48 protein-coding genes and 1 tRNA gene (1 of these 49 cut by a window edge) are annotated in these 57,671 nt (G+C 50.5%); 26 read left to right on the top strand and 23 right to left on the bottom strand.

The features are described from left to right. On the bottom strand, positions 1-235 hold the 5' end (the start) of the coding sequence (locus tag AC04MQ_RS12655; RefSeq protein ID WP_475392230.1) for a competence/damage-inducible protein A. The gene continues 866 nt to the left of window position 1, outside the view; 235 of the gene's 1,101 nt are visible here — the first part of the coding sequence; it begins with the start codon at positions 233-235; the stop codon falls past the left edge of the window. A gap of 183 nt (positions 236-418) precedes the next feature. On the opposite strand from AC04MQ_RS12655, the gene AC04MQ_RS12650 reads away from it, so the two are divergent. From AC04MQ_RS12650 to AC04MQ_RS12635, 4 genes are all read left to right on the top strand, one after another. Beyond that, positions 419-1,627 (top strand): acyl-CoA dehydrogenase family protein, encoded by a 1,209-nt coding sequence (locus AC04MQ_RS12650; protein WP_015090344.1) that lies wholly within the window; start codon positions 419-421, stop codon positions 1,625-1,627. Between the two features lie 20 nt (positions 1,628-1,647). Then, positions 1,648-2,358: a TrmH family RNA methyltransferase gene (locus AC04MQ_RS12645; RefSeq protein WP_475392229.1), complete on the top strand. Its 711-nt coding sequence runs from the start codon at positions 1,648-1,650 to the stop codon at positions 2,356-2,358. A gap of 62 nt (positions 2,359-2,420) precedes the next feature. Continuing rightward, positions 2,421-3,302, top strand: coding sequence for a phosphatase domain-containing protein (locus AC04MQ_RS12640; protein WP_475392228.1), 882 nt, complete (start codon positions 2,421-2,423; stop codon positions 3,300-3,302). Next, positions 3,299-3,733: a hypothetical protein gene (locus AC04MQ_RS12635; RefSeq protein ID WP_475392227.1), complete on the top strand. Its 435-nt coding sequence runs from the start codon at positions 3,299-3,301 to the stop codon at positions 3,731-3,733. Before AC04MQ_RS12640 ends, AC04MQ_RS12635 begins: the two co-directional genes overlap by 4 nt. Here the strand turns inward: AC04MQ_RS12635 and AC04MQ_RS12630 are convergent. After that, a complete protein-coding gene (locus AC04MQ_RS12630; RefSeq protein ID WP_475392226.1) occupies positions 3,730-5,295 on the bottom strand; it encodes a pseudouridine synthase in 1,566 nt (521 codons plus the stop codon). The two genes, AC04MQ_RS12635 and AC04MQ_RS12630, sit on opposite strands and share 4 nt — an antisense overlap. Before the next feature lie 196 nt (positions 5,296-5,491). On the opposite strand from AC04MQ_RS12630, the gene AC04MQ_RS12625 reads away from it, so the two are divergent. The 4 genes from AC04MQ_RS12625 to AC04MQ_RS12610 all read left to right on the top strand — a co-directional run bounded on the left by AC04MQ_RS12625 (position 5,492) and on the right by AC04MQ_RS12610 (position 7,919). After that, the gene (locus tag AC04MQ_RS12625; RefSeq protein WP_015090349.1) at positions 5,492-6,082 is read left to right on the top strand and encodes a LemA family protein; all 591 of its coding nucleotides are present in this window, start codon (positions 5,492-5,494) and stop codon (positions 6,080-6,082) included. 13 nt (positions 6,083-6,095) lie between these two features. Next, positions 6,096-6,848 carry a TPM domain-containing protein gene (locus AC04MQ_RS12620; RefSeq protein ID WP_041577207.1) on the top strand — a complete coding sequence of 251 codons (753 nt, stop codon included), beginning with the start codon at positions 6,096-6,098 and terminating at the stop codon, positions 6,846-6,848. Positions 6,849-7,123: 275 nt separating this feature from the next. After that, the gene (locus AC04MQ_RS12615) at positions 7,124-7,768 is read left to right on the top strand and encodes a TPM domain-containing protein (RefSeq protein ID WP_475392225.1); all 645 of its coding nucleotides are present in this window, start codon (positions 7,124-7,126) and stop codon (positions 7,766-7,768) included. Positions 7,769-7,843: 75 nt separating this feature from the next. After that, positions 7,844-7,919 (top strand) — tRNA-Arg (locus tag AC04MQ_RS12610). Between the two features lie 260 nt (positions 7,920-8,179). Here AC04MQ_RS12610 and AC04MQ_RS12605 read toward each other — a convergent pair. Next, the gene (locus tag AC04MQ_RS12605; protein WP_475392224.1) at positions 8,180-9,070 is read right to left on the bottom strand and encodes a LysR substrate-binding domain-containing protein; all 891 of its coding nucleotides are present in this window, start codon (positions 9,068-9,070) and stop codon (positions 8,180-8,182) included. Positions 9,071-9,161: 91 nt separating this feature from the next. On the opposite strand from AC04MQ_RS12605, the gene AC04MQ_RS12600 reads away from it, so the two are divergent. Next, complete coding sequence (locus AC04MQ_RS12600) at positions 9,162-10,340, top strand: MFS transporter (protein WP_475392223.1); 1,179 nt, start codon at positions 9,162-9,164, stop codon at positions 10,338-10,340. A 178-nt stretch (positions 10,341-10,518) separates the two neighbouring features. Beyond that, a complete protein-coding gene (locus tag AC04MQ_RS12595; protein WP_015090365.1) occupies positions 10,519-11,835 on the top strand; it encodes a hypothetical protein in 1,317 nt (438 codons plus the stop codon). A 16-nt stretch (positions 11,836-11,851) separates the two neighbouring features. Here the strand turns inward: AC04MQ_RS12595 and AC04MQ_RS12590 are convergent, their stop codons facing one another. Beyond that, positions 11,852-14,494 carry an NHL repeat-containing protein gene (locus AC04MQ_RS12590; RefSeq protein WP_475392222.1) on the bottom strand — a complete coding sequence of 881 codons (2,643 nt, stop codon included), beginning with the start codon at positions 14,492-14,494 and terminating at the stop codon, positions 11,852-11,854. 255 nt (positions 14,495-14,749) lie between these two features. Here AC04MQ_RS12590 and AC04MQ_RS12585 point away from each other — a divergent pair, with 255 nt between their 5' ends. Beyond that, a complete protein-coding gene (locus AC04MQ_RS12585) occupies positions 14,750-17,950 on the top strand; it encodes a hypothetical protein (RefSeq protein WP_475392221.1) in 3,201 nt (1,066 codons plus the stop codon). A gap of 5 nt (positions 17,951-17,955) precedes the next feature. Here the strand turns inward: AC04MQ_RS12585 and AC04MQ_RS12580 are convergent, their stop codons facing one another. Further along, positions 17,956-18,501: a hypothetical protein gene (locus AC04MQ_RS12580; RefSeq protein ID WP_475392220.1), complete on the bottom strand. Its 546-nt coding sequence runs from the start codon at positions 18,499-18,501 to the stop codon at positions 17,956-17,958. A gap of 188 nt (positions 18,502-18,689) precedes the next feature. On the opposite strand from AC04MQ_RS12580, the gene AC04MQ_RS12575 reads away from it, so the two are divergent. Beyond that, positions 18,690-19,280 (top strand): YdeI/OmpD-associated family protein, encoded by a 591-nt coding sequence (locus AC04MQ_RS12575; RefSeq protein ID WP_475392219.1) that lies wholly within the window; start codon positions 18,690-18,692, stop codon positions 19,278-19,280. Here AC04MQ_RS12575 and AC04MQ_RS12570 read toward each other — a convergent pair. Beyond that, complete coding sequence (locus AC04MQ_RS12570; protein ID WP_475392218.1) at positions 19,277-19,633, bottom strand: hypothetical protein; 357 nt, start codon at positions 19,631-19,633, stop codon at positions 19,277-19,279. The two genes, AC04MQ_RS12575 and AC04MQ_RS12570, sit on opposite strands and share 4 nt — an antisense overlap. Positions 19,634-19,808: 175 nt before the next feature. On the opposite strand from AC04MQ_RS12570, the gene AC04MQ_RS12565 reads away from it, so the two are divergent. Continuing rightward, positions 19,809-20,486, top strand: coding sequence for a hypothetical protein (locus AC04MQ_RS12565; RefSeq protein ID WP_015090372.1), 678 nt, complete (start codon positions 19,809-19,811; stop codon positions 20,484-20,486). 6 nt (positions 20,487-20,492) lie between these two features. Here AC04MQ_RS12565 and AC04MQ_RS12560 read toward each other — a convergent pair whose 3' ends face one another. From AC04MQ_RS12560 to AC04MQ_RS12550, 3 genes are all read right to left on the bottom strand, one after another. Next, positions 20,493-21,098 (bottom strand): hypothetical protein, encoded by a 606-nt coding sequence (locus AC04MQ_RS12560; RefSeq protein WP_015090373.1) that lies wholly within the window; start codon positions 21,096-21,098, stop codon positions 20,493-20,495. Continuing rightward, entirely contained in the window at positions 21,095-21,856 is a 762-nt protein-coding gene (locus AC04MQ_RS12555; protein ID WP_015090374.1) for a TIGR02147 family protein, read from the bottom strand. Before AC04MQ_RS12555 ends, AC04MQ_RS12560 begins: the two co-directional genes overlap by 4 nt. Positions 21,857-22,027: 171 nt before the next feature. Continuing rightward, positions 22,028-22,831: a hypothetical protein gene (locus tag AC04MQ_RS12550; RefSeq protein ID WP_475392217.1), complete on the bottom strand. Its 804-nt coding sequence runs from the start codon at positions 22,829-22,831 to the stop codon at positions 22,028-22,030. A gap of 341 nt (positions 22,832-23,172) precedes the next feature. On the opposite strand from AC04MQ_RS12550, the gene AC04MQ_RS12545 reads away from it, so the two are divergent. Beyond that, positions 23,173-24,882 carry an ABC transporter ATP-binding protein gene (locus tag AC04MQ_RS12545; RefSeq protein WP_475392216.1) on the top strand — a complete coding sequence of 570 codons (1,710 nt, stop codon included), beginning with the start codon at positions 23,173-23,175 and terminating at the stop codon, positions 24,880-24,882. A gap of 69 nt (positions 24,883-24,951) precedes the next feature. Here AC04MQ_RS12545 and AC04MQ_RS12540 read toward each other — a convergent pair whose 3' ends face one another. Genes AC04MQ_RS12540 through AC04MQ_RS12515 form a run of 6 tightly spaced genes read right to left on the bottom strand, consistent with a single transcriptional unit; the run spans position 24,952 to position 34,095 of the window. Next, a complete protein-coding gene (locus AC04MQ_RS12540) occupies positions 24,952-25,914 on the bottom strand; it encodes an ROK family protein (protein ID WP_475392215.1) in 963 nt (320 codons plus the stop codon). 1 nt (position 25,915) lies between these two features. Then, entirely contained in the window at positions 25,916-27,358 is a 1,443-nt protein-coding gene (locus AC04MQ_RS12535) for an alpha-amylase (protein WP_475392214.1), read from the bottom strand. Positions 27,359-27,367: 9 nt separating this feature from the next. After that, the gene (locus tag AC04MQ_RS12530) at positions 27,368-28,411 is read right to left on the bottom strand and encodes an ABC transporter ATP-binding protein (RefSeq protein ID WP_475392213.1); all 1,044 of its coding nucleotides are present in this window, start codon (positions 28,409-28,411) and stop codon (positions 27,368-27,370) included. Position 28,412: 1 nt separating this feature from the next. Further along, entirely contained in the window at positions 28,413-29,231 is an 819-nt protein-coding gene (locus AC04MQ_RS12525) for a sugar ABC transporter permease (protein ID WP_011163732.1), read from the bottom strand. After that, on the bottom strand, positions 29,231-31,432 hold the full coding sequence (locus AC04MQ_RS12520; protein ID WP_475392212.1) for an extracellular solute-binding protein: 2,202 nt from the start codon (positions 31,430-31,432) through the stop codon (positions 29,231-29,233). The genes AC04MQ_RS12525 and AC04MQ_RS12520 overlap by 1 nt, the downstream gene beginning before the upstream one ends. Continuing rightward, a complete protein-coding gene (locus AC04MQ_RS12515) occupies positions 31,432-34,095 on the bottom strand; it encodes an alpha-1,6-glucosidase domain-containing protein (protein ID WP_475392211.1) in 2,664 nt (887 codons plus the stop codon). The genes AC04MQ_RS12520 and AC04MQ_RS12515 overlap by 1 nt, the downstream gene beginning before the upstream one ends. A 28-nt stretch (positions 34,096-34,123) precedes the next feature. Here AC04MQ_RS12515 and AC04MQ_RS12510 point away from each other — a divergent pair, with 28 nt between their 5' ends. Further along, a complete protein-coding gene (locus AC04MQ_RS12510; RefSeq protein WP_475392210.1) occupies positions 34,124-35,467 on the top strand; it encodes a carbohydrate porin in 1,344 nt (447 codons plus the stop codon). Here the strand turns inward: AC04MQ_RS12510 and AC04MQ_RS12505 are convergent. Together AC04MQ_RS12505 and AC04MQ_RS12500 are read right to left on the bottom strand one after the other, a co-directional pair. After that, positions 35,464-35,895: a hypothetical protein gene (locus tag AC04MQ_RS12505; RefSeq protein ID WP_475392209.1), complete on the bottom strand. Its 432-nt coding sequence runs from the start codon at positions 35,893-35,895 to the stop codon at positions 35,464-35,466. The genes AC04MQ_RS12510 and AC04MQ_RS12505 overlap by 4 nt on opposite strands. Positions 35,896-35,904: 9 nt before the next feature. Further along, a complete protein-coding gene (locus tag AC04MQ_RS12500) occupies positions 35,905-36,801 on the bottom strand; it encodes a pirin family protein (protein WP_475392208.1) in 897 nt (298 codons plus the stop codon). A 79-nt stretch (positions 36,802-36,880) separates the two neighbouring features. On the opposite strand from AC04MQ_RS12500, the gene AC04MQ_RS12495 reads away from it, so the two are divergent. The 4 genes from AC04MQ_RS12495 to AC04MQ_RS12480 all read left to right on the top strand — a co-directional run bounded on the left by AC04MQ_RS12495 (position 36,881) and on the right by AC04MQ_RS12480 (position 39,701). After that, complete coding sequence (locus AC04MQ_RS12495) at positions 36,881-37,654, top strand: AMP nucleosidase (protein WP_475392207.1); 774 nt, start codon at positions 36,881-36,883, stop codon at positions 37,652-37,654. A 75-nt stretch (positions 37,655-37,729) separates the two neighbouring features. Continuing rightward, the gene (locus AC04MQ_RS12490; RefSeq protein ID WP_475392206.1) at positions 37,730-38,197 is read left to right on the top strand and encodes a hypothetical protein; all 468 of its coding nucleotides are present in this window, start codon (positions 37,730-37,732) and stop codon (positions 38,195-38,197) included. A 190-nt stretch (positions 38,198-38,387) separates the two neighbouring features. Continuing rightward, on the top strand, positions 38,388-38,927 hold the full coding sequence (locus AC04MQ_RS12485) for a hypothetical protein (protein WP_148278735.1): 540 nt from the start codon (positions 38,388-38,390) through the stop codon (positions 38,925-38,927). A gap of 270 nt (positions 38,928-39,197) precedes the next feature. Beyond that, entirely contained in the window at positions 39,198-39,701 is a 504-nt protein-coding gene (locus AC04MQ_RS12480) for a Dps family protein (RefSeq protein WP_015090388.1), read from the top strand. 51 nt (positions 39,702-39,752) lie between these two features. Here AC04MQ_RS12480 and AC04MQ_RS12475 read toward each other — a convergent pair whose 3' ends face one another. Further along, complete coding sequence (locus AC04MQ_RS12475; protein ID WP_475392205.1) at positions 39,753-40,490, bottom strand: substrate-binding periplasmic protein; 738 nt, start codon at positions 40,488-40,490, stop codon at positions 39,753-39,755. A gap of 287 nt (positions 40,491-40,777) precedes the next feature. Between AC04MQ_RS12475 and AC04MQ_RS12470 the strand changes: the two genes are divergently transcribed. From AC04MQ_RS12470 to AC04MQ_RS12445, 6 genes are all read left to right on the top strand, one after another. After that, positions 40,778-41,212: a helix-turn-helix domain-containing protein gene (locus AC04MQ_RS12470; RefSeq protein WP_011163743.1), complete on the top strand. Its 435-nt coding sequence runs from the start codon at positions 40,778-40,780 to the stop codon at positions 41,210-41,212. A gap of 70 nt (positions 41,213-41,282) precedes the next feature. Continuing rightward, the gene (locus tag AC04MQ_RS12465) at positions 41,283-42,488 is read left to right on the top strand and encodes a S41 family peptidase (RefSeq protein WP_475392204.1); all 1,206 of its coding nucleotides are present in this window, start codon (positions 41,283-41,285) and stop codon (positions 42,486-42,488) included. Positions 42,489-42,661: 173 nt separating this feature from the next. Continuing rightward, positions 42,662-43,279 carry a hypothetical protein gene (locus tag AC04MQ_RS12460; protein ID WP_475392203.1) on the top strand — a complete coding sequence of 206 codons (618 nt, stop codon included), beginning with the start codon at positions 42,662-42,664 and terminating at the stop codon, positions 43,277-43,279. A gap of 39 nt (positions 43,280-43,318) precedes the next feature. Then, complete coding sequence (locus AC04MQ_RS12455; protein ID WP_475392202.1) at positions 43,319-44,545, top strand: RDD family protein; 1,227 nt, start codon at positions 43,319-43,321, stop codon at positions 44,543-44,545. Then, positions 44,542-45,525, top strand: a complete 984-nt coding sequence (locus AC04MQ_RS12450) for a rhomboid family intramembrane serine protease (protein WP_475392201.1) — start codon at positions 44,542-44,544, stop codon at positions 45,523-45,525. Before AC04MQ_RS12455 ends, AC04MQ_RS12450 begins: the two co-directional genes overlap by 4 nt. Positions 45,526-45,539: 14 nt before the next feature. Further along, a complete protein-coding gene (locus AC04MQ_RS12445) occupies positions 45,540-46,415 on the top strand; it encodes an endonuclease I family protein (protein WP_041577246.1) in 876 nt (291 codons plus the stop codon). 467 nt (positions 46,416-46,882) lie between these two features. On the opposite strand, the gene AC04MQ_RS12440 is transcribed toward AC04MQ_RS12445, so the two are convergent. From AC04MQ_RS12440 to AC04MQ_RS12420, 5 genes are all read right to left on the bottom strand, one after another. Next, complete coding sequence (locus AC04MQ_RS12440) at positions 46,883-51,670, bottom strand: hypothetical protein (protein WP_475392200.1); 4,788 nt, start codon at positions 51,668-51,670, stop codon at positions 46,883-46,885. A gap of 133 nt (positions 51,671-51,803) precedes the next feature. Next, a complete protein-coding gene (locus tag AC04MQ_RS12435) occupies positions 51,804-52,259 on the bottom strand; it encodes a hypothetical protein (protein ID WP_148278737.1) in 456 nt (151 codons plus the stop codon). A 229-nt stretch (positions 52,260-52,488) separates the two neighbouring features. Continuing rightward, a complete protein-coding gene (gene pruA / locus AC04MQ_RS12430) occupies positions 52,489-55,437 on the bottom strand; it encodes an L-glutamate gamma-semialdehyde dehydrogenase (RefSeq protein WP_015090399.1) in 2,949 nt (982 codons plus the stop codon). 106 nt (positions 55,438-55,543) lie between these two features. Beyond that, positions 55,544-56,131 (bottom strand): fumarylacetoacetate hydrolase family protein, encoded by a 588-nt coding sequence (locus AC04MQ_RS12425; RefSeq protein ID WP_015090400.1) that lies wholly within the window; start codon positions 56,129-56,131, stop codon positions 55,544-55,546. Continuing rightward, positions 56,128-56,622, bottom strand: a complete 495-nt coding sequence (locus tag AC04MQ_RS12420) for a phosphoglycerate mutase family protein (protein ID WP_475392199.1) — start codon at positions 56,620-56,622, stop codon at positions 56,128-56,130. The genes AC04MQ_RS12425 and AC04MQ_RS12420 overlap by 4 nt, the downstream gene beginning before the upstream one ends. 77 nt (positions 56,623-56,699) lie before the next feature. On the opposite strand from AC04MQ_RS12420, the gene AC04MQ_RS12415 reads away from it, so the two are divergent. After that, entirely contained in the window at positions 56,700-57,599 is a 900-nt protein-coding gene (locus tag AC04MQ_RS12415; protein ID WP_475392198.1) for an Hsp33 family molecular chaperone HslO, read from the top strand. The last annotated feature ends 72 nt before the right edge of the window (positions 57,600-57,671 follow it).

The following is a 57,671-nucleotide window of genomic DNA, read 5'->3' as shown; positions in this document are numbered from 1 at the left end:
CGCGGGTAAAATCATCTGATGTCGGCCCCAATCCACCGGTAATAAAAATCAAGTCGGCTTTGGCGGCACAGAATTCGATCCCCTCAAGCATCAGGGGGCGTTCGTCGGGAACCACGAGGTGGGCTTTGGTGGTCAGTCCCAGATCTTTGAGCTTCTTTGAAATCCAAGAGGCGTTTTTGTTTACAATCTGCCCGTCGGTCAGCTCGGTTCCAATGCCCAATACAGCGGCTTTCATATTCTGCGGTCTCCCTCGAGGAATTTAAAGGTATTCCACCCCCGGATTTGCGTCCAGAACCAATGCCGGGCCCCTTGTTAAATGGCGCAGATGCGACGCATTATTGTGGTCAAAACCTTGCCCCAAAGGCAGTCACTACATAGATTCACCAGACTGTACTGCACCGTTTTAAGGAGTCCTAATATGTCTTTCAATTGGAAAGAATTTGATCTGTACAATCCAACACCTGAACACGCGATGTTGCGTGAAACTTTGAAGTCTTTCACTGAGGCTGAAATCGAGCCGCAGGCGCACGAACATGATCGCAGTGAAAAGTTCAATCTGGAGCTGTTCCGCAAAGTGGGTGAGTTGGGTCTGTTGGGAATCACTGTTCCTGAACAGTTTGGCGGTGCAGGGATGGATGCCACAGCGGCGACCATCGTTCATGAAGAATTCTCGGCCGCGGATCCGGGCTTCTGCCTGGCTTACCTGGCGCACTCCATGCTTTGCGTGAACAACATCGCCGTGAACGGCAGTGATGAACAGCGCCACCGTATTTTGCCAAAGCTTTGCTCTGGTGAATGGGTTGGTTCCATGGCGATGTCAGAACCTGCAATCGGAACAGACGTTCTGGGCATGCAGACGACGGCCGTAAAAAAAGGTGATGAGTATATCATCAACGGCCGCAAAATGTGGATCACCAACGGCACGATTGATGAAAACAACACCGCTTGTGATCTGGTTCTGGTTTATGCCCGCACGGGTGAAAAACACGGCCGCGCTTTGATTTCCACTTTCCTGGTTGAAAAAAGCCACAAAGGTTTCGAAGTTGGTCAGAAGATCAAAGACAAATTGGGCATGCGTGGTTCCAACACCGCGGAACTTGTCTTCCAGGATTGTCACGTTCCCGCTTCTTCACTGATCGGTCACGAAGGTGATTCCATGCTGCACATGATGCGCAACCTTGAAATCGAGCGCCTGACCTTGGCGGCGATGAGCCTGGGTATTGCCCGTCGTTCTATCGAAATCATGAACCGTTACGCGACAGAGCGTGAGGCCTTCGGCAAATCTTTGAACCACTTCGGTCAGATGCAGCGTTATATCGCCGATTCCTACGCTGAATACAAAGCGGCTCGTGCGTATGTATACGAAACGGCACGCCGTATGGATTTGAACAAAGAAGGCAACCGTCTGGATTCTGACGGTGTGAAGCTTGTGGCAACCACTATGGCGAAAAACGTGGCGGACCGCGCGATCCAGGTTCTGGGTGGTTACGGTTATGTGGGCGAATACGTGGTGGAAAGACTTTGGAGAGACGCGAAGTTGCTTGAGATCGGTGGCGGCACTTTGGAAGCCCACCAGAAGAACATCACTCGCGACCTGGCAAAAAATCCGGAAGCTCTTTACAAATAGTCCTGTCTACAGAGGTCAGAATGTTCCCATACGGGCCCGAACTTGAAATCAATGCCAATCTTCGCGTGAACTACCAGCTGGTGCTGGAGAAGATCGGGCCCCTGCTGACTGATGAACGCCGCCAGAAGATCGAAAAAGTGGTGGCGCTTCGCAATTTTGACACGGCCGTGGTGCTTGAGGGCATCTATGACCGTGGCAATATTTCCGCCGTGATGAGATCCGCTGAGGGTCTTGGATTTGGCAATTTCCATGTTATTGAAACCCAGGAAAAATTCAAAGAAGCCAATCGTGTCACCCAAGGGGCTGACAAGTGGGTCGAAGTCAAAAAATGGAAAAAGACTGCGGACTGCGTGAAGGCTTTGAAGAATCAGGGTTACAAAATCTATGTGACCCATCTGGATGCGAACGCCAAACCTCTGCATGAAATTGACTTCAGCGGCAAGAGCGCTCTGGTGCTTGGTAACGAGCGCGACGGTGTGACCCCGGAAATGATTGCAGCGGCCGATCAGACGATCATCATTCCCATGACGGGCTTTGTGCAAAGTTTCAACATTTCCGTGGCCGGTGCCCTGGGTCTGTATCATATTTCCCAGGACCGACTGAAACGCCGTGGAACCAACGCCTCCCTGACTGATGAAGAGCAGGGGATCTTGCGTGCTCACTATTACATGAGAACCCAGGACAGTGCGGCCCAGTATCTGGAAGAAATGTTTTCCCGCGGAAATCTGTAACACTTCAAACTTGTGTCGCCCTTTAATTTCCAATAACCTTATTGGAAAGAAAGGGGACTCCAATGAAGAAACTGCTTTTGCTTCCCGTTCTGTTTGCGGTCGCTGCTTGTGCGGAAAAGACCGTAAGCCTTACTCCGGATAAACCGGTCAGCACTAAAATTCCTTTTTTCATGACAAGACCTCAGCCGACAACTCCGGTAGAGCTGGTGTTTGATAATGATCATGCCACCGCCAAGCCCATGAACTATCGCAAGAATGATTCTTTGCGCATGTCTGGTAGTGCCACCTTCAGCCCGAAGGCACTGAAAGAGGTCTCAAAGCCTGTTAAAAAGAACAAAGCCTCGTTGTATGTTTTCGATCTGCGCCAGGAATCCCATGGTCTGATCAATGACATCCCGGTGACCTGGTATGCGGATCGAGACTGGGCCAATGCGGATTTGAACCACGAAGAAGCTGTTCGCCGTGAGCGCCGTTTGTTGGGTGATCTGCGTGTCGGGGAAAAGATCGGAACCACCACCATTCAAAGCATCGAAACCGAAGAAAGCATGATCCGCACCGGGGGCCACCAGTACGTGCGCCTGACAGTGACGGACCATGTGCGCCCGGTGGATTCTGAAGTGGATCGTTTTATTGAAAGCGTGCGCGCATTGCCGGAAAATGCCTGGGTGCATTTCCATTGTCGTGCTGGCAAGGGCCGGACGACGACATTTATGGTTTTGTACGACATGCTGAAAAATGCCAAGGCGGATTCGTTTGAAGCAATCATCAAGCGCAATACGGAACTAAGCAATGACTATGATGTCCTGACCGTGCCTGCGGATGAAAAGGACTGGAAGTATCCTTATCAGAAAGAACGTGCGGCGTTCGTCACAGAGTTTTATAATTATGCCAAAGCCCATCCAAACGGAGAGGGCATGCTTTGGGGTGAATGGGTGTTGAGATGAGATATTTGATGATTGTGGCCGTGGCCCTGGTGTTGTCAGCCTGTGCGACCAAGAAAACCAAGGATCTGGATTTTGATGATTTGCCGGCAGAAAAGAAAGCCGCCGCGAAGTCGTCGAAGTCCGACAAGGCTCCGAAAGCCGAAGCGAGCCCTGCTGAAATGGCCCGTAATTCCGGAATTGTAGTGGACCCGCAGGAGCTGGCGTTGTTGGATCGTATGACCAAGGCGGTGGAGCTTTACGTGCACAAAGGGAGCAAGAAGGAATTCAACACCCTTTGCAAAGACAAGCGCTTTGACTGTTTCGTGAATGATAAATTCCACCCGGTGAAAAAGAAGAAGACCGCACGCGGAATTCCTCCCTATGCCAGCGGCTCGAAAATGGGCCTGCAAGGGGAAGAGCGCATTCAGCTTCGTTACGAATTCTATCCTTAGTTTTTTCTTATGATGATGGACTTCATCAGGGGCTCCTGATCCGGGAGCTCAAAGTCCATTCCTTGTGCCGGAGCCGGCAGGATTTTGAACGAAAATTCGCGCTTGAGTTTGTTCAGGCGCAGATGCAAATCGCCGGTTGTCCACTTTTCATAGTTCGTGCAGAACAACAGCAAACCATCTTTTTGCAGACAGTACAGGCAGTTGATCAAAAGCTCGTCGAAGCTTTTGCTGATTGAGAACACGCCACCTTTGGATCGGCCGAAGGACGGAGGGTCACAGACGATCAATCCGAACTTGCGTTTGCGTCGGATGGTGCCCTTTAAGAACAAGATGCAATCCTGCACCCAGAATTCATGATTTTCAGCTTCCGGATCCAGACCGTTGAGGACGAAGTTTTGTTTGCTCCAGTCGATGAAGTTCTGGGACACGTCGACCGTGCAAACTTCGCGCGCGCCAGCCAGGGCTGATACGACGCTAAAGCCGCTGGTGTATGAAAACAGATTTAGAACGCTGCGGTCCTGAGCGTGTTCTTTGACCCACAGGCGGTTTTCGCGCTGATCCAGGAACAGGCCCGGTGACAAGCCGGTATCACTGCGCAGATCGTACAGCACGCCGTTTTCCTTGGCCTGCCAGCGGGTGGCGGTATTACCGATCTTCCACAGCAGTTCGGCGTTGGGATCTTCGCCACGATTGAGCATTTTGCGAATCAGGATCTTTTTGTGATATTTCTTTGCGATTTTTTCAAAGCGCAGCAGATCCTGCACGGTGGGGTCGGATTCTTTGTACCAGTAAACCCAAAGATGATCGCCGTACTGATCAATGCGGTAAGTGTCCATCTCGCGGTGGCTGAGGCGCAGACATTCATCGGTCAGGGTCATAAAATTGAACATGCGTTCGCGGCGCTGGAAGGCCTCGTTCAGAATTTGTTCTTCCGGGTCCGTGGTGGCGTTGTCTTCGGCCCAGTGAGGCAGGGCCGTTTCAAAGCGCACGGCCTGGCCATTCAGTTCAAAGCCCAAAACCTGAGAATGCAGGCACAGGCGGAAGTGACGTGAACCATTGTGTTCGCTGTCGCCCAGAATGGCGATGCCATTGGCTTCGGCATGCAGACGGATCTGGTGAGGTTTGCCGGAGTGAGGCACGGCCTCCCACAACTGATAAGGACCCAATGCTTTCACCCATTTGAAGCTGGTTTTGGAATTGGGCTCGGCAGTCTCGCGGCTGACAAAGACGTTTTTTTCCTTCTGGATGAAGGATTCATAAGTGAATTCAGTGCGAGCGATTTTTTTGTCGGTCAGGAAAAGGTACTTCTTTTCAACCTTGTGCTGTTCAAATGCTTGCGTCAGTTGTGCCGCAATTTCAGAGCTGGTGGCAAAGACCAAAGCGCCCGAAGTCGCCTTGTCCAGACGATGCACGGTGTAGAGCTTGCGATCCAGCTCTTCTTCATAAATTTCGACACAGCCGCGCTGACCATACTCGGGCGTATGGGTGTTCAGACCTGCAATCTTGTCAACGAAGATGCAGCCCGCTATTTCGGTGTGTTGAAGCTTAATTATCCGTGTCATCCGACTACTATAATTCGGTTTTTATTGTGGGTCACTGGGAGATTCGTTAGAACTTATAGCTGGACCTCGCCGCTCAGACAGTCCTCGTTCGTGTTTTTTTGGCGGTGGCTCCGCTGAGGCTGTTTTGCCTCACTGCGGAACTCGCGTCGATGTCCAGCTATAAGTTCTAACGAATCTAACGGAGGCCTTTGTTTTTATGAAAAACCGTATTCTAGTTCTTGCCCTGATGTTGATGCCGTTTATGGTTGGTTGTGGGATTCAATCGCTTCCTCAATCTAAGAATGCTACTGAGGCTGCTTTGGCTGAAGTGAACAATCAATACAAACGTCGGGCTGATTTGATTCCGAATCTTGTGAATGTTGTTAAGGGTTATGCGAAGCACGAAGAAGCTACTTTGACGGCGGTGACTGAGGCTCGTGCCAAAGCAACTTCCATGCAGATTGATCCTTCCAAGGTGACGCCTGAACAGCTTGCTAAATTTCAGCAGGCGCAAAGTGGTTTGTCTCAGGCTTTGGGTCGTTTGATGGTGGTGTCTGAACAGTACCCGCAATTGAAAGCGGATCAGAACTTCCGTGATCTTCAGGCGCAGCTTGAGGGCACTGAAAACCGCATCACGATTGCTCGTCAAAGATACATTGAAACGATCAATGCATTTAACAATCAGGTCAGCGTTCCGCCGACTAGCTGGACAAATGCGATCATGTATCACTTCGAAAAAATGCCTCAATGGGATATGACTCCGGAAGAAAAGGCTTCTGCTGAAAAAGCTCCGGAAGTGAAGTTCTAGTTTGTCAGGGAACATGCGTTTACTGACAGTTTCCTTTTTCGCATTCTTCTTGGCCCTGAGTCTTTCGGCTCGGGCTGAGTTCCAAGTGCCGACCTTGACCGGTCCTGTGATGGACGAGGTTGGCTATCTTTCCCGCAATGACCGTCAAGAGCTGATGCAGCTTCTTTATGACTTCAACAAACGCGGGGTCGCTCAAGTTCAGGTTTTGATCGTTCCCACCTTGGATGGTATGCCCATCGAGATGGCTTCTATTGCTGTCACTGACAAATGGAAGCTGGGGGACGAGAAAAAAGACAACGGGGTTTTGTTCCTGATTGCGGCGAATGACCGCAAGCTGCGTATCGAAGTCGGGCAGGGCCTTGAAGGCGCAATTCCCGATGTGATCGCCAGCCGGATCATTCGTGATCAGGTGGTTCCGTTGTTCCGCGCCCGTCAGTTTTCTGCCGGTATCGTTTTGGGCACACACGAAATTCTGCGCCTGGCGGATAAAGAGTTCGCTGAACAAAATGGGTTGCAGGAAGGTGTTCCTGCAAAAAGTGACCGTGATGGTTCCGGTGGTGATATTCCCATTGGTGTGATCATCATTCTTTTCATCATTATTTCTATCCTGGGTCGCTTTGGTGGCGGTCGTGGGCGTCATCTTCGTGGTGGCGGCTGGGGCGGTGGCTATGGCGGCGGAGGGGGATGGTCTTCTGGTGGAGGAGGCGGCGGCTGGTCCGGTGGCGGCGGCGGCTTCAGCGGTGGGGGCTCATCCGGCAGTTGGTAATGCCGTGGCTCTCGGTCCTTGGCTTGGGTTATGGCCTTAGTGCCTTGCTCGCTCGGACAGTCCTCGCTCTTTTTGGTTTTTTGTGGCTGCCGCTGGTGGGTTTTGGGTTCGCTGCGGAACTCGCGCTCAAGGCACTAAGGCCATAGCCCAAGCCCAGGCGGAGTATCGGCTTTACAACCTGGATTCGCCTTGTTGCTTAATGCCTAGCCTGGGGTGTGCTGAAGTCGGTTTGGCTTGTGTCTGGAAGCAGTAATTGATTTTTTTGAGGGAACTTTATGGCTTGGATTAATAAATATCTTTCTGAGGCTGATCTTGCGCGGATTGAGGCGGCTATTTCCAAAATGGAAGAAACCACTTCTGGAGAGATTGTTCCTGTAATTGTTCGTCGGTCTTCAGCCGTGGGGCATGTGCCTTTGGCGCTGACTTTGCTTTTGACTCTGTTTTTGGTCATTGTTGAGTTTCCGTTCAGTGACTGGTTGTGGGTGACCCCTTGGGTTTATCTGTGGCCGGTGATTGTGGTTGCGTTTTATGCGCTTTCTCATGTGTTGGCGAAGAGCAAGTGGATTCAGAAGCTGTTTGTGCCTGAAAAGGACGAAGTGGATTCTGTTCATCAGCGCGCGCATTTGGAATTCTATCTAAACCGTATTCATCGCACAGAAGGCGGGACCGGGGTTTTGATCTTTGTTTCTGTGATGGAAAAAAAGGCGGTCGTGCTGGCCGATGAGGGAATTTCCAAAAAGCTACCGAAGGAACATTGGGACGAAATTCTTGGAATTCTGGGGCAGAGCCTTCATCAAGGGCAGTGGGCACAAGGTTTCGTGGCGGCTATCGAGGCTTGCGGTAAAGATCTGCAGACCCACTTCCCGCTGGCTTCCGCTGGGACCAACGAGCTTAAAAATCATCTTATTATCAAAGATTAAGGATTCTGGCGCCACGGCGCGCCAGTTCATTCCTTGCGTTCTTCCGGGCTTCATTGATAGTCTGGGACCCTCTGTGCAGTCGTAGTTCAATGGATAGAGCACTTGGCTTCGAACCAAGGGGTTGCAGGTTCGAGTCCTGCCGACTGCACCATTCTTCTTTTCTTTTTTCCTTTTAATATTGCTTCGTTTGATGTTGCTTGCTCCGGCAGGACGCGGAAATGCGCGCATCGAGCGCGCATTTCCTATGCGCTCGACATTTGCCGCCTTCGCGGCAAGAGCCTCGCGCATGCTCCTCACCAAAATGCGCCACTGGCGCATTTTGGCGCGGGCACGACTGCCGACTGCACCATCCTTCGCTCTTTGAGATTCGGCTTGCTTTGTCGACTTTCTTTCATCGTAAATTTCTAGTATCTATAGGGCGTTTTTTAGTTTTGATTTTAGGAATTTTATGAAGACGTCGGCTCGTAAAGAGAGCTGCGCGTTTTTGTAGTAGATGGCGTGTATTTGTTCTTTTTGTTCGATGGCGGCTCCGGGCAGGACTTGGACCAAGTCGCCGCTTTCGCGTTCGGGGATTGTCATAAAGTCGCCAAGGCAGGCGATGCCCAGGCCGCTTTTGACCATGCGAAGAATTGTTTCTCCGCTGGAGGCGCTGAACTTTGCTTTGATCGGATAGCGGGTGCCACCGTTGTATTTAAGTGGCCAGTGGTTCAGCTTTTGTGGGTCCGTAAAACCAATAAGGACGTGATTCTGCAGGTCTTCGACACTTTTTGGGGTGCCATAGGCTTTCAGGTATTGTGGGCTGGCCAGAACTCTTCGTTTGCTTTGTCCCAGGCTCACCGCGTGAAGGGACGAGTCGGCAAGTTCACCCAAGCGGATGGCGACGTCGATGCGGTTTTCAATCAGATCAATATTGCGTTCGCTGTTAAATAGCTCCACTTGCACTTCCGGATACAGTTTATGGAACTCATTCAGATAAGGCACAACCGAATGCAAAATAAACGGTGACGCTGAATCAATCCGCAGAACTCCGGAAGGTGTGCTTTTGAAACCGACAGATTCTTCGGCGTTTTCCAGGGCCTGAATGACTTCCCGGGAACTTTGCAGGAATCTTTCACCTTCCGCGGTCAGATCCAGTTTACGTGTGGTTCTTCGTAGCAAAGTCACGCGCAGCTTTTTTTCAAGCCTTGCAAGGGTGCGGCTGATCCCGGACGGGGTTTGGTTCAGTTCTTCAGCCGCAGCGCTGATAGAGCCTGTATCCACAATCGTTATAAAGGTTTCCAGCTCGTCCAGGGTCGTTTTCATTGTTGACTCCAAATCAAATATATTTTGCCTATTCGTGACTAAATGAGCAACCACAATCCTGTTAGATTGGTGGTTATACAAGGAGGCTAAAATGCCTTTAGCAATATACGCGCTGATGATCGGGGCGTTTGGAATTGGAACGACTGAATTCGTGATTATGGGCCTGTTGCCCCAGATGGCCAAAGACCTGGGTGTGAGCCTTTCGTCGGCGGGACTGCTGGTCAGTGGCTATGCGCTGGGCGTGGCGATCGGGGCGCCGGTGCTGTCGCTGCTTTCGGCGAAGTGGCCGAAGAAGCGTGCTCTGGTGATTCTGATGGCGATCTTTACTGTGGGGAATCTGATTTGTGCCTTGGCGCCGAATTATACGATTTTGATGATCGCACGGGTTTTGACATCCCTTGCGCACGGAACATTTTTTGGGATCGGGTCGGTGCTTGCGACCAGTCTTGTAAAACCAAATCAAAAGGCCACGGCGATTGCTTTGATGTTCACGGGCTTAACCCTTGCTAACGTCTTGGGGGTTCCCTTTGGCACGTGGCTTGGTCAAAACTATGGATGGCATGCGACTTTTTGGGCAGTGACAGCCGTGGGACCTTTGGCAATGGCGGCGTTGATTTTCTTTGTTCCTGCAACAAAAGAAACAGGGGATTCGGCTGGCATGGCTAAAGAAATCAGCGTCGTGATGAAGCCGCAGGTTTTGTTGAGCCTGCTGTTGACGGTCTTTGGCTTTGCAGGGGTTTTCGCCGTATTCACTTATATTGCACCGATACTGACGGATGTGTCGGGATTTGAAATGGCATCCGTTTCTCCGATCCTGCTGCTGTTTGGTGCGGGCTTGGTCGTGGGAAATATCGTCGGTGGAAAATGGGCGGATAAACATCTGAACAGAACTTTGGTCGGAACACTGATGTTGTTGTCTGTGGTTTTGTTCGGATTCACCTTTTTGATGGGCTATAAACTGGCAGCCTTGGCTTTGGTCACTCTGCTGGGCTTTGCCGGTTTTGCGACGGTGCCGCCACTGCAAATGCGTGCATTGGAACATGCGGCAGAAGCGCCGACCCTGGTGTCCGCTCTTAATATTGCGGCCTTCAATCTGGGAAATGCAATTGGCGCCTGGGCAGGCGGAGTTGCGATCGACAACGGAAATCTGATAACGACGGCTTGGACGGCATTGGGGATTTCATTGCTGGCGACTCTGGTGGCTTACGTTAGTGGCAAAGCAAATGCAGGTGTGGTTGTGAAAGTCGATCGCAGCTTGCTCGGCCATTGAATCTGTGGCGCTCATCCCGAGCGCCATAAGCAATGATTCCGATTTTTTCAGGCGGAGCAGGTGAGCCAACTGCGGTTGTTGTCGGAACGTTCTCTGGCAGCCGGGTTGATGGTGGAAATTGACGCCATTTTTCCCGGTTGATAGTCCTTGTCGAAACATGGATGAGAGAGGTTTTTCGATGAAATTTTCTGGTTTGTTTTTGGCCTTTTTGTTGTGTTCCAGTCTGGCTTCGGCAAAATCCACGATTATTGATTCTGACAAAGTTTTTCGTGTGGAAAAAAATGGTGAGGCCTTTATTCAAGATCAGCTGATCTGCTCTCTTGCGGGGTTGGATAAAACTCATCCCAGCACTGTTGGCACTTTGGGTTCCCCGGCCGTCATTGGAAATAATATTTATCTGTTCAGCAGTGCTGCCACTCGGGGCAAACACGATAAAGAAGGGCATGCGGCGCTTTTCAGGGTTGATGTGATGTCTCGTCAATGTTCGCTTCTATTTGCCCGAACCTTTGCCAAAGGCGTTCAGGACAATTCCGGGGACTTTGTCGTTGATAGCATTGGCAATAATCTGGTGTTCTGGCATAAAAGCCATTCAGCACTTCAATTCATTCGTCCTTCGGCACCCTCCACGGTTGAAGTTTTGTACGACGCTGCGACGGAAAAACGGGGTTCTTTCCGTCAGATTTTTTCGATGAGTGATTCGCCAGTGTTTCTTTTGGAAACCACTGCGGCAGACGGGCGGGGAGTTCTGGTTTATGACAAAAATGATCTGAAACTGATCAGCTCGACTTTGTTTCCGGGCCGTCTGGGGTTGAATCAGGTGAAATACGTGAATGACAAAATCCGTCTGGCTTTCTTTTTGGACCAAGTCAGTGCCCGCGGATCCAATTATTACGTTTTTGACTATCGGTATGGGCAGAATACTGTTGAATCTATTGCTTTTCTGCCAATGGGCACTGGCTACAATTCATCTGTTGTGAAGATCGTCTTTTCAAAATTTGAGGACTTCTTTTTCATCACCCAAAATGACGGACCGAACATCCGTAATATGGAAACTTTGACCTACAATTGGAAAACCAAACAAGCCACGTCGATTTTCAGTCGTATCTGGCCGGCAGTTTTTCCCGGGGGGCTGAAGCTGGCGAATTCTTCGCAGTATGGATTTGTTACGAATAACAGCATCGATATTTTCAAGTTCGACAGCAGCGGGCAGTTCGTGCAGGTGCAACTTCCTGTGGATGTTGAACACCTGGTTCCGCCGTATGCTTTGGATGAAAAGAACCATCTTGTTCTGACTTACCAGAACACCACCCGGAACTTGAAGGTTTTCGAGTTTGACTACAGCCAGAACCCGATCGTGCTGAAGAATACCTACACACTGCCGTCATTGCGCGAATCGAAGTCTATCAAGTCCGTTGTCTTGAAACAAAAGACCTTGCATTTTTATTCGTCTGGCGCTGACCGACAAACCTACGTTCAGTCGCGAACGCTGCCCTAGGTCGCCACACGGCAGCCTATTTTAAGGTCAGCAACATGTCCCAGGATCTGCCGGTGGAAGGGTGCTCGTATCCGTTGACAGAAATCACCAGCTTTCCGCTGGGCGTCCAGCTCTGGCCAACAATGGCGGCGGAGGTGTCTGAACTGTTGATCAGTGGAGTCAGGTTGTAGGTGCCGCCGGTCCCGAAGGATGTATCCAGTTCGCCATTTTCCTTCAATGCAGTCACTGTATTGACCCTGACCACGGTGGGATCTATCAATGACCTGTTTGTTCCAATAAATACTTTGTCATCAATGTCTGTCGAAATAGAGGCGAAAATTTCGCTGGTGATCGTTGGATCTGCCTCAAATTCCCAAGGGTTGCCAGCATTGAAGCTCGTGTCGGGTGAACCGTCCAAATTAAAACGCTGTACGAGCATTCTGTTCGGATCACCATGAATGCTGTCCGGGGTGATATAGTAAGCAGCCACGATCAAACGGTTTTTTGAATCCACGGCGCCAAGTTCGGTGTTTTGGAAAGTGTCCGTACCACCAGCAATGTCCAGATTCTTCCACATCGTGCTGCCGCCGAAAGCGGTGTCGACGAGGCCGGTGGACAACGAAACACGAGCCAATGCCACGTGCGGTTTCCAGTCATTGTCTCGAATGTCACTTTGAAGGTACAAGTAATCACCCTCGGTTTCGATCAGACGGGAAACACTCCAGACATCTGCAGCGGGAAGCTGCAGCAGGCCCTGGGCTCCGAAAGTCGTGACAGTGTTTCCAGAAGCATCCACTTTCCAAATCGCAATATAGTCCTGGCCCAAATTGTCGTCGCGGAATACGACCATGGTCAGGATGTCTCCGGACTTGGTGATCGTCATCGGGTATTTCTGGTCTGTTCCAGGATACATTATGAAGTGGTCCGCGGGTAAAGAAAGGAAGCGTGCGCCCGCAGTGCCAAAGTCGTTATCGAACGCGCCGGAAGGTGTGAGTTGTAAGAAACCACTGCTCCAGCCTGAACCGCTGGTAAATTTCTTGGTTCGCATCAGCAGCTTTCCGGTGCTGGTTATCTGTGCATAAAGAGCTTTCACATCAGGAACAAGTACATATCCACCCGTACCATAGCTTGAATCCAGTTGCCCGTTGGGTTTGTAGCGATGAATAGAGATTCCAATGCCATCATAACCAAGTTCCAGGTCATTGATGGCATAGATGTTTCCTGCCGAATCCGTGGTTGTCAGTCCCTTGAAAGATGCGACCTCCCTGATCGGGCGGTCATTAAGGATGCGCAAGGTACCGGAATTGAAGCTTGGATCAGGTTGTCCGTTAGGCAGAATCTTGTGAATCAGTGAGTCTGTATGTGATCGAAGGTCGCCAAAATAGATGGTGGCGTCGCTTCGTCGCAGAACATAGATCTCGTTGGTTGCAGAAACTGTGATTGAGTGAATGTATGGTGTGTTTTGCTCATACTGTGCGGGCAGAGTCAGTGAAGCCTGTGTTGCCGGGTTCGACGCCAGAGTGATAACTCCGGCAGATGAAATCGACCACTCTTCAAATTTCGAAGTTCGTTGCCCCAGCAAACGGTAAGAGCCTGCAGCACCCAGGGTCGCCGCAGAGACGAACGTGCGGTCCGCACTGCCTTCATATTGTACGAAACCGTTCGGTGAATTAAAGCCCGCTGTATCCAAAGCTCCGGCCTCGGTAAAGCGATAGGCGACGGCTTTGGTGGCATTGGTTCGATCTCCAGCAATTAAAATGCGGTTGCTGGTGTCAGTCACAATAGTAACGAACGCCTGAGGGGTCACCGAGTTCAAAGTGACCATGCCTGTCGTATTGAATGACGTGTCCGCCAGTCCGGTGGTCGTGGTTCTCCAGATTTTATTGATATAATCGCCAGTAAGATCGCGGGCCAGAACGACGACACGACCAGAACTGTCCACGGTTGAAGCCAGATAGTCGTGATCATCCGGAGATTCCATATGAATCGCCTGCCCATTGTCGCCGTAGCTGGCGTCCACAGCCCCGTTTGCTGTCAGTTTCAGGATGCGGATTTGGGATGGCCATCTGTCATACATAAACACGATGGAAAAGCTGCCATCCGAGTGGCGAAGAATATTTTTTAGTACGGTATTGTCCGGCATTGCGATGTTAACTTCGCCATTTGTGCCGAAGGAATTTACAGCCGTGCCTTGTGAAGTCAGGCGGGAAACCAGCAGTCGGTTGCCAAAAGTTGTATAGTCAATGTAGGTACTGACCAATTGTATGTAATCCACACCGCTTTGATTGAAAAGAACCATTTGTGAATCTTCACCATAGGTCGGCGTTCTTGAACGGAAATAGCCCTGCGAACCAAACGAGGTGTTCACGGAGCCATCAGCATTCATCGACATAATTTCAAGTTGATAGTTCGTTGTGCCCGCAAGATAGATTTTACCCGAGGCATCCACCACCAGATTGTTGATGGAGCTTGAGAGATCCACAGCCATATTGATCTTGTGCTGAACAAACCCGGACCCACCAAATGAAAGATCCGGGGCGCCGACGGCGGGCAGACGGACGGAGGAAGGGGCTTCGACGACTTTGGACGGCTCCATCAGTTCAGCGTTGAGACTGCAGCCTGAAATGAAAGTGGACATCGCTAAAGCTGCAAAAGATCCAAAAATTAACTTTGTTGTCATCCTATACCCATCTCGTTAAAACGTTCAGGCTGTCGCAAATATCTGTAAGTACTTCCTTCTCGCTTATCGGACACCGGTTTGGTTTGATGAGTTTTTAACAAGACTGAAAAAATCTTTTTGCTCCCACTGAGGGAGCATTTCGAAATGAGACGGTCAAATTAGAACCGGCCTCGAGTTAAGCTCATTTTTTATTCAATTTCATGATTTGTGCTTCGGTTGTTTCATGCCCTCGAAGCTTGAGACCGATAAGACAATATGCAGTTTATCTTCTTGATCGTATTAGTCTTGATAAATGCTGGTTGCTCTATCGACGCCAGTTTGATTGATGGTTCCACCACTCTGGGACCCAGTTCTCCAGGACCGGGTCCTGGTCTTGGGAAAACCTCGGCATCCACTTATTGCCTGAATGGCGAATACGGGCCTCCGTTAAATCTGGGGCAGGATGAATATTTACTGGTGGGACAGTTCACTCATGCTGGACCCTGTGGTTTCCCAATTTTTGGATCAGATCTTAATGCTTCGATGGCCCGTCCCACGATCACAGGTGAAGTCAGACAATCCATCCCCGATGGCGAAGGCGGCTTCTTTATTTCCGGATCATTTACGGATGTCGACGGCGTCAGTCGTTCGGGCTTGGCGCGATTGAAAGCCAATGGTTCGCTGGATGAGGATTTTAAACCCTTTGGCAATCTTCCGAAATCTCCAGAGTTGGAAAATGCCAAATTGGCCCTGGCGGATGGAAAGCTTTACGTCGGCGGCTCATTCAACAGTGTAAGCAATCCCTTTGGTTCGGTGGTGAATGCTACGACCGGTGCCTCGCTGTGGGCTTCGGGCATTCGTTTCAACAACAAGGTTCTGGCCTCCACCAGTGATGGTGCCGGGGGCCTATATATCGCCGTTTCCGGCTCGTACCAAACCACTTCCGCCGAGGGTGTGATTCACTTGCTGGCTGATGGCAGCTTGGATCCGAATTTCCAGAACCGTGTTTATGGCAATATCACGGTGCTGGCTCATGATCAGGCCAACAATGTGCTTTATGTTGGAGGTTCCAATTTAAGCAGCAGCGGCGTAATGATGAGTTCTATTCTGGCCTACAATGCCACGACGGGTGCCACTATCACGACTTGGAATCCGTGGCTGGATCCGACTTACACAGACCTTACTGGGATTGCCGTTTCGGCAACGAAGGTCTACGCGACGCGCGTGAATTCATACAACAGTCCGACTTCGGGTCTTATTGCCATTGATAAATCCACCGGCGTTATTTCCTGGCAAAAGTCCACAACGTTCCGATCGGGTTTTTACGGGGTTGCCTTTGACGGGACCTACGTTCATGCCGTCGGCGCCTTCACATCAGTGGGTGGAGTCGGTCGTAACTTTATGGCAAAGTTCGACGAAAACGGAAATCTTCAGGCCAATCCCGCAAGTGTTCCCAACAGTGAGCTCAACAGCGTTCATTACGCGGCCGGATACCTTTATATCGGTGGCCGTTTCACGTCTGTTGGCGCCACGAGTGCTCATGGGATTGCCCGTTACAACACCAGTGACATGTCTTTGGACACCACGTGGGTTCCGAACCCTGTAAATGCCAGCACCCTGGGAACTGTTTCAGGCATTGTGCATGACGGGGCCAGCACACTTTACGTTTATGGTGATTTTTCTGCCATCGGTGGCAAGGTTATGCCGGGTGTGGCTGCCATCACAACGACGGGCGCCGGCACAGTTAAGGATTTGGATCTGATGATTGCCGGGGGCGAAGACGCTCCGGTCAATACCGTGGCCGTGGGTGCGGGCGGTGTTTTTGTCGGAGGTACTTTCCAAAGTATCGGTGCCCCCGTGATTCGCAGTCTGGCCGTGCTGGATTCGGACTCTGGGGATGCGGAAATCTTTGATTCAAAAATTCTGGGTGGGGACGTCCTGTCGATGACCTTGTCCGGGGATCAGCAGACTCTTTATCTTGGCGGGGATTTCAGTTCGGTCAAAGGACAGCAACGACTGGGACTGGCTTCAATCAGGCTCAGTGATCTTGAGCTGACGACCTGGGCGCCGGTCACGGCACGGGGAACCTTTGATGAAGTTCGATTTATACAGGAATACGCCGGCAACGTTTATATCTCAGGATACTTCAGTCAGCCTTTGGGGTTGAACATGCAGGTTCGCGAGGACTATGCGACGATTGATCAGGCGGCGAACGTCATCCCGTGGGTGCCAGCGCTGACGAGTCCCAACGACATCACGGATTTCGTTATTAAAGATGGCGTTCTGTATACCATGGGACGTTTGAGCTCTGGAACCAACAAGAATCTTGCCGCTTACGATCTGAACAATGGCGGGGCCCTGATGACTTTGGGCCGGAACTTTGAAGGCAGCTATCCTAACTCGCTGGTTGAACATAATGGCAAGATGTATGTCGCCAGCGGCGCAGACCTTGTACGATTGGAAACCGATGGCACCGCGACGGTGGTCAAAAGCCTGTCCGGCATCATCGGCACCTTGGGCGTCAGTGATGGAAAACTTCTGGTGACCGCAAACGATCTGGGGGGACCGGATCGCAACGGCATGGTCATTGTGAATTCGAATGATGGCAGTTTCTCCAGCTGGATCCCTTCGACGCCGATGCAACCTGAATTCGTGCAAATCAATGCGGCGGCCCGGATCGGAGACTATCTTTATATCGGCGGTCGTGGCGACAACGCCATGGGTTCGACGGTGGGGAAATTACTTGTCGCCAATATCAAAACGGGTGCGCAGCAGATCCTGGAAGTCGACGGCACCGTAAAAAGTTTTGAACCTGTCGGTGAAATCATGTATGTGGCCGGTGCCTTTTACAGCATTGACGGCCAAAATCGCTCGAATGTTGCCTCCTTCACAAATGGCCAACTGACAAATTGGCAACCCGAACCGGACAACAATGTCGACTTCATTAAGCATCATCAGGGTGTGCTCTATATTGGTGGTGAATTTGTCGAAGTCGACGGAAGTATGCGCCAGGGGTTGGCAGCATTCAATGCCTCGACCGGAGCTTTGTTGGCCTGGGACCCTTTTGCGGGGCACGACTGGGGCTATTTTGCGCGAGCCAACGTGGTGGGGAATAAGATTTACATCTTCTATGAAGCTGAAAAAAATGGCGACTATGAATTCGGCTTGCTGACCGTTCAGACGGATTCGATGCTGGTCGGCTTATGGCCTCTTCCTGACGATGTCGACTTTGATGACTGGTATGTTCAGGACGGAAAGTTCTATTACTGGAGCATGGACTCGGAATTCCCAGTGGCGCTGGATATGGTGACCGGACAGACATCCGAAATTTCATGGGAGCTGTCCTCTTATGAAATGAACATCACCCCCTATGGAATTATCTGGGGCCAGCCTTCCGGTATGGCCTTGATGGATGTCCAGACGGGCAAAGCAAAGTTGGTTCTTAAAGAAGTCCAGGGGGCAGCCCTTGAAATGTAAGCCGATTAACAACCCGACGCTTCCATGATAATCGTATAAATAGTGCCAGTGATGGGGTCGATGATCAGCAAGGCTGCGTATTGTCCGCCGCACTGAACAGCCCCCACGGGGCCTACACCATATTGAATGCCTTTAATTTCATTCAGCAAAGAAAAGGCATGCTGGGCCTTCATATAATTGTCAGCGAAAGTGACTTTGTCGGCAGAATTATTGTCGCTGTATTCCAGACGCTGCTCCAACACGGCAATCACATAAGACTTTGCGCCTTCAAGAGTGTCCCTGCCCCATTTGGTAGAGTCTCCTTCCCAGGCACTGTTGTCGTCAACCCAGTTAAAGTCCTCAGCGGACTCCAGTGCGCCTTCTTTGATCCCGTATTCAATCATCATGGCTTTGATGTCTTTGTGGGGCTGAACCTTGGTCACCTTGGATTCTTCGGTGATGGAGGTCAGGATTTCCAGCGCATATTGCAGTTTGCGGGAAGTGTAGGTGGCGTCTTTGGCAAATGAGTTGATGGATAACAGCATGGTCATGGTAAAAATAAGTGCTTTCACTTTTGGCTCCGGTGGGGGTTGATAAAGATGCTTATAGAAGGTGAATAGGAATAAGTTAAATTTATAAAAAATCAGTTAATATACACATTAAGAATGATGACCGTTTTTTTTTGGGGGGGCCGGCTCTTCCAGCATTTGTTTGATTCCGAAGGCCCCTCATAGCATCCTTTAAATGCAAGGAGTACGTGATGAATTCCAAAAATGCCAAAGTCGATGCCTTTATCAAGTCGGAAAAAAAGTGGAAAGAGGAAGTCCAGCTGTTGCGCCAGATTGCTTTGGACAGCGGCCTGACCGAGGACTTCAAGTGGAGCCTGCCTTGTTATCTGCATGACGATAAGAACATCGCGATCATCCAGAATTTTAAAGACACTTGTGCGTTGATGTTCTTTCAAGGCAGCGAGCTTAAAGACGCCAAAAAACTGCTGAAATCACCGGGGGCTCATTCCCAGTCGGCCCGTCGTTTTGAGTTCACCAGCGTGGCGGATATTGCCAAAGTAAAGACAGCTATTCGGTCTTATATCAAAGAAGCCATCAAAATTTCTGAATCTGAAATCAAAACAGAGAAGAAACCGGCCAAGATGCCTAAAATGCCTGTCGAGCTAAAACAGGCCTTGGATAAAAACAAGAAACTGAAAGCGGCATTTGAAAAACTGACGCCGGGCCGCCAGAGGCTGTATTTGATACATATCGAATCAGCCAAACAAGCGGCCACCCGGACTGCCAGAGTGGAAAAGTGCATTCCCCGCATTCTGCAGGGGCTGGGACTGACCGACCGCTAAGGCAGTGGGTTGCAGTATCCGGACAGGTGCACGCGATAGTTTTTATCTGATGTGAAAATATTCAAGGTCCCTGTCTGATAGCCCTCGTAATGGCAGAAGAACGCGATACGATAGCGACAGGAAAGGCCCGCACGCAATTGATCCGGACAATCGCTGCTGACAAAAAAGCTGTCGGCAGCAATTGTATGTGAAATGTCATAAATGGTCCCCGAACTGTAATTAGTCAAAAGCATATCTTTGGTGCGTTCTGCACCTACCATCTGCATCCCAAAATCCATACGCGATTCGATCTGAGCTGAAGCCGCAAACGGCGCTAACAAGGTAAAGAACACGAGAGTTTTCAGACACTTCATTTAAACCTCCAAAGGTGACAGTTCATTGGGCCTGCGCGCGGATTTTCAGTCAAACTTTTGGCGGGGAATGCGAAACTTATCTGTTCACGCCATTTTGATGAAACAGGTTCTGGTCGTGGGCTCGTTGACCGCTTTGCGGGGATTTGTAATCTGAAAGTCAACCCAAGGAGGTTTCATGAAGAGCGTTCTGTTCCTGTCCGCGTTTCTTTTTGTCTGGCTGGCGAAAGCCGCCCCTGCGCCGGAGCGCTGCCAGTCCTTGACCGAAACCAAAGGCGGCGTGCAGTTGCAGCGGATCTGGCTTGAACAAGCGGGTCTGTGCATGTTGTCGGTGTCTCCGACGGATGCTTATAAAACCATGGTGTATCGTGATTATGTTCTGACCGAGGACGGGATGTTCATGGTCTTTAATGCCTATGGCACCGACGGGCAGTTTGGGGCCCGGGACTTTTTCCTGTTCCCGCGAAAGCAGACCGAAATCAGCTACCAGTGGCTGCCACAAAATGACGAACTGATCATCGAGCACGTTACTGGTGACAAGTTTGTCTTTGATATCAACAAGGCTGTTTTGAAATCCATTTCTGGCGCAGCCAAAGTCGTTGTCGACAAAGTGACGACCACCAACAAAGGGGGCGTCAGCATCGTGGGTTATCAGGGGCAGATTTTGGATGTGGGGTTTGCGATGAACAATGATCCGGCGATGAATCGCAGTGGCAAGTCGGTGCTCAGTTCCGCATCGAAAAGCTGCTCTTTGCGCAATCAGGATCTTTTTCGTTATATGAGCGACGGGGATGTGATTTTTAAATTCAAAAAAGATGCAGAGTTTCAGCAGCTGGTTTCATCCAGCTGCCGATAGAACTGACTAGAAACGAGACATCAGCTCTGTGAACTTGCGACGGTCTCGGAGCTGGGAATCAAGGTCGTGAAGGGCTTTGTTGACAAAGCGAACTTCGAAGGAATTGGATTCCGGATTTTCCTCAAGGATGTCGCGATAGATGAATTCGTGCATTACCAAAGCGGCTTTTTGGTTTTCATCCAAAGAGCCCCAGACCAGGGAATCAATTTCGTACTGTTGAACTCCGAAGCGGGTTTCATTGGTCTGAACGATGGCGATCTTCATGCGGCAGCCACGGCCCAGTTCCAAATCACCCTGATCATTCGGGCCTTCCAAAGCAAAGGAAGACTTCCAGCGGATTTGTTGTGGCCATTGTTTCAGCCACTGCGTGTATTTCAAGGCCTTCTGAGAATTCACCGGACGGATGCGCGCAATCAGGTCAGAAACTTTCGCCTGATAAGAGCGGGCCGGGGAGTACTGAACAGACAGGCCTTCTTCCTTGGCTTCCGCCATTTCCAGGGCTACTGTGGGTTGGTTCAGACAGCTCACCACATAGCCGCCATTGCGGACCACGTACTGGGCAAAGGCGCTGGGCGCCGCCAATAAAACGATAACAGCCATCAGATGTTTCATTCTTCAGTCTCCTTTGGCACGGCTGGCAGCAATTGCATGCCCAGCGTGTAAATTTCAGTGCATTCGCCTTGGGTCAGCTTTCCGTAAACCTTTTTCCAGGCCTTTTCGAGTTCTTTTTTTGCCCGGTCCAAATTTTTCGGATTTACAGCCATTGTCAGGTAAACCATTTCCCTTTTTTCAGTAGGGATCTGCGGGAAGATCTCTGTCGAGCGCTTCATCGCTTCTTTGTGCAATTTTTGCACATCAAAATTCGGGATGTCGTTTTCAGAAGCCAGACTGCGCACAGTTTTCACATAAGTCGTCGCGCTGTTCTTTTCCACCAAGCCCAGTTGCAGAAGTTTGTTCATGACCACTTGCGTGCGCTCGGCAGGAACGCCGGTTTCAGCTGAAATCAGCTCCACATCCCATTCCTCGGTGTGCAGATCCATCGCCGCCAGCACCAGGAAGAAATCCACGCTGGAAACTTCCGAGAACTCGGACTTGCTTAAAACTCTTTCAATGGAATGCGTGGCTTTTTTGCGCTTTCGTTCAGAGTCAAACAGGGACTGGGCCTTTTGCACGTCCTCTTCGGACAGGCGCAGACCGTTCACAAGTTTGTTGAAGTTGGCAGAAGAAACAGGGCGCTTGTTGTTGAAAATCTCGGACAGGTGTCCGGGGGAAATTTCCACCCGCTGAGCCAGGGCACGCAATGAAAAACGCGGATTTGCCGCACGTCTTTCTTCAAACTTTACATGGAAAAACTTGTTCAACGTCTTCATTTGGCCAAGACACTTACCAACTGAAGGGGAACATGTATATGTCAATTGCGAGGTTTGCCCGAGTTTAACCCTTTTTGACGGATGAACTGTTCGAAATTTCATGGCGAACACCAAAACGACAAAACCGGCTGTGGCAGCCGGTTTTATAGGATTTACCTGATTTGAAGAGTGTTATCCGTCCCAGGCTCCGTCATCTGGAGTGTCACTGATTTGCAGTGCTTTCCACACTTCTTCGTTGTCGAAGAATTCCGCCTGCTTCACGTTCAGACGTTTTTCATCGTGGCAGGGAACATAAGCACTGACAGATCTTGAAATCTTTTTGGCTTTTCCGCTGGCAGCCTGAGGGCGCAGAACATCCCAATAGGACTTGCGACTGAACAGGGCATCATCCCGGCGCAGCTGACCATTCAGCATGTCCAGGGTGCAGGCGAAAGTGTTCACTGGCGTTTTGCTGTCGCCCCGTTCGCAGGATTTTGCATAGACTTGTTCGCGGCCCACGTGCAATTGCATCAGACCGTACAGACTGCCGTTCGGACCCTTGGCGGTGGCTTTCGGGTTGCAGGTGCTTTCGTAGTGGGTCATGGCATTGAAGATCAGAACCCAGAAGTTGGCTTTGTCGGTGGGCTTCATGATCTTATAGTTCGGGCACAATTTATGGATGTCAGGGGACCCTTCCGCCAGGTGGCTGAAGTTTCCAGCCATGTACTCTTTGCGGATGGCATGACCCCATTCGCCGATTTTGGTGCCGGTGGCATAGTTGTTACAGGATGGGCCCCAATTGTATTTGTCGTTGATATCATCAAGAACCGACGCCACGAAGGTGAGATTGTCTTTCATTCTAAGGCCGTTCGGAGTTTCGACAAAGCAGTCGGTGCAGGCGCCGGCTTCGGTGCCGCTGCCGCTGGCAAAGGCGGGGGCATTGTACAGGATCGCCGCCACAAACATGGTGTTAATGCATGATGAAAGGATCTTCATTTACGTTCCCCCTGATATACCGGCTAGACTTGCGGCGTCAATTGGGATGGTCCCCCAAAATAAGCACCGTCCATAGAGTCATCGGCTCATAGCTGGACCTTCTATACTGAAAAAATGACTAAATGTTCCCGTGGGGCCCAGAAACAGGACTTTTTAGGGAACATCCCAGCTCGAGACAGGGCAAAATCCTTTGAAAATCCAATAGGATTGAACACAATTTATTGACCATTTTGCCGGGATAAGCGATTCAGTGTTTCTGGAATTTGACCGTGGTCATTTCAGGGGTTTATTTGCCTGAAAAGGTGCTAGAATCCTGAGGCCATCTGGAGAGACAAAAAAGAATGAGCAACACAAATATTATCGAAGTCCGCAATCTTGCTGTTGAGTTTAAAACCGAAGACGGGATTGTACAGGCCGTAAAGGGCATCTCTTTCAACCTTCCGAAAGGTAAAACTGTCGGCTTGGTGGGTGAGTCCGGTTCCGGTAAAAGTATCACTTCACTGGCGATCATGCGTTTGATCGGAAATCCAGGCCGTGTTTCCAGCGGCGAAATTCTTTTTGAAGGTCAGGACTTGTTGAAGGTCTCTGAAAAGAAAATGCGTGAAATCCGTGGTGCACGCATCTCCATGATCTTCCAGGAGCCGATGACTTCTTTGAATCCGGTTCTGACAGTTGCAGACCAGATCACTGAAACTTTGATGCTGCACCAAAACCTGAACAAACAACAGGCTTTGGACAAAGCTTTGGATCTGTTGAAACAGGTCGGTATTCCACACGCGGAAGAGCGTCTGTACTTCTATCCTCACAAGTTCTCCGGCGGTCAGCGCCAGCGTATCATGATCGCGATGGCGATTGCTTGCAATCCGGACGTTCTGATCTGTGACGAGCCAACCACTGCGCTCGACGTGACGATCCAAAAACAAATCCTGGATCTTCTGGCTGACATCCAAAAAAGAACCCACATGAGTCTTTTGTTCATCACTCACGATCTGGGCGTTGTTGCTGACATCGCTGATGAAGTGATCGTCATGAACAAAGGTGAAATCGTAGAGCGTGGTGTTTCCAAGGAAATCTTCGACAATCCAAAACACCCATACACAAAGGGTCTTCTGGCATGCCGTCCTTCTTTGGATGAAAACCCGGTTCGTCTTCCGGTTCTTGCGGACTTCATGAGCGCAACTGGCGAAGAAATCACGCCTGCGGCCAAGGTTTACACTCCATCCAAAGAAATCATCCGTGAAGACAAAGTCATTCTTGAAGTGAATGACCTGAAAACCCACTTCCCTCACACGGGCGGTCTGCTGGGCCGTGTTCAGAGCTATACAAAGGCTGTTGACGGCGTCAGCTTCAAAGTTAAAAAAGGTCAGACTCTGGGGCTGGTGGGCGAATCCGGTTGCGGTAAAACGACTCTGGGCCGCACGCTGATGCGTTTGATTGAGCCGACCGATGGTCAGATCATCTTCGATGGTCAGGACATCACCAAGCTTGATTACGGTCACATGCATCCGATCCGCAAAAAGATGCAGATCATCTTCCAGGATCCGTATGCTTCTCTGAATCCGCGTATGACCATCGGGACCATCCTGATGGAACCAATGCAGATTCACAACATCGGTGATAACAACAATCAGCGCCGCGAAATCGCGGAAGAGATGCTGAAAAAAGTGGGCATGAGCCCGGCAATGATGAATCGTTACCCGCATGAATTCTCTGGCGGTCAAAGACAGCGTATTTCCATCGCGCGTGCTTTGATGGTTCGTCCTGAATTCATCGTGTGTGACGAATCTGTATCCGCTCTGGACGTTTCCATCCAGGCGCAGATCCTGAACCTGTTGTTGGACCTTCAGGACGAGATGAACCTGACTTACATCTTTATCTCTCACGATCTGTCTGTGGTGAAATTCATCTCTGACGAAGTGGCAGTGATGTTCGGTGGTAAGATCGTTGAGCACAACACGGCTCAGGCGATTTACGATGCCCCTCAACACGACTATACGAAGAAGCTTCTAAGCGCGATTCCAAAAGGGATCCCGAAAGAGCTGACAGTTTAGTTTTTCAAAATATGAAAAAGAAAAAGGCCGGTGATGAACCGGCCTTTTTTATTTATTTTGTCCGTTGTCTTATTTTTTTCCGTAAAGGTGGGGCAGGAAGCCGGCACCAATCACGCCCGCATGGTTCTGGGTCTTGGCCACTTCAATCGGGCATTCAAAGACCGTCTTGCTTTGGCGGATCATCTTTTTATAGTGATCCTTCAGGTCTTTTAGATACATGTTGCGAATCTTGATCAGACCGCCGCTCAGGAAGATCTTTTCAAGGTTGTAGCCAATAGAAAGGTTGTAACAAAGAATCGCAAGGGCCCAGCCCATTTCTTTGAACAGCACCTGGTACTTGGCATCGTTGGCGGCGATCAGTTCTTCAACGGAATTTCCAGTGAAGCCCATTTCACGAGCGCGACGAAGCAGACCCGTGCCGGAAGCAATGCCTTCCACTGTGCAGTGGTCGATCTTTTCCGGATTTTTCATCAGGCGCTGGTAATCAACGACGATATGGCCGTATTCAGAGCCCATGCCGTCAGACTGGCCCGGCAGACCGTTAAAGATCACGCCGGTGCCCACGCCAGTGCCAATAGTGACAATCGCAAAGGACTTCATTTTCTGAGCGCCACCCACCCAGCCTTCAGCCAAAGCTGCCGCGGTGGCATCGTGCTGGAAGTACACCGGGGTCTTCCAGGTTTTGTGGATCTCTTTGATCAACAGATCCAGAATTGGAACGATCTTCCAGCCTGGATAGTTGGCAGGATTCATCAGAGTGCCGGTTTCAGCATTTAATGGACCCGCACTGGCCAAACCAATGCCTTTAAAGACAGAGGCTTTGGTTTCGTTCGGGAAACGCTTTTTGAAATCCAAGGCAATGTCGGCCATCAGTTGAATCAGGCGTTTTTGGGCTTTCGGTGCAGACTTTTCGCGGTTCATGTCGACTGGAACTTTGATGAAATCCAGCATTTCGCCGGTATCAGAAAGCAGTGCTGCTGCCAGTTTGGTTCCGCCCAGATCAAGACCGATGGTGTAGGTTTTCTTTTTCATATTATTTTTTAACTTGTGCCTTCACTAAAAGAACCAGGGATGAATAAGGCGCCAGTGTTGTGCGCACTTTTCCGCTGTTGTTGACGCTAAAGCCTTCAGCGCAACTGCGGGACTTCAGGCGATAACCCGAATCCACAATGTTGCAGTATTCGCCGGCGGGCAGATTGGTCTGGAATTCTTTGGTCACCGACTGACTGCCAAAGTTCATGGCCACAAAACCAAAGCGCGGACGGGCAAACGAAATCACGTCACGGCCGTTGGCAGACCAGTTGGAAACCGTAAATGCCTTGTCGGTCTGATTGCGGAAGTCGACCATCGCAGCCACTTCCGGCAGGCGGTGTTCGCAAGTCCAGGGGGCCTGGCACTGGTTCTGTTCATCCAGAATCGGCAGGGTGCGAAGAGCATCGTTCAAAGGCGGTCCCTGATCGAAAGAATTAAAATCAAAGCCGGAATACACTTGGGGATATCCAAACGGCCAGGCCAGCATAAAGATCTGCGCCAGACGGTACAGGTGCTGTTCCGGGCTTGAATATTTCAAGACAGAATAGTCATTCGTGCGTTCGATGTCGTGGTTGGTGACAAAGACGATGGAATCAATGCTGTTCGGGAAGCCGCTGCCAATGAACTGCAAAGCCTCGGTGTTCTTGTCTTTGAAGGCATACCCCAGGCGGTGAGGATAATCGTAAGCTGTCACATCACTGAATGGCGTGTATTCGCTGTATTGAACGGGGCCTGCCGGGTCATAGATGATTTCAGAATAGATGTAAGCGGATCTTTTCAGACGCTTCAGGATCTGATCCAGATCGCGGGCTGGGATGTGTTTGGCGGCATCGATACGGAAGCCAGCCACACCCAGATCCAAAAGACGATTCAGGTATTCGGCTTGTTTTTCCTGCACGTAAGTGGATTCGGTTTTCAGGTCCGCTAAATCCACCAGTTCGCAGTTTTGCAGTTCGTACAAATCACGGAAGTCACGGATGTCGTTGTTGCCGTTTCTGCCGCAGTGATGGAAGTCCTGATGGGAATAAAGACCTGGGTATTCGTAGTGAGTAAACTGCGTGCCCGCAGAACCCACACCACCCGGAATGCCGGTCATGTGATTCAAGACAGCATCGGCATAGACATCCACGCCGGCCTGGCGGCAGCGGCGAACCATGTCGGCAAATTCAGCCTCGGTCCCGGAGCGGGAATTCAATTGATAGCTGACAACCTGATAGCGCTCCCACCAAGGGTTGCCCTGCCAGTGAATATGCTCATGGGGTGGGGAAACCTGCACGGCAGAAAACCCTGCCGGGCCCAGATAAAATTCGCACTCGCGGGCAATGTCATTCCAGGGCCATTCAAACAATTGAACAAAGACCGTGCGCGGAGCCGCAGCTGCTGACAGGCAAGACGCCAAAGTCAGCAAAATCGCTGTAAAACCGAGAGACAAACTGCGGATCATCCGATCTCCTTAAAGCCTTTGATTCAGGCCCGTTTTTTTATCAAACAGGTGGGCCTTTGTCAGGTCGATCTTCAGGGACAGGGTCTGCTTCATGGAAAAATTATCCATTGAATCCACCAGAATGCGTACGTTGTTTCCGGCAAGTGTTCCGTGAAGCATCTGCTGGCCACCTAGGTTTTCGGAGATATCAATTTGGAAGTCCCCCAAAGCAACCTCTTGGGCTCCCAATGGCCCCTGATTCAAGGCAAAAGCATCCGGACGGATACCCAGAATCTGATCCGCTTTGCGGGCTTCAGGCCATGGGATCTTTTCCAGAACCGCGCCTTCCAGGAAGTTCATTTCAGGTGAACCGATGAACGTCGCAATGAAGGTGTTTTTCGGACGGTGATAAATTTCAGACGGAGTTCCAATTTGCTCAATCACGCCGTCTTTAAGAACCGCGATGCGGTCGCCCAAAGTGGTGGCTTCCATCTGATCGTGGGTCACATAGATCATCGTGGATTTGGAATTCTGATGCAGGCGTTTGATTTCCAGACGCATTTGGGAACGAAGATGCGCGTCCAAATTCGACAGCGGTTCATCAAACAAAATCACCGGCGTCTGACGGCTGAGCGCACGGCCCAAAGCAACACGCTGGCGCTGACCACCGGAAAGCTCTTTCGGTTTGCGATCCAGAAGGTGTTTGATCTGCAAAAGTTCGGAAATTTCATTCACGCGTTTGGTGATTTCGGCTGCTGCCAGATTTTTTAGTTTTAAACCAAAACCCATGTTTTCAGCCACCGTCATGTGCGGGTACAGGGCATAAGATTGGAAGACCATGGCGATGTCGCGGTTTTGTGGTTCGATGTCGTTGATCTTTTTGCCATCGATGCTGATAGTGCCCGAATCCGCAGATTCAAGTCCCGCCAGGGTTCTTAGCAAAGTCGATTTGCCGCAACCGGAAGGTCCGACCAGAACCAGGAATTCGCCCGGAGCGATATCCAGATCGATGCCCTTCAGGACATCGGCAGAACCAAAACTTTTTTTGATGTTGGAAAACTGAATTTTTGCCATATCAACCCTTCACGCTTCCCATGGTCAGGCCAGAAACCAGATATCGGGAAATACTGATGAACAAAATCAAAACCGGAACGCTGACAATCAAAGCGCCAGCGGCATAAAGACCCCACTGGGTCGCAAGACTTGCCTGGAACGAACGAAGTCCCAACGGCAAAGTGTAAAGCTGCGGATCCTGCAAAACCACCGCGGCAATCACGTATTCGCTCCAGCTGCTCATGAAACTAAATAACGCCGTGATCACCAGCGCCGGAGAAGACACCGGCAGAATGATCTTATAGAAGATCATCCATTTCGAGCAGCCATCCAGCAACGCCGCTTCTTCCAGCTCGCGCGGGATGGTGTCATAGTAAGCCTTCATCTGCCAGATACAGAAAGGCAGCGCCGTTGAAGAATAGATCAGGAACAAGCCCCAGAAGCTGTCAATCAGGCGAAGCTTGGACAGGATAATATAAAATGGCAACATCAGCATGGTTGCCGGGAACATCTGAGTCATCAACAGCGAGAACAGCATCATGTTGCGCCCACGGAAGCGGTATCTTGCCAATGCGTAGGCACTGGTTGATGCCAAAGCCACACCCAAAAGTGTGGTCGCCGCACTGACCACCAACGAGTTGCGCATCCAGATCAGAAAGTCGGTGGTGGCAAACAGATCCACAAAGTTCTTAAAGGAAGCATTGGGGCCGATGATTTCCAAAGACTGCGTCTGGAAAGCGTTGTCGGGACGTAAAGACACCGACAGCACATACAAAATCGGATAAATCGAAAACAGTGAGAAAAGCAAAATGCTGATCCAGGAGAAGGTCTTTTTAAGCATTACTTCGTCTCCTTTTTGAATTGGCTTTTCAGTGATCCCAGACCCCAGATCACCAGAATCAGGAAGATGATCACGGACACGGAAGCCGCATAGCCATAGCGATACAGATTGAAGGCCGCTTTATAAACGTAACTGACCAGAATGTGCGTTTGATCACCCGGTTCGCCCGAATTACTGACCAGCCAGATCACATTCAGGTTGTTAAATGTCCAGATAGAACCCAGCAAAGCTGCCGGTGCCATCACTGGCAGCAGCAGTGGCCAGGTGATATGACGGAAACGCTGCCAAGCATTGGCGCCATCCAGTCTTGCGGCTTCGTACAGTGAACTTGGAATGGACTGCAAACCGCCCAAAGCCACGATCATCATGAACGGGAAGCCCAGCCACACGTTCGTCAAAATACACGCGGCAAAAGCCGTCGTCGGCTGACTGAGCCACTGAACCGGGGACATGTGCAGGAACTGTTGCAGGAAGATATTGATCGGCCCGTATTCCTGATTAAACATCGCACGCCAGGTAAGAGCGGTGATGTATTGAGGCACCGCCCACGGGATGATCAGCAGGGCACGCCAGAATCCTTTCCCCGCAATCACCTGATTGATGATCACCGCCAGGAAAACACCAATAGAAACGTGGAAGACAATGTTCACCACAGTCCAGATGACGGTTTTCAGGAACAGGGAATAGAAGCGCGGATCAGAAAGAGCCGCGATATAATGATGGAAACCCACCAGTGACCAGTCCTGGAAAGTGCGCAGACTGAAGTTTGAAAACGAAATTGCGATATTATAGAAGAACGGATAGATGATCACCGCAAAGATGCCGATAAACGCCGGCAGCATCATATAGTAAGCAAAACGCTGCGGTCCGCGGAATCCTTTAAAGAAAGCCACCAGCGAGTTTCTTGTCAGCCAGATCATAAGCACGATGCCGATACCGAAGAAAATCTTCAAAACCGTCGCACCCACACCCGGAGTCAGAACTTCGTTCATATCACGGATTTGTTGTTCAGCGGTGATTTGTGCCTGTTCTGCGGCGGCTTGTGGTTGCAGGCTGCCGGCCAGAACTTTTTGGTACTGAATGCGCAGACTGTCCCAGACTGCACGCACTTCCGGGGTCACCGGCATTGGCGTACCAACTTCCATGATGTCGGCAGAAATCTTCAGAAGCGGGTTGTTTTTGACGATGTCAGATTCGCGCGCCTGAAGATTTGACGGCAAGACACCCACTTTTTCCGCGAACAGCAATTGTACTGGCGTCGAAGTCAGATACTTCAAAAGTTTGACGGCAGCTTCGTAATGAGCCTCGCTTTTCATGTTGGCGTTCAGGGAATAACCCTTGGTGCCCACCAGCGGACTTGGCCATTTGCCGGTTTCAGAAATCATCGGGATGCGGGCGATGCCGAAATCCACCTTGGCCTGCTGATAGTCACCCCAGGACCAGTCGCCGTTGATCAGCATGGCGGCTTTGTTTTCTTTGAACAAAGCATTGGCGGTTTCATAGTCGCATTCTTTCGGGATGATCTTGTCCTGATCACGCAGTTTTAGAATGAACTGGAAAGTGTCTTTCAAAGCCGGTGTGTTCAGATTCGGAGTGACACCGTCAGCTTTTAAGAAGGCTTCGCCAAAAGCGGGAATGAACGGGGCAAAGAAGAACGGTTCAGTGTAGTTAAATACCAAACCCCAGCGGTCGATTTTGCCATCGCCATTGGTATCCACCGTCATTTTTTTGCCAAGCTCGATCAGTTCCTGCGAATTTTTTGGCGGGGTGTTGATGAACTTCTTGTTATACAGAAGCATCAGGTGGTTTCCGACCGCATCACCGATCATGTAGTGTTTGTTGTCGTAAACGGGCGCAGCCAGGGGATCGAAATCGTGGAAATACTCTGCACCCAGGACTTCATCCAGCGGACGCACGATGCCCATCGTGGCAAAAGGGCCTACCTGATCGCTGGGGCCGTAAACCAATTCCGGACCGCTGCCACCCATCGCGGCCGACTGATAGCTTGAACGAAGCTCTTCCGTTTCACGGTAAGTCGCCTGAACAGTGATGCCGGGATTTTCTTTTTCGAATTTTTCCAGTGCTTCGGCCAGCACCTGACGGTGGCCATAGATCATCTGGTGCCAGATCTGGATGCGCACATCCTCGGCCCGGGCGGTGAGTGAAGCGAAAATCAGAAAAGGAAGAATCCAGAATCTCATCAGTGACCGGCTTTCTGAATTAGAATCACGGTGCTGCGACCCGGGATTTGAATGCGTTTGTCCGAAGGGGCCAGCAGAACCTGTGACAGAGTGGCGTCGACTTTTTCATCCAGCAGCGGATGCAGTTCCCAGTTCTGGCTTAAAGCACTGTGTTCGAAGCTGCGGGCCTCACGGGCGGCGTTGAAGAAAATCAACAGACGTTCAGAGGCTGATTGCAATTGCATCGCAATCAAACCTGGTTCGGCGTGTTTGTCGTTGTCGATAAAGGTCAAAGATTTCTGAATCTCGGACAAAGCGTTCAGTTTGAACAGGTCAGAACTTTGACGGACACGCAGCAGGGCTTTGAAGTACTTTTCTGTGCGGGTGATCAGTTCTGGAGTGACCTTCATGCCCGGTTCCTGCAGACGGGGTTGCCAGAAAGTCCAGTCGTCCACGTTTTTCCACGCGGGCGGCAGGCCTGAGCCCCAGAAGTTCTGCTGACGGCTCCAGTCGATGCGATTAAAGAAATCACCAGAATTATAGCTGTCCTGATCGCCGTTTTTACTGCGCAAAAGTTCAGATCCGGATTCAATAAACGGAATGCCCTGACTTAGCATCGGCAGTGCCAGTGCCAGTTGATGCATGCGCTGGCGGTCTTCGGATTTGCTTAAAGTCGGGAAGCGTCCGCTGGTATAGAATGGCGCCTTGGCCTGAACAGCATCCCACAAAGTATAACCATCATGGGCGGAAACATAGCTGACGGTTTCGATCGCTTCGGCACTGGTGCCGGTCGGAGCTCCACGATAGTGAAGCTGTCCTGCGGTCACGAATGATCCCCAGTGTTCTTTGAATCTGAAATCACGAAGATTGCCGGCAAGGCCCGCTTTAATCACATCACCCAGATGCAAAATCTTTTCGCGCTGACCGTTGCTGTCCGGCGGTGTGTTGCGATTGGCAGGTTCTTTGTTGAAATCAAAGTAAAGGCCCGTTGCAAACCCTTGATCGGATTTTTCAGCGGAATTGGTGGTGCCGCCGCGAACAGCGTCGCGCAGGCGGTCGTTGAAGAAGCCATAGCCGCTGCCATGGGAATTTAGCATGTGCAGGGATTCACCCGGATAGCGGTCATAGAAAGAACCAAACGCCCAGCCTTCGCCGTACAGATAGATTTTGGATCCGTCGATGCCGTCGTTGTGCTCGGTCAGCCCCCGCAGCTCGGATTTGATTTTTTCCATGGTGTTGCGGGAATGGAAAGACATCAGGTCAAAGCGGAAGGCATCGATCTTGTAGGTGCGCGCCCAGTGCAACACACTGTCGATCATAAGCTTTTCCATCATGCGATGTTCGCTGGCGGTGTCGTTGCAGCAGGAGCTTTTTTGAATATCACCCTCGTCGTTCACTCGGTAGTAATAGAGCGGCACGATCTTATCAAAGACAGAGTAGGGTTCCAGACCTGCTTCATAGGTGTGATTAAATACAACGTCCTGAACAACTCGCAGGCCCATCTTGTTCAGGGCATACACCATGTTACGGGTTTCATACACACGGCGTGATCCGTTGGGATCCGTGGCATAGCTGCCTTCAGGGGTCATAAAGTGAACCGGATCATAACCCCAGTTAAACGGGTCTTTGGCTTTGATACGGCCCAGATAGGCCTGGGCTTCCTGCAGGTCCGAACTTTCAGATTCATAGTTTTCCCAGGCGTCCTTGTTTTCCGGGACAGAGCCGAAGTCATTGAACGGCAGCAAGTGCACATGGGTCATGCCAGCGTCAGCCAAAGACTGCAGGTACTTTGAGCTTTCCGTGTTGGTTTGCGCGAAGGCCTCATAGCCGCCGCGATACGGGAAGGGAACGGTGAAATCGGCCACGCTGAAATCACGGATGTGCAGTTCGTAAATCACGATGTCGTTGCAGGAACGCAGAGCAGGCTTTTGCAGACGGTCCCAGCCTTGAGGCTTCAGGTTCGAAGCTTCAAGATCCACGATCTGGGATTTGGCGCCGTCCGCTGTCAGGCTGAAGCTGTAAGGATCGGTGACCGTGCTGATTTCAACCTGATCTGTCAGGGGTTGGTACACTTCCACCTGGTAAAGATAGAAATAGTTGACGTATTTTCCGGGAAGATCCGCGAACCACACACCCTGCTGACGTTGCATTGGCAGGACGGTCGCAGGATTTGTATCTAGAGCGTCCTTATATAGCAACAACTCTACGTTGCGTGCCGTGGGTGCCCATAGTTTTACACCGATACTCGTGGAACGCACGCGCGCACCCAGATCATTGCCATCATAGAAGTACATTTGATCAAGAATGCCTGAATACTGCAAAGCTGTTGAATCCAGAACCTGGCCATTTTTATTTGAAACAAAAAGACGCAATGGACGGCGAATCAGCTGATCAATTTGCGCCGAGGAAAGATGCTGCGTGCTTAATTCTACTGAAGCATAATCACTGCGAATCACCGGAAGCAGAATGGAATCCTGCTGATGCAAAGAGATGCGTTCTCCGAGTGAAAATACAAGATTTTGGTGAACGCGGAAGCCTTGTGGCAGACGCAGAACAATGCGCGAATTATCCACCCATTGGGCGCGGGCAGGGGCTTTGGCTTCAGCAATTTGTCCAAGCAAAAGTGTGCAAGAAAGTACGAAGCAGAAAATCAATAGTTGTGAGCAGGTACGGAAGCGCTTCAAATATTTCCCCCAAAAAGTTTGAGTCTTCATGCGTAAGGTCTTTTCAGGCGCAGACTTTATGGGTATCCCTCAGCTTTTTCAAGGGAACTCGATGAAAACTATTACGATTGCGTTATTGTTCTTGATTCTAAGCAGCACAACTCACGCTGTGGAAACGACTTTCACGGGATATCTGCGTGGCGGAAGCGGATTGAACATGCAGGGCGGTCACATGAATTGCTTCGGAAACGCAGGAATGCCCGGTAATTTCCTTCGTTTAGGCAATGAATGCGACTTCTACACCGAATTGGCCATGGTGTTCCACCATGTTAAACCCACCGAAACAGATCCGGTGTTTTTCAAAACCCAGTTCCGCATGGTCTATAGTTCTTTAGGAACGCGTCAATGGGAGGCGTCTGCAAACCGCGACACAAGCCAGATTGAAGCGTTTGTGAAGGCTGGTGGTTTTACCGAAATCCCCGGGGAATTCTGGGTCGGTAAACGTTTCTATCGTGATGTCGATCTTCATATCTTTGACTGGTACTACTATGCCGACATGAGCGGCGTGGGCGCAGGGATCGAAGGTCTGCCGTTGGGTGAAGGGCGTTTTGCGTTCGCTCACTTGATTCAGGCGGATGATAATTTGAATGACACCAATGTCGGTCGTCCGGTTTTAAATGCGTTGGATCTGCGCTGGACAGCGGTGCCGTCGTTCTCTGATCAGAAGCTGAACTTTTGGGGCGTGTATGCATGGGCCGCGGGAAGTTCCACTGACACCGAAGAATATGTTCCTACGAATGGCTATTCTTTGGCGACACGACTTCAAGGTCCGGTATGGGGTGGCAACAACAACTTTGCCATTTTGTACGGAAAGGGCACGATGCGAGGATTCAACATCTATGCTGACAGCACAGTGCCTGCGACAGATGAAAGTCAGAATCGCGCATGGACCTGGAGATTTGTTGAAGACTACACCTATGATGTAACAGATCGTTGGGCATTGATGTTGGGCTTGGCAGCAGAGATTGCAGACAGCGGCACTGATACCGACAGCAAAAGTCAGATGCAGGCCATCGGTGTTCGTCCGATTTACTTTGTGTCCGATCGTTTCCAATGGGCTTTCGAGGCGGGCTATTCCCGCATCAACAATGAATCTGAAAAAACCGGTGGTGGTGATTATGTCGGTGATCGCGACTTGGGTTGTGTGACTGCGGCAGCTCAGTTGTCCGTCGGGAAAAGCATGTGGGGTCGCCCCGTGATGCGTGCGTTTGTGTCCCACTCATTCTGGAATGAGGCCAACCAGGGCGCAAGCTTCATTGGAAACCGCGCGCCCGCGTTCACTGACAAGCTCAGCGGCACGAACTTGGGTTATCAGTTCGAAGCCTGGTTCTAATTTCTATTCTGGTACCAATTCCACAGGGATTGTGCGAATTGGTCGGCACTGGTGCTGCCGTCATGAAGGGACTTCACTCGGCGCAAAGCCGTGGCTTGGTCTTTTTGTGGGATTTTCAGAATACGGAAAAGTTCGGTGACGTTTTTGCCTTTGCCGGATTTCAGGTCTTTGCCCAAGTTGTCATAATTGATCGTTGCGAACTGCTGAGCTTCCAGGGCCATTTCATCCATGGCGCTGGTCGGAGCTGCTGTGGCCGTTGCTGTTGACGCCGGAGCCGGGCCGCTTTTCATGATTTCAGCATCATGAGCATGGGTTTCCCAGTTCGGTACCAGAGCTTCTTCGGCTTCCGGAGTGGAAGCCGGAGGAGTGGTCGCGCAGCCCGTGGCCAACAACAGCAGTACAACAAGACCTTTTGATTTCTTCAGCACAAAAACTCCTTACCCTTTGTTCGCCGGTTCCGGTGGCAATGGGATGATATCAGTTTCGCCGGGGACCTGCGGGAAGGTCAACTCTCGCCATTGTTTTTTGGCCTCTTCAATTTTTTCCTGCGAAGAGGAAACATAGTTCCAGTAAATATAGCGCGGCTCTGGGAACGGTTCGCCGCCAAGAACAATGACTTGTGTGTCTTCGGTGGCGGTGACTTTCAAAGATGAGCCCTGTTCCAGGACCACAAAGTCGTCCGGTGGAATGATTTTGCCATCAATATCCAGGCTGCCTTTGATGATATAGAAAGCCAGTTCCTGCGTGCCGGGATCATAGTGGAAGGTTTTTCCCTTTTGAAGCTTCACGTCCATGAAGAACAGCGGTGAATAAACATCCACCGGGGACTTTTTGCCCAGAGCTTCACCCGCAATCAGCATCACGTCCGCATCATCGACCTTAAAGCGCGGAATGCTGCTTTCAGGGTGGTGTTTGAAACTGGGTTCGCGGTCTTCTTCACTTAGCGGCAGTGCCACCCAGAACTGCAGCAGGTGAAGGCGGTGTGCTTTGCCGATGACGTCTTCAGGCAGTTTTTCAGAATGTGAGATTCCTTTGCCTGCAGTCATCCAGTTCACGTCGCCCGGTGAAAGCACCTGTTTGTGTCCCAGGCTGTCGTGGTGAAGAACTTTTCCCTCCAGCAGGTAGCTGAGGGTGGACAAACCAATGTGAGGATGAGGGCGCACATTCAGTCCGTCACCTGCGGCGAAGTTGGTGGCCGGAAAATAGTCGAAAAAGATGAACGGGCCTACCATTCGCTTTTTGGCGTAGGGAATAAGACGGTGAACTTGAGGTCCTCCAACAGAGACCAGCCTTGGTGCAATTTCCATCAGAATATGATTTTGCGTAGAACTCATGATCGGACCCCTTTTCTTCTGCGAAATATCATGTTAGCTTAAACCAATTTACCAATTGAAGAAAATTATTAGGAGTAGCATGAAAACAAAAAAAGAAATCGTCGATAACTGGTTGCCTCGCTACACAGGCGTGCCGCTGAATGAATTTGGGCATTATATCCTGCTTACAAACTTCGGTAACTACGTGAAAATGTTTGCCGAACAGTTCAACGTGCCGGTGCGCGGTTTGGATAAACCGATGCAAAGTGCCACGGCTGAAAACATCACCATCCTGAACTTCGGAATGGGCAGTGCGTTGGCTGCAACCTGCATGGACTTGCTGTCTGCAGTCAATCCCAAGGCCGTTTTGTTCCTGGGTAAATGCGGTGGTATCAAAAAGAAAAACCAACTGGGTGACTTCGTTCTGCCTATCGCGGCGATCCGCGGTGAAGGCACCAGTAACGAGTACCTGCCTGCAGAAATCCCGGCTCTTCCGTCTTTCCGTCTGCAAAAAGCCGTTTCCACAATGATCGCGAAACACAGCTGCGATTACTGGACAGGCACAGTTTACACGACGAACCGCCGCGTGTGGGAACACGACGAACAGTTCAAAGACTATCTGACCAAAACCCGCGCTATGGCCGTGGACATGGAAACTGCGACCATCTTTGTAACCGGTTTTGTGAACGAAATCCCGCGTGGTGCCTTGTTGCTTGTGTCTGACAACCCAATGATTCCAGACGGTGTGAAGACAGAGGAAAGCGACAAGAAGGTCACAGCCAGCTTTGTAGACAAGCATTTGGCTATCGGCATTGATTCCCTGCGTGAGCTGCGTGACTCTGGTGAGTCCGTGAAGCACATGCGCTGGGATTGATTTCAGACATATTGTCCGTTCCGTGATTTCCAAAATCCCCTCGGGTCGACTAGGGTCAATGCCTAGGAGGCCTGCATGGGGAAGTGGTTTATACTTATTCTGACGATCTTCGCTTTATCAACCGGGGTCGCAAACGACGGGTTGCCGTCACCATTGCCTGATGATCCCTATCCGGGGGAACCTTATCCTGTACCACCTCCAGCTCCGCCCAAAGATGTCCCTTATTCGTTGGGAGGCGGGGAAACGGGCCGCTTCGGCACCAGAACTTTTGATTTCTTTCCACGTGCTGATCTGAACCGAATCAAACGCATTCGTTTGGTGGGGCTGCGCAACAATCTTGAGATTGTCGAAGTGCGCATTCAGTATGCGGATTATTCTGGAGAGCGCCGTGAGTATCGACTGGAAGGTGAATTGAAATCCAGCGGAGTGCGTGAAGCCGTTTTGGATGGGCGTCCGGTTTATCGAATATCCGTGAAAGCCTCGCCTTCGTACTTCTGGAAAAAGCCCGGTGGGTTCCGAGTTGATGTGATCGCAGTGAAGTGAGATATGCCTAAATTTCGAGCATGAAATTTAGATATGAAAATGCAAAAAGGTCTCGGTTTGAGGGGGCCTTTCCTGTGATTTTCACCTTTTTTCATGCAATTAACATATTGTGTCATTCCAGAAGTTGCGATATAACTGGGCCCACTTTAAATCACCTAGACGTTTTAATGCACTATTGGGGAGGCTCGTTTTGATCAATCCAGGCACTAACATGCACGCCGAAGAAATCGATACAGATTTGGATTCTGACCTAGATAACGAAAAAGAGGTTAAGAAATCGGCCTTCGACGTAGACGTCGATGAAGAACAGGAAACCGCTCTATTGGCGAGCCTGTCTGACAACCTTCTGATGGAAGGTGAAGAAGATGACCTGAACCTAGATGACGTTGAAAACATCCTTGAGCTTCAAGACACGAACTTCCCGAAGTTCACTTTGGCTAAAAACAAGGCACGTTTCCTGAGAATGGTGAGCTGGTACCGTGGTAAAGAAGAGTGGATCGAAGTAGCTCCTCTTTCTGGCGTGACCAAACTGTTCAAAACGCAAACGAAAGAATTGGAAGGCATCCGTTCTTCCAAATTGGATTATGAAATGGAGCTTGAGACAGGAACTTTGACTCCTTCTCAGCGTTCCTACCGCCGCGATGAACTTAAAATGTGTAAAGTTCAGGAAAAAATGGCAGTTCACTTGATCTCTAAACTTCAAGTGAAAATCAAATCCGGCCGCCGCTAATTCGCCCGGCAGAGCTGTAGCGGCGGAAGCCGTGAAAGCTGAAGCAGTAAAAAGCAAATCAAACCCAGCCCTAAAAAGCTGGGTTTTGTTTTTCCAAAAGGTACCTGCTTACTTTTTCCGAAGCGCTGCAGCTTACGCGCAGCTTCGGAAAAAGTAAGCAGGTACCTTTTTGCCTTTTGTCTGGTTTCTCAGTTGGTGTGCAGTGCTCCTTTTTCATCTATGAATTTTGGTTTAGAGTTTAGGCGTAGCTTTCACAGAAAGGTTCCGACTATGAAAAAGAACAACAAGTCCGAAAAGCACGCTAAAACTTCCATCAACATTGGTATTCAGGAAAAAGACCGTCAAAAGATCGCTGACGGCTTGTCCCGTTTGTTGGCGGATTCTTACACTCTTTATCTTAAAACGCACAATTTCCATTGGAATGTCACAGGACCTCAGTTCCAGACATTGCACGTGATGTTTGAAGCTCAATATACTGAGCTGGCATTGGCGGTGGATCTGGTGGCAGAGCGCATCCGTTCTTTGGGTGTGGCTGCTCCGGGCACTTATAAAGAATTCGCGAAGCTGACCAGCATCGAAGAACCGGTCGGAGTGCCGTCTGCAACGGACATGATCAAACAACTGGTGGAAGGGCAGGAGGCTGTTGTTCGCACGGCTCGCTCGATCTTCCCATTGGTTGAAAAAGCCGGCGACGAAGTCAGCGCGGATTTGTTGACGCAAAGAATGCAGCTTCACGAAAAAACGGCGTGGATGCTACGAAGCCTGTTGGAATAGTTTTTATTCCTAAAGGCAAAAATCAAAAGGCCTCCGCGATGGAGGCCTTTTTTATTTGGACAGCTGTTGATCGAGCAGCTTGCGATACTGGCGCTGGTTTTTCTTCAATGCGGCCTCTACTATCTGATAGGTCTTTTCATCGATGTCTTTTCGAAAGGCCACATGCAGGTTCAGGCTGGTGTTCGGCACAACAAACACCTGGTACTGATCGTTCACCTTCAGCTTGCGCAAAGTGTATTCGCCATTGGAAGCCGTGGGGATAAAGATGCCATCCAGTCTGTTGCCCTGGATTTTTTGAATATTCCGTTCAATGACGTTTTCACCACTTAAAGGCTCAATCTTGATACCGTGCTTAAGCAGGTCGGTCGGGGTGAAAGAATCTTTGGAATGCCCCAGGGTGCGTCCGCGGAAGTCCTCCAGGGATTTTGCTTTCATCAAGGGCGAGTTGCGCGGAATGATGATCGCCGAAGACGTGGTGAAGAGCGGTGTTTTGGAAAAGCGCATGTACTGTTCGCGTTCAGCAGACGGGACCAGGAATAATGCGACATCCACTTTCTTGTTCTGCATATCCCACAGAACCCGGGCAAACGGAGTGGCCACCCATTGCACCTCGGTGTTGGGAATCTTCAGATAGTCCTGAAAGAATGTGATACCCGGACCTTGGGGATTTCCATTCAGAGTGAAAATATGCGGAGGCAGGTCATAGACATTCACCCGCAACACACCACCAAGGGCAGTTGGCCCCCAGAAGCTTATCAATATAAAGAGAACAGATAGAAACTGTGGCATTCCAGAACGTCCTTAATAATCAGCCAGAACCAATATAACAAAGACCGTCTGAAGCGACGAGCAGATTGTGGAAGCCTGTTTGGGGTCAGAAACCGGCAAGAATTTGGGCAAAAAAACGGAAGGGTCGGTCAAGCGGGATTTTTCGACCGACAAAAGTCCAGTGTTTTAGCCTGCTTAAAGTGTCTCAAAAAATATTTGCAACTGGCCCTAAATTCTCAGCGTGATACGCCGATAGGTACAAAGTGAGTCAAATAGGCTTTGTTAATGTTTCAAAAGGGGAGGACTAAATGTCACGTACAGTTATGATCGTGGTGAGCGATAGCCAGGAAACAATCGAAAACACAAAGAAGTACTGGGAGAACCACGATGTGACAGTTCAAGCATATTCATCTGCACAGTTCAGAGAAGGGCTTGATAACGCATTTTTCAGACAACAACTAGTAGCGGGTGTTCCGGCTTTGGCTTCAGGCACAAGCCCGATCAACTCTGACGTGGGTGGTGGTAACGTAATCCAGTTCCCAACGCCAACAGCTACTTCATCCAGCGTTCAGAAAATGGAAGAGCTTGAAGCTCACGCCATCGAAAACGCCATCGTACAATACAAAGGCAACCTGACTGAAGCGGCAAAAGCTTTGGGTATCGGTCGCGCGACTTTGTATCGTAAAGTGAAGCAATACCACATCGATCCTTCTGCAGCTCGCAAGAAGAAAGTGGCTGCTTAATTCTTCCTTTTGAATTGAAAAGCAAAGACCGGATGAACAAACATCCGGTCTTTGTTATTACAGGACCGAGATGACGCGGATCTTTGCAATTCTTCTGGCAGTCTCCTGCGCCTACGGGGCGTATCATTTCACTCTGCAGCGCGGATTCGTGAATCCGTATCCGGCAGTGTGTGATCTTGTCGCGGAAAGAATCTTTCTGGACGACAGCAAAATAAAAAACTGGAAAAAGACCTGCAGTCGGCGCAGCCGTCTGGTCACTCCGTATTCTGCGAAAAAGCTGATTATCAAGGACATGAACAATGCGTTGGCGCTGTTGAAGGTGTCGCACCTGGAAGTTTACGATTCTTCTGAAGTGGCCAGCATCTGGCGCGGAGAAAGTCTTGAAACCGGCATTGAAAGCCGTTTTGTCGACGGGGAACTGGTCATTTATAAAATTCATCCTGATTCTCCGGCACAGGATGCGGGTTTGAAACCCGGAGATGTCATTGAAAGCATCAATGCCGAACAGCCCAATCCCTGGGAAGCGCAGACCGAGCAGGGTTCGTACCTGATGCTTCGTCAGGACAAGGAATTTTCTGTGAAAATCAAGCCTCGCTCCATCCAGCGGTCCGAGGATCTGCATCTGGAATTTAAATCCGCGCAAAATGCGGTGCTGGAAATTCCGTCTTTCCGTGCGGCATTCTTTGAAGAAGAAAAGCTGAAAATACTGCAGCAGCAGATCGCGCCGTTGCGCAAGCTGGTGGTGGATTTGCGCGGAAACCCCGGCGGAAATTTTGTGGCGGGTCTGCGCTTTCTGTCGCTGTTCATGTGCAAGTCCGAAGAAGTGGGGCGTTTGGTAAAACCCCGTGCACCGGTGAAGACGCCTGCAGAGCTTCCCAATGATTTGAGAGATCAGGAGCAACTGGCCGTGCTTGATAACAGCAGCGAGATTTTATTGAAGACTTACGACAACCCCCAATGCTTTAAAGGCGAGGTGCGGGTGCTGGTCGACGGGAAAAGCTCCTCTGTGGCAGAAATGGTCGCACAGGCTTTGAAAGAGTTTAAGAAAGCGCCGCTGCTGGGAAGCCCCAGTCGAGGTCAGTTGCTGGTCGGTGTCTGGTATCCACTGGAAGAGGTGGGGCCCGGGGTGCAGATATCCATCCCTGAGGCGATCTACTTAAGTCACAAGCAGCATCAGATCGAGGGGCAGGGTGTGAATTTGGACCGGGTCTTGTATTACAGCCTCCCTGAAATGCAGGCGGGGATTGATTCTTGGGTGAAAAAGGCCCTCGACTAGAGTCCCGGATGTATGGCGTTTGTCGTCTCACAGTGAGATGATCAAAACAATACGTCAAACATCTTTTGTACGTCTGTTCAGGCTCTGTGCAGCTAGAATGAAATGAAGTGGTTTATAAACGGCATACCTTTAGCAATGAAAGTCCTTAGTATTCATTTGCGAAGGGGTTATAAATGAGGAACGCAAACGTGATCGAATTTCCTAAAGCACAATCCGTAAGAAAAAGACTGCAGGACAAAGCTCAAGAGCAAAAAGCTGTGCTTGTTCTTTCCATCGCGTCTGTGCTTTTGATGACGGTGTTCCTGAATCAGTGGCTGGTGCGCGGCCCGGATCAAACCCTTGCTAACGGCGCCAATCGTGGTGTTGCGAGCTTTGAACCTTCCAGCTTCGCCAAAGATGTGAAGTGGGAACATGATCTGGCAAAAAGAATGGCGACCGAAAAGTCTGCAATGGCGGCAAGTCTTGCAGAAGCTCCGACTTTGCGTGATGAACTTGTGTTTGGTTACCTTGAAGGCAAATACGGCATGAAGCTGGCGCAAGGCCGTATTGAAAGCCTGGAATTCATTGATGCTCAGGCGGGTGAACACCCAATGGCGATCGAAGACAAAGCCGGCTTCCTTAAAAAGTACTCTGAAGCTTTCGGTATGAACTATGCCGAAGTGTCTGTGGCCTCCAATGCAGCCGGGGAGCAAGTCTATAGTCTGATTGATTCCTCCAAGCAGATCATCGGCAAAGCCCAGTTTGTTACCGATGATCAAGGTCGCGTTCAAGCGATCAATTTCGGCCACTAATCTCTTTAGTGTTTCCTGTTTCAGGCCGATACGATCTGTATGGTATTTCCAGATCTGTCGGCTCCAGAAGTTAAGCCTCATCATCCAAAATCCAGTACAGTGCCGGTGGCCTTTGTGGCGGACCGTTTTATCGCACTGATACTGGATTTTTTGATTCTATCACCCATCGTCAGTCTGCTTGTTGCCGGTTTGGTCCGTCAGACAAAGACATTCTTCCTGCTGAATGCAAATTCTGCGGAAGGTGTGGTGGCGGCCGGCCTCGTTGTTATGGCGGTGGTCTTTATCGTGACCTTCCTGCAGTCCGTGTTTTTGTATTTCTGGCAGGCGACGCCGGGGCAGATCTTTTTGCAACTGCGTGTGATTGCGTATCCGGTGTATCAGCCGCGTTTGTCTTATGCGCAGTGTGTGATTCGTTCGCTCAGCTGGACCTTCAGTTTCGTGCTGCTGGCTTTGCCGTTTATGGAAATCCTCAGCCATCCGTTGCGCCGGGCCTTCCCGGATCGTGCCGCTGACACCTTGGTGATCACCCTTAAAAAAGTTCATGACGACGGACCTCATCCGATTGAGTCCCGCTTTATCAATTCATGGATGCGCATGAGCTTGTTGTTCCTGCTGCTGTTCGGAGTGCTGGGTTACTTCAAGACCTATCACAGCCTGATGGCGGGCGAGTACCAGGAAAAAGGCGGCACCCAGGTCGCAGCCTGCAAAGAAATGCGCGGCAGTGCGGATCTTGAAGGTGTGGCGCGCCTGGATGCGGCGTTGTCTTTGTATTTGCTGAATGAAATTTCTGGCGAGTGTCTGGATAAAGAAGCGGAAGTGGCGTTGTGGGGGGACCCGGTCAATGCCCAGCCGCTGGCTTATCTGGCCAAATACCTTTTGGCTGATGGCGAGGCCCAGGAACAATACCTCAGCAAAATCTGCGAAGACTCGTCTTCGTCCACGTGCGCGTTGGCGCGCTATATGGCGGAAGAAGGAAACTTCGATGATCTGGAACAGGCGGACGGTCATCTGTGGACGACCAAGTTCCTGAAGTCCGAGGAGTTGTTTGCCTCCAACGACTTTGCCGGCAGTTTGAAAGCCATTTCGGAATTGCAAAAAAATCCGATTCTGCAGTCCGGTCTTGAAAAACGTTTCGTTCGTTCGGTGTGGGCTTTGCGTGATGCCGAGCTGATCCCGCAAGGTGGCAATGGCGGTCGTATGCCGGCCAGTGCGGCTGAGCAGGAAAGCTGGATTGACGACTTTAAAGAACGTTACGAGGTTCCATGATCATCCCTTGCCCTGAAGACTTTAAAGACTATTCCAAGTACCCGCTGACGATCACGCTGGCGGTGCTGAATGTCTTTATCTTTATTCTGATCTTCAGCGGGGTGAACTCGGGTCTGACTTCGTCTCCCGTTTTGCAAAAAGACGGGCTGGTTCTGACGGGTCGAATGTATTATCAGTATCTGCAAAACATCCCAGCTGAAATTCTGTATGAAAAGCCTGAATGGGTGCATCAGATGAGTTCAGTCAACGCCGAACAGATGGGGATACTGGGCGCCTATGCGCTTCGGGACCGCCGTTTCTTAAGTGCCGCTGAAGCGGGCGTTTATCGCGGGGACGAGGTGCAGATCGCAAGCTGGAAAAAGAACATCACTGAATTCCGCAAAAAGTATCAGGAACAACTGTTGTATCGCTTTGGCCTGAGCTCTGGTGCGAAGGGGCCTCTGTCGTGGCTGACTTATCAGTTCTCTCATTCAAACTGGATGCATTTGCTGTCTAACCTGGGCTTCCTGGTGTTGTTGGGGGCTGCCGTTGAAGTGATGGCCGGAAGCTGGGTGCTTTTGTTTGTCTATATGGTGGGGGGCATGGCCGGGGGCTTGGGCTTCCTGCTGTCCGATACCCATGGAGCTGTGCCGATGGTGGGGGCCAGTGCCTCGATCAGTGCCATGCTCGCTTTTTATTGTGTGGCTGAAACTCGAATGCGAGTGAAGTTTCTATATTTTGCTTCACCGATGCCAGGGCACTATGGCGCGATTTATTTGCCGACCCTGTTGATCATACCTTTGTTCCTGGTCGTCGATCTGGCGAACCTGTGGGCGATTCCTGAAGGCCTTGGTGGGGGTGTTGCCTATGCCGCCCATCTGGGTGGCAGCTTGTTTGGCGCTATGCTGGGGCTTGCCTGTAAATTATATACCCCCGTTGACAGCAACGTTACCGGTAGGTCACATTACCGCCCAGAGGCTGGAGATCACCCCCTACGTTGAAATGGCGGACCCGAATGAAGCTAAATAAGCTCATTAAGTCAGTGATTGTTCTTACATTGTTATCTTTCGTTGGAGTTGCAAACGCAGCTTCTCAATCTCAAGCGGTCCCATACTATGGGGAAGAGTTCTATCGCGACCTGCGCACCGGAGTTTCCGGTGAAGCTCTTCAAAACCGCATCAAATCTGTTCTGCAAAGTTATCATATCGCTGTAAAAGGCTCCTATGACCTTGTGGTGAAAAACTGCATGCAAGGGCAGGGACGTTGCTATCGCCACACAGCGATCGGCTACAAGGCGGCTCGAGTTTTCCTGATGGGGAACTACTACCTTGTTAAAGAAGGCAATCAGTATGCGGTTCGCGATGTTTACTGCAACTCGGATCGTGGTCCGGAAGACTTCCGCAGTTCTCCACCGTCTCCGGGTTCCATCCCCAACAACACCGTGATCAACGTTGAGCACACGTGGCCACAAAGCCACTTCACTCGTCGTTTCCCGGATGATGTTCAAAAATCCGATTTGCACCACTTGTTCCCAACTGATTCTCAATTGAATGCCATCCGTGGCAACCATCCGTTTGGTGAAGTCAGCAAAGACGTGATGGAACTGAAATGCCCGGATTCACGTTTCGGTATTGGCAGTTTCGGTTCGGACGAGGTGTTTGAGCCACCTCAAAACCACAAAGGAAATGTGGCTCGTGCATTGTTCTATTTCTCTATGCGCTATGATCTTCCAATTGATCCACAAGAAGAAAACGTTCTTCGCAAGTGGAACCGCGAAGACCCGGTTGATCAAGACGAAATGAAACGTAATGTTGAGATCTTCAAGGCTCAGGGCAATAGAAATCCGTTCATTGATCACCCAGAACTAGCCGACCGCCTCTCCGACTTCTAAGTCGGTGGGTGAAAAAGGCCCATCTGACTGCGTTGTCGGGCCTTCTCCTTCTCTTCGACGTGCTTGGAGCACGCCTCCGTTTCGGAGAAAACCCTCCGCCTTGCATCTGAACCTTTTTGACCCACCTTGAACTGGTGGGTTTTGTTTTTTTGGCGGCGTCGCTGCGCTTGCCTTGGGGAACTTTCTTGGATTGAAGTTGCTGTCATAAACACAGAAGAGTTTTTATATTTTGGGTTTTGCTTAAGTACTTGGCATAAAATGGGGAAAATTGTAGGCCCCGGGAATAATTCTTAAAAAATCTGTAATAAGTCTCTTGCAATCGTGTTTTTGTTATGCTGCAATCATTTTTACGGGAGGGGTGATACCAAGGAAGGTACTCGGGGAGCATGATGTTCTCACCTCTATTTTAATTAAATTAAGAAAGGCCACTGGAAACAGTGGCCTTTTTCTTTTTTCCGCTAAGACTTTTAGAATCGAGCTGCGCGAACCTGGTGCAGTATGTTCAGGCTGCTGCCGGCACCCCATGGAGTTCGGCAGTATAACTTATTGGTCGTCGTCAAAGCACAGAACATGGAATTGCTGGTTCCGGAATAGTTGGTGGCGTTGAGTTTGGCGAAGCTGACTCCTGTGGATATCACTGTCGGTGGATTCATGTAATCGCTGATCTGCCAGAAGTGCACGGCACCACCGGTGGTCAGGGCAATCATTTCCCCGTTACCCATGACGACTTGCTGATAGCTGGCGCCGCCGTTTATTGCCACGGGCACGTTGCTGTAACCGTTACCCCAGCATTCCAGATGGGTGCCGGTGATACCACAGGCCGCAGAGTTCCCCAGCGCCAGTTGAGTATACACCCGGCCACCGTTGATCAGTGTGCCGGTGGAATCCGCCGTGCTGTTGTGACCCAGCTTTCCTAGTGAACCGCTGCCCCAGCAGCGCACTTGGCCGTTTTCCAGGATACCGCAGAAGCGGGCCGTACTTAACTGAATGTCGGTATATCGATTGCCCGGGTCCACACTGATCGGGGTTGTGCTGTTACCGGTGCGCATAATCGATCCGGCCCCCCAGCAATACACCTCGTTATCCAAACTGAGTGCGCAACCTGCGGTTCCCACGCTTCGGATGATCGGCTTGAACTTCACACTGGTGGGCACCAGGGTCGGAGTCGTGGTCGTGCCCGTAGGGCAGCCAGAAGCCGACGTTGAACCCCATCTGTACAGATTCCCGGCGGTGTTAATGGCGTTGATACAATAGTTGTCGGCCGTCGCCATCGCCTGGATGGCAAGACCGCCAGTATGCACCAGATCCACTTTGGTGCTGGTGCTGTTGTCTCCCAGAAGCGAGTTGGTGTTAACCCCAGTGCAGTAAGAGGAATCTGACAATCCCAGGCAGATGACGCCCTTGTCGGACATGACCTTGCCGCTGCTGAAGTCCACGGACGGGTGCGCTCTTTTCAGAGGATGAATGGTATTGGAGCAATATGCGCCACCGTCGTTGCGAATGGCACAGACGGTGCCATAGGCCGTTGCCATGTCCTGATAAGAAGAATAGACATCCACGGCCTCCAGCATCGGAGTCGCCGTTTTCGGAACGTCCCCGTAGTTGGTACCATCGCCAAAGCAATAAGGCATGTCATCATCGGCAATACCGCAGACGGAACCGTCATTGGCCTGAATGGTTTTCCAGGCGATATTAGTGTTCAGCAACGTCGGTGTTGAGTAGGTGATGGCATCCTGAATACTTGTGTATCCGCCGCGGACCTGGGCACCCCAGCATTTCAGAGCATTGGTTTCAGTGATGGCACAGACATGGGTGTTGGAGCCGCTGATCTGCAGATATTTCGTCGCACCATCGATAACGGTAGGTGTTGGATTATTTACGATGGTGCCATTCCCCAGTTGGTAAAAGTCATTTCGGCCCCAACACTTGATCTGCTGGTCGTCACGGGTGATGCCACAGACATAAGTGTAAGAGGTGACGTCGCGATATTTCACACCGGAATCCACTTGAGTCAGGACGTTGTAAGTGGCGGTGGCGTTGTTGGCGATTTGTTTGAACGAGTTGTTTCCATAACAGAATAAATCATCTGCCAGAGAAATCGCGCAGATGGTTGAAGACTGTGCTGCCACGACTTTTTTGAACTTGGTTACGCCATCATCAATATAATATGCCGTGATCGGTGAACCGGAAACATCCCAGCAGCGAACACGGTCGTCAGAGGTGATGCCGCAGGCGGTGTAGTATTTCAAATCAATCGACTTGTAAGTCACGCCTGTGTCAACTCCGGTGCCGCTGAGTCCACCAACACCACCACAGTAAACATGGTTGGTATCGGTCAGGGCGCAGAAATTCGTGCGTGTTCCAGTGACCTGTTTAAAGTTAAGAGCCGGCTGACTGATGATAACCCCGGCGGTGGTGGCCGTCGCCACCCCCCAGACCCGCAGTTTCCCGTCATCGGCCACGGCCATGAAGGAAGGTTGGGTGTAGTCGGAACCGTGGGCGATGCTCAGGATTTTTTTGTAACTGCTGGTAGTGTTTTTGATAATGAATCTTTGGCGTGCATTTGCACCGGCGATGTAGTCAGGCTGATTGGTATGAGTGATATAGACATCCAAATCTTTGTCATTGGTGTCGAGCGCATTTGATAAAGTATCAAAAGTGATTTGCGCTGACAATTGGCCTGCCGGCACCTCGATGTATCCCAAAGCAAGATTGTGATCTATCATATAGATCGCATCGCCGCTCAGATTGTAATACACCCGGACAGGGACTGCAGAAACTGTATCCAGGGTCACGCCGACAGTGACGGCTGTTTGACCTTCCGTGAATTTTTTGCTGGCAGCGCTGAGGCTGGCAAATTTAAGTGACGCCTTTTTCCAGGTGCGGGTCGTGGCCGCAGAATAATCCTGCCACAGACCATTGAGTCCATTCAAACCCACCACACAAAGCACCATGTCGTCGCCATCCACATTGGAATTTTGGTTTATGAAAATACCCGTGGTCGAACTGATCTGGGCACTGTAGCCCGATGCGTTCGAGCACACTGCATCTTTGCCGAACTTGTATTTAAAGGCCGTGACACCAATGCCACTGACTGTCAGGGCATGATTGGCTTCGGGGGATTTTCCGGTAGGAGCTCCAAAGACAGTCGCCAGTGGGGGCTGCGTGGAAAGCGTGGTGGTAAAGGCGAAAGAGTCCTGCACGACAGAGTTGAACATCAGATTTCCTGCGATGTTGACCGTGTCGTCATTGTTTCCCGTGACAGTTTGTACCGATTGCCATTGCCCATTGGTGCAGGTCACGCTGGTCGCATTGGGAGCTGTGATATTGATGATAGAGCCATTCGGAGAGCAGGTTCCGGTCATGGTGAAAGTCGGGCCAACATAACCGTTGGCAACCGGGAAGGACGGGGTGACAAAACGTTGAATGGTATAAGTGTCAGATATGGAATCCTCCACGCTGCCTGCAATTAATAGTTCTGCAGTGGCGTTGATAACGGTGTTGTTGGCAACGTTGCCTATGGAGAAGGACTTACTCCATTGGTTATTACTTGAACAAGTGGTTTCGCCGGTGAAAGTGCCGGAAATTCGGATGACGGCGTTAACCTCGGTACAAATTCCGGAAAGCACAAGGGTGGCGCCCATGTCTGCGGTGGTGATAAAGAGGCCCACGCCGGGTGCCGCATATTGAATGGAGGCGGCAACACATTCGGACTCGTTGCCGAAGCTGTCACGGAAACGGGCGCGCAGGTTGATTGTGGGGTTGCTTGTTGTTGATGTGAACTGGACGGAAGGCGCCATGGACTTCCAGGTGCCGCCCGCAGTGCACGAAGTATCTTCTGTCAGATAGTATTCCTTCATGTGCGGTGGAACGTCGAAAGCCACGCGCAAGTTTTTCGAACTGGTCATGGTCGTGTTGTCGTTAATCACCATTTCCTGACGGAATGAATCTTTCGGCATCCAGTAAAGGACGAAGCCCGGTCCTGTATTCTGCGCATCAGAAGAAAAATTAAATGTGAAGGAACCAGGTTGAGTGCTGGTAAACGGCTGCAATCCTAAAGGGGCCACGTTGCCCGAAGCTGAATACAGAGTCTGACCATTTTGGCGGACCGACAGAATATCTTTGTCAAGTTCCGTTTCCAGTGGACTTGCCGGGGTGATGTCCATGGCGATGGTAGCGTTCACTGTGAATGAACAGTTTTCGTTATCGGAGTATCCCGGGTTTTGCATGGGCTTACTGCTGGCAATGACACCAAAGATTGCGCTGGAAGATCCGGCCGTACAAATATTGTGGACTGTGGCTGTATCGACGACAGGAATGTGATCGGTGAAACATTGACTGATCAGGCCCGAGGCCGTGCGGAACTTTGCAGACACCGGATAAGAGGCTGGCGTAGCTGAGGGAAGCGTCCAGTTGTGGGCTCCGGCTGTGCGGTTTTGCCAGTTGGTTGCGCCGCTGCAGTCAGCATTATTGAATAAAGTGTATTCATTGAAGATCTGCGGAATATAGAAACGCAAAGTCACGTTCTGGTCGATGGCCAGCTTCAGCTGAATTGGGTTGATCCAGATTCCCATGGTGCCGGAATAGACTTCGATTTTTTTGACCGATGAAAGATTTCCCGCAGCGTCTTTTGCTTGTAGGAATAGATAGCTTTTTCCATCCGGGAAATTCATGTCGCTTTTAACAGTGGTGTAGGGTTCTGCCGCGAACGCGAAAATATCTGTCGCGGAGATAAATGACCGGAAGGTGCACTTGTCATCGAGGTTCTGACAGTCCCAGCTGACAAAGCCCTTGTCATTCAGGATGATATCCGGCATCGCCATCAACTGGGGCGCGGTTGTGTCCTTGTTCAGAGTCTTCGTTTCCGTTTTGATCTTGCTGGTGACATCCGCCAATGACGACTGGTCCACCGTTAATGTGGCTTCACCGTCAGCCAGAGACTGGACATCCAGCTGGTATTGCCAGACCCCGCCGACCGGACAGGCCATGTGAGTGGCTTCTGCGGCATTGATTTTTACGGTCAGTTCGCCTTCAGATTCATCGCAGAATCCCTGAAGAGTCAGCGTGGTGGTGTTGATATCCACATATTCATTGGCAGGGGCGGTAATCAGTTTTTTGTCTTCTGGAGTCAGAGATCCCACCGCTTCGATCAAGGTGTCGAGTGTACAACCCGGTAGGAGCACGGCACTCGTAATAAGGAGTGCATAGGAAATCACTTTTTTGATTTTCAAAGTTAACGTGCCGATAAACATCATGACTATTTATCGGCATTTACTGGCTTTTTTGTGAGCCGAACAATAAAGAACTGTTCGGTGAAATCAGGGGAAAGTTCGTTTTTGATATGGGAACAGACGGCGTCTTAATCTGAGACGCCAAGAATGAAATAAATCAATTTTCAAACTGTTTGAAGAAATCCGGATCGTAAGACTGCAGTAACGGAGTGTCAGCATGAGGCATTTTACCGTTATTCATCCACTTCAAAATATCCTGAATCAACATTACATCCATGACATATGCTTTCGTGTTCAGCAGGGTGCCGGTGACACCTTTGCGACCCAGTGGTGGGAAAAATACCGGGTAACATTTCAGATCGTTCGACACGGCTTCGGTAAACTGGGCGACGGTGATATCCGGAACAGATGCTGTTGCTGCGATCAGCAGAATCTGTTCATTGTTCAGAGCCTCGCAGTAAAGGCGCTTGCCAGTGGCAGCGCGCTTTTCATTGGTGACGTTCAACGTTCTTTGGGATTGCTCCAGAAAATCAAAAATAAAGCGGTCCGAGGTCACAGCCTGAGCCTGGGCCGTCAGCATGGTGGCAATAGCGAAAAGCAGAAGTTGCTTCATATACATCCTTGGTGATGGAAAGATTAAAAATCAATACCGCAAACAATGCAGGGGCCGGGCCAGCTCTATTGAATTTAGACAGGGATTGAAGCCGGGGGGCGTGAAGTCTTTGCCATGGGTTGTTTAAAGTATGGACGTTCCCTGACAAAGCAAAAGGGGAAGTTTAAAAAGCAAAAAGCCCTTGGGTTGAGCAAGGGCTTTTTGGTGGTTTTCTTAATTTGGAGGAAGACTATTCTTCCGCTGGAGCAAAGCCGCGACGAAGAGTGTTCTCGGTCACGCATGCTGGTTCCATGTACTGTTTCAAGTAATCAGGTCCACCGGTTTTGGAACCGATACCGGACATTTTGAAACCGCCGAATGGATGACGGTCGACCATCGCGCCCGTGATGCCACGGTTCACGTAAAGGTTTCCGACTTCCAGTTCCTCTTTCACACGGTTGATGTTGGCCGGGCTTCTGGAGAACACACCACCAGTCAGAGCGTACTCTGTGCTGTTGGCGATATCCAAAGCCTGATCCAGATTTTTCGCACGGATCACAGCCACAACCGGACCGAAGATTTCGGCTTGAGCCAACTTTGCATCGCCCGGAACCTCACCAAAGATAGTAGGTGGCGCAAAGAACCCGCCGCCCGGCACAGAGCCTTTGAACAGCAGTTTGTGGTTCTTTTCAGCCTCCGCAATCGTTCCAAGGATGCGGTCGTAAGCTTCTTTGTCGACAACAGGCCCCATGTAAGCTTTTGGATTGTCAGCAGGGTGGATTTCGATGGATTTTGCTGTTTCAACCAGACGGTCCACGAAACGGTCGTAAACTTCATCAAGCACGATCACGCGGCTGGCAGCAGAACATTTCTGACCGCTGAAACCAAACGCAGAATAGATAACACCGTCAACTGCTTCATCCAGATCCGCATCGTTATCGATGATCACGGCGTTCTTGCCGCCCATTTCGATGATACAACGTTTGACGTGCTGCTGGCCTGGTTGAACCACCGCTGCGCGGTTCATGATGTGCAGACCCACGGCTTTAGAGCCTGTGAATGCGATCGTCGTCGTGTACTTGTGGTTCACGATGTATTCACCAACTTCTTCACCATAACCCGGCAGGAAGTTGATTACACCTTGTGGGAATCCAGCTTCCTGGATCATTTTCATCAAGCCCCAGGCAACCACTGTGGATTGTTCTGCAGGTTTCATCACCACGGTGTTCCCCGCAACAGCAGCTGCTGTCACCATACCGGCCAAAATCGCCAGAGGGAAGTTCCAAGGAGCAATCACCGCAGTCACACCGCGGGATTTGTAGATGTAGTGAGACAACTCACCCGGCAAGCCACCCACGCGCAGTGGTTTTTGTAGCTCACGCATGTGACGGGCATAGTAACGGCAGAAGTCGATGGCTTCACCGATGTCGCCATCAGCTTCAGCCCATGGTTTTCCAACTTCAAGGACTTGCGTCGCAATCAGCTTGAAACGGTCACGGGTCATGATGTCAGCAAGCTTATCCACCAGGGCAGCACGCTGTTCACACGGAACGTTCTTCCAGGTTTTGTAAGCGGTTTGTGCCGCCTGCATGGCCTGTTCAGCCTGCTCGGTCGTTGCCATCTGGATCTTACCCACGATCTGATCGGACTGGGACGGATTCACACGGTCAAAGATTTTACCGGATTGCAGATCCTTGTTGTTGATCACAACGTTCACGTTCACCGGCAAAGAGGCTTTCGCTTCAGCCAGTGCTTTTTGCATTTTTTCACGATCGGCTTTCACTGCGAAATCCAACAGTGGTTCATTATAGAACTTGCCTGGTTTTTTCGGAATGATTGGGGACGTTGGAGTCAAACCTTGCGCAGGATCTTTCAAAAGTTCCGCCATGGATTTGTTGTCCGCGAACTTGCCACGCAGCCAGGATTCATTGGATGTGTTTTCCAGAAGACGGCGTACCAGGTAAGCCATGCCCGGGATCAGTTCGCCGACCGGAGCGTATTCACGCATGCGATAGCCCATGTCCACGATGGTTTTCTTGATGGGTTCTGCCATTCCGTAAAGCATTTGGAATTCCAAAGCCTCTTTCGGGATGTTCAGTTTTTCTGCGTAAAGCATGCACGCTGCCAAAGTTCTGACGTTGTGGGATGCAAAAGCAGGGCGGATGAATTTGATGTTTTCCAGAAGGTACTTCGCGCACAACTCGTAGTTGGCGTCGGATTCTGCCTTGTTGGTGTAAACCGGTACCGGCCATCCACGCTGTTCAGCTTCGATGGTTTCGTAATCCCAGTAAGCACCCTTAACAAGTCGAACCCAGAACGGAGTGCCGCGTTTTTGCGCGAACTCTGTCAGGGCTTTGACGTCTTCGAAGGAATCGCGCAGGTAAGCCTGAATCACGATACCGAAGAACTTGTAATTTTTGAACTCAGGTTCATTGATCAGCTCTGTGAACACTTCCAGTGTCAGGTGTTTGACCGAGTACTGTTCCATATCCAGATTTACGAACACGCCTTTTTCCATACCCAGACGGAACACGGAGCGCAGACGTTCTTTCAGGATTTTTTTGGATTCATCCCAAGCCGCATCTTTGATCTGGGAATAAAGTGCCGTCATCTTCACGGACACATTCACTTTAGGCAAAGCGCCTTCGTGATCGCGATCGATCTGCGGAACTTCGTCCCACTTTTCAGCGTCTTTCGCCAGCCAGGTCACCAGCTCCATATACTTGCTGCTGTAATCCTGCGCTTCTTTTTCAGAAAGTGTCGCTTCACCCAGGATGTCCACGGTGAAGGTCATTTTGTTTTTGCGGGCTTTTTTCAGTACCGGCAACGCTTCATCCGGGCTTTCGCCAGTGATGAACATTTTTGCCATACCCATAACGTTCTTTTTGATCGCACCCGCCATCAGGCCCGGAGCCAAAGAACCCAAACCAAGTCCCACGTTGAATACCGGAGGCAGCGTGCCGCCGTCTTCAGAGAAGTATTCTTTCAGGTGGCGCGCAACTTCATCCCCTGAGTTGATGGATGGAAGCACGTCCACGAAACGGAACATGTTGGTTTTGAATTTTTCGTTTTTCATGCTCCATTCCATGATGGAGCCATACCAGAAGTCTTTGGAGAAAATGGAAGCCTTGGACTGGCTTTCCATGCGTTTCAGAATCTCTTCACCACGGGAGACAATTTGCGACTGAATGTCGTTCATATGCTTTTACCTCTACAGAAGGGCCGCATATTCTCACGGGGATATAAAAATTCAAGCGATTAGTGTTCCGGGAATAGGGGTGGAAACAGGGGATTGACGCAAATGGCTAGCGAGCCAGCCATTGGTGTTTCATTTTTCCCACGATTTCGGCTTCCAGATTGTCGCCACGGCGAATAGGGCCGACCCCGGCCGGAGTGCCGGTCAAAAGCAGGTCACCGGGTTCGACCGGGAAGTGCTGACGCACGAATTCGATCAATTGTTCAAACCCGAAAATCATCAGGTTGGTGTTCCCCATCTGACGGGTTTCGCCGTTGATTTTTAGAATAATTTCAAGGTTCTTTAGCTCTTCCAGATCATCCACCGGAAAGAACGCCGAAAGGGGAGTCGCCCCTTTGAAGCTTTTCGCCAAAGTCCAAGGGTGTCCCTTGGATTTCAACTGATTTTGCTTGTCCCGGTCGGTCAGATCCAGAGCGATGCAAGCTTCATCGATTTGCAGGTTTTCATCAAACTGCAACGCCAGTTCCACCTCATGATGAACCTCTTTCATCCAGGCGGGAACGACCAATTCTTTGGCGGCCAAAGTGGCGGTGCTTCCGGCTTTCAAAAAGATCATCGGTTCAGTCGGAACTTCGTTACCCAGTTCTTTGGCGTGTTCAGCATAGTTGCGGCCGACAGCCCAGATATTGCGAATCATAGTTGAATCCTTTTCAGTTCGATGAATTCAAAAACGCCGTCGGAATTCACATGAAAACCAACGTGCTGGCAGGGACTCCAATGGGAAAAATCAGCATCCGACGAAAGATCTTTGTCGGCCGGTGCCACACCCATGGCTTCAACCACCCAGTCATAGTGGGAGCACATGAAAATGGTCGCCTCAGATTTGGTGGCGGCATTTTCCAGAAGCTTGCTGATGCGGTTGCGAAAATCACTCAGGGTTTCGTCGCCTTTTTGTTCTAGCAGTGCGTCCTGAGTGATCAGGGGCAGACCCAGATGTTGGGACAGGGGACGGAAGGTGCTGTGGGTGCGCTTTTTAGGGGAAACCCAAAGCTCCGTAGGACGCGGTAATTCCTCTTTAAGCACCTTGTCGAGCAGTTTGGAGGCTTGAGCATGTCCCTCGGCCGTGAGATCGGGGTCTCTGGAAAAATCCATGGCTTTCTGGGCGTGTCTAAAGACGTAGATCTTCATTGCGGTGGGCTCTCTTCTGCTTGAAATTAAGGTCGTGCTTTGTTAGGGTCATTTTCCATAAAGTCCGGGAGTTTGTCATGAGTAAAGAACGAGTTCATCGCTTCGTATCCAAAGATCTGACTGTGCGTATTGCCGCAGTGAATGCGACTGAAGTCGTTCGACACATGCAGGGTCTGCAAAATACCTATCCACTGGCCACGGTGGCTGTGGGTCGCAGCATGGTGGGTGCCCTTTTGATGGCGGCTCAGCTTAAGGACGATCAAATGGTCGGCTTGCTTTTCCGCGGTAACGGCCCGTTGGGAAGCATCTATGCCGAAGCGTCCTACAACGGACACGTACGTGGTTACACCGCAAACCCACAATACCAACCAGCCAATTATGACAATGGCTTGTCTTTGAAAGACGCCATTGGTATTGGGCTTTTGAGTGTGGCTCGACATCAGCCATTCCAAAAACAACCATTCCAGGGAACGGTTGAACTGGTCAGCGGTGAAATCGGGCAGGACATCGCCCACTATCTGCACCAGTCCCACCAGATCCGTTCCTTGGTTTCTTTGGGTGTTTACCTGGACACTTACGGCAAAGTTCGCTCTGCCGGTGGTGTGCTGATTGAAGTCATGCCAGGCGTGGATGAAGCGGTCGTGGAAAGAATCCAGAAAAACTACGAAGACAAAAAACCAAACATTTCCCAAATGCTTTTGGATGGCGCGACAGCAGAACAGCTGGTGGCTCCATTCATGGATGGTATCCCGTTTGAAGAAATTGAACACAAACCCGAAGTTGAATACTTCTGCCCATGCACTAAAGACCGCGTGATGCGCGCTTTGGAACTTTTGACGGTGGAAGATTTCGAAGACATGATCAAAAAAGCCGAACCAGTCCACGTGACTTGTCAGGTTTGTGGTCGTCCTTACGAGGTTTCCATTCCGGAAGTGCAGGACCTTAAAGACAAGCTTCACAAGGAATCCCTGCACTAGGATTGTTTGTAGCGCGGGGTTTGCCGGGCAGTAAGGCCTTGCCCGGCGCTACGGGCGGCACGGCATCCTGCC

Source organism: Bdellovibrio sp. MYbb2, assembly GCF_056175685.1.
The sequence above is the reverse complement of the archived record's forward strand: the minus strand, read 5'-3'. Positions and strand labels throughout refer to the sequence as shown.

Excerpts from the sequence above, each read along its gene's own strand:
- AC04MQ_RS12475 (WP_475392205.1), bottom strand. The coding sequence starts at position 40,490 with ATGCCACAGTTTCTATCTGTTCTCTTTATATTGATAAGCTTCTGGGGG.
- AC04MQ_RS12455 (WP_475392202.1), top strand. The coding sequence starts at position 43,319 with ATGGTATTTCCAGATCTGTCGGCTCCAGAAGTTAAGCCTCATCATCCA.
- AC04MQ_RS12550 (WP_475392217.1), bottom strand. The coding sequence starts at position 22,831 with ATGAAGATCCTTTCATCATGCATTAACACCATGTTTGTGGCGGCGATC.
- AC04MQ_RS12635 (WP_475392227.1), top strand. The coding sequence starts at position 3,299 with ATGAGATATTTGATGATTGTGGCCGTGGCCCTGGTGTTGTCAGCCTGT.
- AC04MQ_RS12420 (WP_475392199.1), bottom strand. The coding sequence starts at position 56,622 with ATGAAGATCTACGTCTTTAGACACGCCCAGAAAGCCATGGATTTTTCC.
- AC04MQ_RS12570 (WP_475392218.1), bottom strand. The coding sequence starts at position 19,633 with ATGAAGTGTCTGAAAACTCTCGTGTTCTTTACCTTGTTAGCGCCGTTT.
- AC04MQ_RS12565 (WP_015090372.1), top strand. The coding sequence starts at position 19,809 with ATGAAGAGCGTTCTGTTCCTGTCCGCGTTTCTTTTTGTCTGGCTGGCG.
- AC04MQ_RS12540 (WP_475392215.1), bottom strand. The coding sequence starts at position 25,914 with ATGAAAAAGAAAACCTACACCATCGGTCTTGATCTGGGCGGAACCAAA.
- AC04MQ_RS12590 (WP_475392222.1), bottom strand. The coding sequence starts at position 14,494 with ATGACAACAAAGTTAATTTTTGGATCTTTTGCAGCTTTAGCGATGTCC.
- AC04MQ_RS12425 (WP_015090400.1), bottom strand. The coding sequence starts at position 56,131 with ATGATTCGCAATATCTGGGCTGTCGGCCGCAACTATGCTGAACACGCC.
- AC04MQ_RS12575 (WP_475392219.1), top strand. The coding sequence starts at position 18,690 with ATGAATTCCAAAAATGCCAAAGTCGATGCCTTTATCAAGTCGGAAAAA.
- AC04MQ_RS12555 (WP_015090374.1), bottom strand. The coding sequence starts at position 21,856 with ATGAAGACGTTGAACAAGTTTTTCCATGTAAAGTTTGAAGAAAGACGT.
- AC04MQ_RS12450 (WP_475392201.1), top strand. The coding sequence starts at position 44,542 with ATGATCATCCCTTGCCCTGAAGACTTTAAAGACTATTCCAAGTACCCG.
- AC04MQ_RS12480 (WP_015090388.1), top strand. The coding sequence starts at position 39,198 with ATGAAAAAGAACAACAAGTCCGAAAAGCACGCTAAAACTTCCATCAAC.
- AC04MQ_RS12460 (WP_475392203.1), top strand. The coding sequence starts at position 42,662 with ATGAGGAACGCAAACGTGATCGAATTTCCTAAAGCACAATCCGTAAGA.
- AC04MQ_RS12440 (WP_475392200.1), bottom strand. The coding sequence starts at position 51,670 with ATGATGTTTATCGGCACGTTAACTTTGAAAATCAAAAAAGTGATTTCC.
- AC04MQ_RS12510 (WP_475392210.1), top strand. The coding sequence starts at position 34,124 with ATGCGTAAGGTCTTTTCAGGCGCAGACTTTATGGGTATCCCTCAGCTT.
- AC04MQ_RS12500 (WP_475392208.1), bottom strand. The coding sequence starts at position 36,801 with ATGAGTTCTACGCAAAATCATATTCTGATGGAAATTGCACCAAGGCTG.
- AC04MQ_RS12615 (WP_475392225.1), top strand. The coding sequence starts at position 7,124 with ATGGCTTGGATTAATAAATATCTTTCTGAGGCTGATCTTGCGCGGATT.
- AC04MQ_RS12600 (WP_475392223.1), top strand. The coding sequence starts at position 9,162 with ATGCCTTTAGCAATATACGCGCTGATGATCGGGGCGTTTGGAATTGGA.
- AC04MQ_RS12640 (WP_475392228.1), top strand. The coding sequence starts at position 2,421 with ATGAAGAAACTGCTTTTGCTTCCCGTTCTGTTTGCGGTCGCTGCTTGT.
- AC04MQ_RS12545 (WP_475392216.1), top strand. The coding sequence starts at position 23,173 with ATGAGCAACACAAATATTATCGAAGTCCGCAATCTTGCTGTTGAGTTT.
- AC04MQ_RS12650 (WP_015090344.1), top strand. The coding sequence starts at position 419 with ATGTCTTTCAATTGGAAAGAATTTGATCTGTACAATCCAACACCTGAA.
- AC04MQ_RS12435 (WP_148278737.1), bottom strand. The coding sequence starts at position 52,259 with ATGAAGCAACTTCTGCTTTTCGCTATTGCCACCATGCTGACGGCCCAG.
- AC04MQ_RS12415 (WP_475392198.1), top strand. The coding sequence starts at position 56,700 with ATGAGTAAAGAACGAGTTCATCGCTTCGTATCCAAAGATCTGACTGTG.
- AC04MQ_RS12490 (WP_475392206.1), top strand. The coding sequence starts at position 37,730 with ATGGGGAAGTGGTTTATACTTATTCTGACGATCTTCGCTTTATCAACC.
- AC04MQ_RS12605 (WP_475392224.1), bottom strand. The coding sequence starts at position 9,070 with ATGAAAACGACCCTGGACGAGCTGGAAACCTTTATAACGATTGTGGAT.
- AC04MQ_RS12595 (WP_015090365.1), top strand. The coding sequence starts at position 10,519 with ATGAAATTTTCTGGTTTGTTTTTGGCCTTTTTGTTGTGTTCCAGTCTG.
- AC04MQ_RS12630 (WP_475392226.1), bottom strand. The coding sequence starts at position 5,295 with ATGACACGGATAATTAAGCTTCAACACACCGAAATAGCGGGCTGCATC.
- AC04MQ_RS12470 (WP_011163743.1), top strand. The coding sequence starts at position 40,778 with ATGTCACGTACAGTTATGATCGTGGTGAGCGATAGCCAGGAAACAATC.
- AC04MQ_RS12495 (WP_475392207.1), top strand. The coding sequence starts at position 36,881 with ATGAAAACAAAAAAAGAAATCGTCGATAACTGGTTGCCTCGCTACACA.
- AC04MQ_RS12620 (WP_041577207.1), top strand. The coding sequence starts at position 6,096 with ATGCGTTTACTGACAGTTTCCTTTTTCGCATTCTTCTTGGCCCTGAGT.
- AC04MQ_RS12445 (WP_041577246.1), top strand. The coding sequence starts at position 45,540 with ATGAAGCTAAATAAGCTCATTAAGTCAGTGATTGTTCTTACATTGTTA.
- AC04MQ_RS12520 (WP_475392212.1), bottom strand. The coding sequence starts at position 31,432 with ATGAGATTCTGGATTCTTCCTTTTCTGATTTTCGCTTCACTCACCGCC.
- pruA (WP_015090399.1), bottom strand. The coding sequence starts at position 55,437 with ATGAACGACATTCAGTCGCAAATTGTCTCCCGTGGTGAAGAGATTCTG.
- AC04MQ_RS12560 (WP_015090373.1), bottom strand. The coding sequence starts at position 21,098 with ATGAAACATCTGATGGCTGTTATCGTTTTATTGGCGGCGCCCAGCGCC.
- AC04MQ_RS12625 (WP_015090349.1), top strand. The coding sequence starts at position 5,492 with ATGAAAAACCGTATTCTAGTTCTTGCCCTGATGTTGATGCCGTTTATG.
- AC04MQ_RS12525 (WP_011163732.1), bottom strand. The coding sequence starts at position 29,231 with ATGCTTAAAAAGACCTTCTCCTGGATCAGCATTTTGCTTTTCTCACTG.
- AC04MQ_RS12645 (WP_475392229.1), top strand. The coding sequence starts at position 1,648 with ATGTTCCCATACGGGCCCGAACTTGAAATCAATGCCAATCTTCGCGTG.
- AC04MQ_RS12535 (WP_475392214.1), bottom strand. The coding sequence starts at position 27,358 with ATGATCCGCAGTTTGTCTCTCGGTTTTACAGCGATTTTGCTGACTTTG.
- AC04MQ_RS12465 (WP_475392204.1), top strand. The coding sequence starts at position 41,283 with ATGACGCGGATCTTTGCAATTCTTCTGGCAGTCTCCTGCGCCTACGGG.
- AC04MQ_RS12530 (WP_475392213.1), bottom strand. The coding sequence starts at position 28,411 with ATGGCAAAAATTCAGTTTTCCAACATCAAAAAAAGTTTTGGTTCTGCC.
- AC04MQ_RS12585 (WP_475392221.1), top strand. The coding sequence starts at position 14,750 with ATGCAGTTTATCTTCTTGATCGTATTAGTCTTGATAAATGCTGGTTGC.